Here is a 56365-nt window from a genome sequence, read left to right as displayed (position 1 = left end):
CCATCTCCGCGCCGAGGATGTGGCGGCCGAAGCGGCCGAAACGGCCTTCGTCGTAGCTCTGGTCGAAGCTCGCGCGCTGCTTGAACATCTCGGCGATGGAGTCGAACGAGAGCAGGATCGCGATCAGCGCCAGCCCCAGCGCGGCCGCAACCAGCGCCATGATGATGATGCGCGAGCGCTGCGCATTGCTCGGGCTGGTCAGGACCATCAGAGCCAGCATGAAGCCGGAGGTCAGGATCAGGCCGCCCCAGGCGGCGCGCGAGAAGGCGAGCAGGATCGCAAGCGCCATGATGGCGAACGCGATCGCGTTGCGGAATGCACTGGCCAGCTTGTCCGAGACGACGCTTTGCAACGTGAACAGCGCCGGCAGAATCAGGAACGCGCCGAGCACGTTCGGGTCCTTGAACGTGCCGCGCGCGCGCTCATAGAGCGTCAGCAGGTCGTGGCCGCCGGGAACGAGATTGAAGTAGCCGGCGATTGCCGATAGCGATGCGACCATCGCGCCGACCACGAGGCCGCGGCGCAGCATGTCGAGCCGTGCCGCCGTATCCTCCGATGTGACCATGGCGAAGAACACCACCGTCACCGCCATGTACCAGGAGGTCGCGATCCAGCTTGCCACCTCGGTCTGGCCGAGCAGCGGAATGGCGCTGACGGTGTATCCGACATTGAGCATGACCAGCAGCAGCACGAGCGGCATGAACACGAGGCGGAGCCGCAGGCCCGTGGCGAAGAAGGTGACGGCCGCAAACAGCGTTACGATTTCGTAGGGGCTGGGCTCGATGAAAACGACCGCGCCGGAGGCGCCGACCAGCCACACCATCGCGCGCTGCAAGGCCAGCACGCCGGGCGCAGCCGGCGCGGCTACGTTTATTCCCCCGGCTGTCGCCGCATACGCCATCACACGCTCACACGTTTACGCAACCAACTCGCGCCGTCATCGCCCGGCTTGACCAGGCGATCCAGTACTCCGCGGCGCGTGTTGCAGGAGACGGCCGGCGCTGCGGGTTACGGGATGCCCCGCCCCAGTGCGCAAGTGCGCACAAGGCGGGGCATGACAAAAACTCAATAGGCATTCTCGTTCTTGGTCAGCAGCGAGATCGGCGTCTTCAGAAGGATGTAGAGGTCGAACAGCACCGACCAGTTCTCGATGTAGTACAGGTCGAACTCGACGCGCTTCTGGATCTTCTCTTCGTTGTCGATCTCGCCGCGCCAGCCGTTGATCTGGGCCCAGCCGGTGATGCCCGGCTTGACGCGGTGGCGGGCGAAATAGCCGTCGACGGTCTCGTCGAACAGCCGACTCTGGAGCTTGCCCTGGACGGCGTGCGGCCGCGGGCCAACGAGGGAGAGATTGCCGGAGAACGCCACGTTGAAGAGCTGCGGCAGCTCGTCGAGGCTGGTCTTGCGGATGAACCGGCCGAGACGCGTGACGCGCGGATCGTTTTTGGTGACGACCTTCGAGGCTGTCGGGTCAGCCTGATGGTGATACATCGAGCGGAATTTGTAGACGTCGATGCGCTCGTTGTTGAAGCCGAAGCGTTTCTGGCGGAACAGCACGGGGCCGGAGCTGTCGAGCTTCACCGCCAGCGCCACCAGCGCCATCACGGGAAGGGCCGCGAGCAGCGCGAGGCTGCCGACGATGCGGTCGAACAGCCATTTCATCACCAGGTCCCAGTCGGTGATCGGCGCCTCGAACACGTCGAGTGTGGGCACCTCGCCGAGATAGGAATAGGAGCGGGGACGGAAACGCAGCTTGTTGGTGTGCGCGGAGAGGCGGATGTCGACCGGCAGGACCCAGAGCTTCCTGAGCATCTCAAGGATGCGCGTTTCCGCCGAGATCGGCAGCGCGAACAGCACGAGATCGAGGCGGGTACGGCGGGCGAACTCGACGATGTCGTCGACCTTGCCGAGCTTCGGCGCGCCCGCGCAGGTGTCGAGCGCGCGGCTGTCGTTGCGGTCGTCGAACACGCCGAGCACGTGGATGTCGGAGTCCTGCTGCGCTTTCAGCGCCTCGACCAGCTCTTCGCCATTGCGGTCGGAGCCGACGATGATGGTGCGGCGGTCGAGCCGGCCCTCGCGCGCCCAGGTGCGGACCAGGGTTCGCAGCAACAGGCGTTCGGCGACGAGCGCGGCGAGGCCAAGGAAGAAGAAGGCGGCGAGCCACACACGCGAGACTTCGCTTCCGAACCTGGCAAAGAAGGAAATGCCGATGAACAGCAGGAACACGAACGACCAGGACGAGATCATCCGCGTCATCTGGCGGAGCTGACCGCGGAAGAGCTGCACCTGATACATGTCGGCCGCCTGGAAGCAGATCACGGCTGCCGCTGCGACGGCAGAGGTCGTGGCGAGATATTCCCAGCGGAAGCCGGTGTGCGGAGCGACGTAGCCGAAATAGAGCACCGTGCCGACGAGACTGAGCAAGACAAAATCGGCGACGCGCACGAAGCCGGCGATCACGATCGGCGAATAGGCGCGGGCGACCTTCTGGTTGACGACAGCAAGTGCTGCCGGCGAAAGCCGGCGACGACGTTCGACAAAGGGCTTGTCAACGGGTGCGGTCGTGGCACTGGTCGCGGCGTCGAGCATCGAGCGTGCGTTGAGCGGTTCCACGGTCGTCCACGTCCATTCCTGAAACCCGTCGGACGCGCATACAGGCGCGCGAAGCGCGGGGGCCCCCTTGCTCTCGCTTATCGGACAAATCGGAAGAAATTCTAAAGCCGCCTTAAGGGTGGTTAATGATTGGCAAACGCGTCGCGGTAGCCGGCCAGCACGCCATCCACCATCGCCTGCTGGGAGAAGTGCGCCGAGATCCGCTCGCGCAACTTCGCCGCGCGGTGGGCGGTCCCCTGCGGATCGTCCAGCGCAGCCACAATGGCCTCCGCCATGGCCTCGGCATTGCTCGGGGCGAAGAGGGCGGAACTCTCGGCGTCGAGAATCTCGGGGATGCCGCCGACCTTCGCGGCGATCATGGGGATGCCGGCCGCCCCGGCCTCGATCACGACATAGGGCATGGAATCGCCGCGCGAGGGAACGACCAGGAGGCGTCCCTTGGAGAAGCCGTAACGCGCCTTGACGTGGCCGATGAAGCGGATCGAACCTGCGAGCCCTAGCTTCTCGACCTGCGCCTTCAGCGACGCCATCTCCTCGCCGTCGCCGCCGAGCGTCAGCGTCACCCTCCTGCCGTCCGCATGCAGGCGGCCCACTGCGTCAACGAGGAGGTCGGCGCCCTTGATGTGACGGAACTCGCCGACATAGGCGAGGTCGGTCGCATCGTCGGAGGTGACGACGGGCTCGAATTCCTCCGGCGTCACGCCGTTGAAGACGCAGCGCACTACGCCCTTGGGCGTGCCGACGATGCGCTGATAGGTGTCGCGGGCAAAGGCGCTTTCGAACAGAAACAGGTCGGTGCTGTTCATCAGCGTCCGTTCGAGTCGCGCGTAAAACTCGCCCTTGAAGGTGTGCAGAGGATAGTGCAGCGAGCCCCCGTGCGGGGTATAGATGCGGATGGTATCGTCCGAGCGCCGTCGCATGCGGACGAAGGCGCCGGCCTTGGCACCGTGGCCGTGCATCACATCCGGATTGAGCTTCCCGATCAGGCGCCTCATGCGTAGCCACACGAGAAAGTCGTCGGGCGATGGCTCGCGGCGGATCGCCAGCCGATGGACACCAAGCTTGAGCCGCGGCGCGATCTCGGCCAGCGCATTCGCGGCGCGCGCGCCGCCGGTGAGGTTGTCGGTGAGAATGCCGACGTGATGTCCGCGATCGACCTGGCCGTTGGCGAGGTCGAGGATGTGGCGGAAGATGCCGCCGACTGGGGCGCGAACGGCGTGCAGGATGCGAAGCGGCTGGGCGGAAGAGGGGGGCATGATCAGAACCAGCGCTCGCAGAGCGACGACGGAGCAATCCACTCAAAATATCGCTCCCGATTAAGGAACCACATGGTTAACAAACGGTATTCGCGCGCGGATGCGAGCGCGCTTTGTGCACCCCCATGGCGCGATTAACCCAGCGGCAACCTTAATGGAGTGTAATCGCGGTGGTTGAGGTGGGTAGTGGCGTTGCCCTGCGGGAGTATGCGATGCGGTTAGCGTTCTGGCGTGCCGGCAAGGACAAGGCCGTGATCGACCGGGCCTTGCACAAGCCCGAGCCGAGGCCCGCCGCCGCTGTCGCGCGGCAGGCGCAAGCCGAATCCGGCGACATCGATCTGCATGCTCTCGGCGCCGCACTCAATCGCAGACGCAGCGTCCTCATCGTGCCGACGGCGCTGGCACTGGTGCTCGCGCTCGCCGGCGTCAATCTCGTGACGCCGCGCTACAAGTCGGAAGCACGCATCCTGATCGACGGGCGCGAAAACGTCTTCCTGCGTCCGTCCAGCGACCGCAGCACCGAGGAACGGCAGGCGCTCGATGCCGAGGCCGTCACCAGCCAGGTCCAGCTCGTGCTGTCGCGCGATCTGGCGCGCGAGATCATCAAGAAAAACAAGCTCGCGGAGCGGCCCGAATTCGATCCGGTGCTCCAGGGCGTCTCCCCGCTGAAATCGCTGGCGGCATTGTTCGGAATCGGCCGCGATCCGTTCTCGATGACGCCGGAAGAGCGGGTGCTGGATGCCTATTACGACCGCCTGACCGCCTATGCAGTCGACAAGTCGCGCGTGATCGTCGTCGAATTCCAGTCGGCCGATCCTGAGCTGGCCGCGCGCGTCGCCAATTCGATCGCCGACGGCTATCTGGTTCTGCAACAGAACGCGCGCCAGGAGCAGGCGAAGTCGGCCAGCCAGTGGCTGTCGGGCGAGATCGAGAACCTGCGCAAGAAGGTCTCGGAAGCCGAGGCCAAGGCCGAAGATTTTCGTTCCAAGTCGTCGCTGTTCGTGGGCACCAACAACACCACGCTGTCCAATCAGCAGATGGGCGAGCTCAACACCCAGCTCAACAATGCGCGCGCGATGAAGGCGGATGCCGAGGCCAGGGCGCGGCTGATCCGCGAAATGCTCCAGAGCGGCAAACCGATCGAGGCATCGGAGGTGCTGAATTCCGAGCTGATGCGCCGGCTGTCCGAGCAGCGGGTGACGCTGCGGGCGCAGCTCGCTGAGCAGTCCTCGACGTTGCTCGGCAATCATCCGCGCATCAAAGAATTGAAGGCGCAGATCGGCGATCTCGATACGCAGATCCGCGACGAGGCGGGCAAGATCTCGCGGTCCCTGGAGAATGATGCGCGGATCGCCGGCAGCCGCGTCGACAGCCTCACCGTCAGCCTCGAGCAGCTCAAGAAGCAGGCGACCTCGACCAACGGCCAGGACGTTCAGCTTCGCGCGCTCGAGCGGGAAGCGAAAGCGCAGCGGGACCTGCTGGAGACATATCTCGCCAAATATCGCGAGGCCAATACCCGCGAGACCATCGACACCACGCCGGCCGAAGGGCGCATCATCTCGCGAGCGATCGTCTCGAACACGATCGCCTATCCGAAAAAGCTGCCGATCGTGCTTATCGCCACGCTGGCGACGCTGTTGCTCAGCACCGGCGTCGTCGTCACCGGCGAGCTCCTACGCATGACCGCGCCGCGCGCAATCGCCGCATTCACGCCGGTCTCAGCCGTTACGCGCATTGCTCCCCCCAGTGGACCGGCAATCGAGCCCGAGCCCGTGGCGGGCGAGTCGGCGCCGCTGCAGCCGGAGATGGCTTCCGACGCAGCTATCACCGAGTTCGCCGAGATCGAGCAGGTTGCCGACAGCCTGCGGCGCGCCGGCGCCGCCGCGCGCAAGGTGACGGTACTCGGCACCGCGGCGGGCGAGGGCATCACGCTGACCGCGTTGACGCTGGCGCGCCATCTGGCGCGCGATGCGCGCGTCGTGGTCGTCGATCTCGCCGCATCGTCGCCGACGATTTCGGCCATCTCGGCCGATCCCGCTGCACCTGGCCTTGCCGAGTTGATGCAGGGCGAGGCCTCGTTCGCGCAGATCATTACCAAGGACAAGCTCTCGCGACTGCACCTGGTCGCAGCAGGTCGTCCGGGCTTCGACCGCTGCCTGCTGCAGTCGCCGCGCGTGACGCTGGCGATCGATGCCTTGCTCCGCGTCTACGACCACGTGCTGCTCGACGCCGGTACCGCCTCCGACCTGCCCGCCGAACTGCTGACCACGAACGCTCGCGCCGTCGTGGTGCCGGACGCCGGCATGCCCACTGACGCCGGTACCTCGATGTGCGAGCAGCTCAAGGCGGTCGGCTTCGGCGGGGTGACGATGCTGAAGAAGCCGGTGCAGCCGTCGGATGCGGTGGAAGCACCGCGCGTGGTGGCGGCTTGATCTCTGACGAACTGGTCTTGCGATCGAGGTTCGAGCTTCGTTTGCGCGCGGTCTTTTCGAAAAACCGCTTCACACTTTTCCGGACCATGATTTGGCCTTACTGCGTCATAAACGCTCTAACTCCTCATCCCGAGGAGCTTGCGAAGCAAGCGTCTCGAAGGATGTGGGCCACAGGCGTGGCCTCATGGTTCGAGACGCGCTTCGCGCTCCTCACCATGAGGGTTAGTGACACAGTAAGGTTAGGGTTCGCCCTTGCCTTGGGCGAAGCGCCGGAGCTTCTCAGGCGCGAGCTTAGGATGAGCATGTGCGATACATCGCCAATAGGCGTTTTCCGCGCAGAAAGATGGTTCGGGGCGTTAAGCCCCCACGATCCGCGATCCAGCGCTGCACCGGCGCGGGATACATCAAATACATCATCCGGGTTGCGCCCGGGTTCGTGACAGGCCTTCCGCGAGGACCAATATCCCAAGCGGCGTGGAACGCTAGCTCTGCCTGAGAAGTCACACAAATCCTGTCAGAGGGTACGGTCGCCAGGACAATGGTGCAAGCAGACGCGCAGAAACCATCGATGATTACATTCTGTCCCGAAGCGCGCAGCCGTTCATATTTGTATATGTACTTCCCAATCAATCCGCCGGGGTCGTTTGTGATCCGCACGGCGGCATCGCTGGCGCGCGATCCGGCTACCAAGAGCGCAGCGACCACCAGCCCGGTCCCGCATTTCATGCCATCGCCCCCGATCGGTTGGACAGCCCCGCACTGTGCCCAATCTCAATCCTCTCGGACGAGCCGCATCCAAGCTTGATCTAGATCAACAGTAATGTTGATGGCTCTCCGGCGCGACGATGCCTCGAAACCGGTCATAGGGTACCGTGGAGTTCGAGTGCATCGCCGCCGATGAAGCTGGCCCGGTCGATCAGATCAGCGTCAGGGGCCGTGGTCGTCGGTAGAAGACATGACCAATCCGACAACCGAGCGACAAACCGTCGAACGGACTAAGAACAAAGCCAAATGATCACCAAGGCTATTGGTAGGCCCACACCCAAGGCACCGCCAATCGTCAACGCAAAAGCCGAAAGCAGGTTGGCTTCGGGCTGCATCTCACGCCCGCGCATCTCGTTTCCTCCATCGAGCCCCCAACAGGCCTTTGCCCGCCGCCCAAAAAGGATGACCGATCCCCCGCGTGAGGCTGAACGCTCATGGTTAAGATAAGATTAACGGTGCCCCGCAATGCACAACGCCGCACTAGCAGCCTGCAATCGGATGCTGGAGCATCTGAACTTTGCATAAGAGGGGGACTGGCGGTGAGCCCTTAGCGCCCACCGCCGACAATCCGGGCACTTCACCAACAAACGTTCACGGGGACGACGCGCCACCCCCAGCCAGTCCAGACCCGGCGCCATCTCGTACAACCATCCCACCCCGCATAGCCCCAACCCGGAGCACCCCAGCCCCAGCCGGGTCCCCAAGCTGCCGCACTGGCGAGCCCTAGGCCTATGCCAAGACCCACGGCCGGTCCGCGCCAACCCCAACCGCCGCCGTGCCAACCTCCCCCTCCAAATCCGCCGTGAAACCCGCGCTGTGCGGAAGCAGCGCCCGGCGCGAGAGCAAAGACCGCAGCGACACCGAGGGCGAAAACGGCCTTCTTGACCATGGAAATCTCCCGTAGGTTGAAGAGTTGCGCGAAGTAAACGCCCAGTATTCCGGTTTTGTTGCAGTCCCAGGTGGGACGGCAGCGAGAACTCTCGTTAGGTGGCCACCCGATCTTCGCTGTCCTCGCTGTGCATCACGATCCAGTGCGCCTCATCCGGCAAGGGTCAATGCCTTCGCCTCGTGCCAAAAAACGCACGACGGAGGCGGCCCATGCCACCTTCCACAAGGGGAGAGGGGAGGCGTGCAAGCGGAGGAAGCGTCCGCTCTACCCGAACGCCCGGCGCAGTTTTCGCGCAAGGTCGAACAGCATCTGGTTCTGCTTCACGAGACGCTTGCCATGGTTGAGCGAGGACATCGTCATCGCTGCCAGCTTGCCGTGTGAGGTCAGAGGGACAAAGCTGTCAAAGATCTCTTCGTCGCTTTTGCAAAACAGGCGCTTGTAGTCGTCCGATCCGATGCCGAGATCGAGTGCGTCATAGCCGGCTTCCGCGTAGTGGTCGATGACGTTGCGCATCAGGACCAGGCCGGGGCTGTAGCGCGCGTGCTCCGACATCGTGTAGGTGTTGAACATGATCGAGATGCGGCCGCCGTCGGCGACGCCGGCGAAGATCGCGATCGGCTCCTCGTCGCATTCCAGCGCATGGATGTCGATGACGCGGCCGTCGCCGCACCGCGCCAGGCACGCCGAGCGGATGAACGCCTCCACGCCGGGCTCGGCGAACACGTTCGGCAGCCTCTGCTCCGCCATCCGTACCGGCTTGACGCGGAAGAACCAGTCGAGCAGGCGGGTAATGTCGTCATCGGTGGTGGCGAGGTGGTAGCGGTAGCCAGTGAGCGCCTGAAGCTTCTTTTCCTTGCTCTTCAGACGGCGGCGAAAGGAATTGCTGATGCGCGACGCCGGCGGGCCAGCCGGCGGCATCGTGAGCAGCGGGCAGCCGTTGATGGAATTCTGGCGCGGCAGAAGCGCGAACGGGTTTTGCTGGTCGCGCCAGCGCATCGGCTGCTGCGACAGCGCGAGCACATCGACGCTGCCGTGCGCGCGCAGGGCCGCGAGCAGCGCGTCGAGATCGGCGGTCTCGGCGTGGCCGGCGAAGTCGGCGTCCCACAAGCCCATGTTGAAGGTCGTGTGCTTGCCGCCCATGAAGCAGGCGACGAAGACGCCATGGTTTTTCCGCGTGCACAGCGGCAGCACGACGAGCGGCCGGCGCTCGGAATCGCGGGCAATAACGATGAAAGGCGTCGCGCCTTCGTGTTCGCCGACGAGGCGCTGCCAGGGGGCGAGCAGGTCGAAGCGCTGATAGGGCGTGAAGAGCTGGCTCGTTTCCTCCAGCGCGCGCCAGACCGGTTCGGCCATGGTGAGATCGCTGACGATTTCGACCTCGGCGATACGACTCGCTTTCGACCGCGCTGGCGCTTCTGCCGTCCGGCTTTGAATCGCCGCAGCTATGGTCATTCGCAGAACCTGTCGAGAAAACGGAGAATAAGCGTAATTCGGCCTGCGGCCGACCTTTGCAAAGAAACGTCAACAAAGAGTAAGGACAATGGAAAGGAGACCGGCCGCTCGCCGGTTCGCGAAGGGTGGATCTTGGCCTCCGACGACCGATGGATGGAACGGCTGCGGCTGGAACTCGCCTGGTTCACCGCCCAGCACCGGCTGCGCGGACGGAGCACAGGCGGCGCCGGTGCGATCCTGCGCTTTCAGCGCGTCAGGCCGCGCGGGCGCGCGCCGTTCCGGCCGCTGCTTGCCAACGAGATCACGCCAAATTTCCTCGAGCGCGTGCTTGGCGCGCTGAAGCGGTGGAAGTTCGACATCGTCGGCATGGATGAGGTCTGCCGGCGCGCGGTGACGCTGCCCGAGCGGCGGCGCTTCGTGGCGCTGACCTTCGACGGCGCGTACAAGGATCTGGCCACATTCGCCTATCCGGTGCTGTCGCGCCACGCCGTGCCCTTCACGGTCTACGTGCCGACTGCCTTTCCCGACGGCGTCGGCGAAGCCTGGTGGCTCGCGCTCGAACAGGTGATCCTGCGCGAGAGTCGCATCAGCCTGATGATGGGCGACCGGGAGCAGCGCTTCGTCGTCACCGAGCGCGCAGAGAAGCAGGCGTTGTTCACGCTGCTCGAAGAGTGGTTCAGAACCTTGCCGCCGGCGGAACTGTCGAATGCGATCAACGATCTCTGCAAGCGCCATCGCGTCGATCTCGCCGCGGTCTCGCGCGAGGCGTCGATGGATTGGTCGGATCTTTCGAAACTTGCGGCCGACCCGCTGGTGACGATCGGCAGCGCCACGGTGAACTATGCCGCGCTCGCCACCATGAAGGATACCGCAGCCGCGCGCGAGATGGCGATGGGCAAGGCGGTGGCGGAGGCCGCGTTCCATCGCGAGATCGGACACTTTGCTTATCCGTTCGGCGATCGCATCTCATTCCGGCGCAGCCACGTGGTGATGGCGGAGGAGGCTGGCTTTGCCAGCGCGGTGTCGACGATTCCTGGCATCGTGGATGTCGCGGGGCGGACCAATCTGCGCGCGCTGCCGCGGATTTCCTGGGACGGCCGCTGCCGCTCGCTGCGAATGCTGCGCGTGCTCGTTTCGGGCGTAACGTTTCCGCCTGTGAAGCCGACGGGCAGCGCGAATTCTTGAATCTGTCAGGCCGGGTCAGGCCGCTGCATCCAGCTCACGACCGGCATTGCCGGCAGCACCCAGCCCATGCCGACCACGACGTAGTAGATCGCCTGCCGCCAGCCGGATTCCGCGATCCACGGCATCTGCGCCAGCGCCATGCCGAGCAGCGCCCACGTCGCTGCCAGCACCAGGAGCGCGATGGTACCGAGGAACTTGCGGGTGCGGATCTTCATGGCGGGAAATTGCGGCTTTCGCGTAACTTGCGCTGCGGGAGCCGGGGACTATAAGGGGCGCGCAGCCTGGTTCAAGCATTGGTTTTCCGGCCGAAATGACCACGATATCAGCTCCATCCGACCCGCATCGCGCTGTGCACTGGTGGCTCGTCTCCGTCGCCGCGCTGATCGCGCTGATGGTGCTGGTCGGCGGCGCGACGCGGCTGACGGAGTCCGGGCTCTCGATCGTCGAATGGAAGCCGGTGACGGGCGCGCTGCCGCCGCTCACCGAGACGCAGTGGACCGCGGCCTTCGAGGACTACAAGAAGATCCCGCAATATCGCGAACTCAATGCCGGCATGAGCCTGTCGGACTTCAAGACCATCTTCTGGTGGGAATGGAGCCACCGGCTGCTCGGCCGCTTCATCGGTGTCGCCTATCTGTTGCCATTCCTGTTCTTCCTGTGGCGCGGGGGTCTTTCGAGCGAATTGAAACGGCGGCTGTGGCTGCTGTTCGGCCTCGGCACATTGCAAGGCGCGGTTGGCTGGTGGATGGTGGCCTCCGGCCTCTCTGAACGAGTCGAAGTGTCGCAGTATCGGCTGGCGACGCATCTGGTTCTGGCGCTGCTGATCTTCGCCGGCATCGTCTGGACCTTGCGGCGGCTCGGCGCGCGGCGGGAGTTCGTTGCCTCGATGCGGCTGCGGTTCACGAGCGCGGTGCTCGTCGTCGCGACCTTCGTGCAGCTTTATCTCGGTGCGCTGGTGGCGGGCTTGCGGGCCGGGCGCGCCTACAACACCTGGCCCGAGATCGATGGCGCATTCATCCCGTCGGCGGAGCGGCTGTGGTTCGAGACGCCATGGTGGCGCAACCTGTTCGACAATGTGCTGACCGTGCAGTTCGAGCACCGCATGATGGCCTACACGCTGTTCGTGCTGGCGGCGCTGCACGCGTTCGACGCCGTGCGCTCACGTGCAGGTACTGCTGCAAGCGGCGCCGTATGGCTATTTGCGGCGGTGAGCTTGCAAGCCTTGCTCGGCATCCTGACACTGCTGAACCAGATGCCGATCGGCCTTGCGCTAGCACATCAGGCGGTCGCGATCCTCGTGCTGACGCTGGCGGTGATGCAGGCCGAGCGGCTCGCGGCGCGCAAGCCTGATGAGACCTATGCGCGCGTCATCTCAGTGAGCCAGACCGGCTGATCAGCAATAGCCGTAGACGCCGCAGGCGTAGGGCAGGCGCCACCAATAGCCGACCTGGGGACCGCCGTAATACGGCCCCTGATAGTCGTAGTCCCAGGGGCGCCCGTAATAACCCGGCAGCGTGTAGGAGCCCGGCAAGAGCGGCGTGCCGGGCAGATTGCGGATGTAGCTGCCGACACCATAGGCCGGCGAAATGAGCGCATCCGGATCGGTCTCGACATAGACCTTCGGCGGCTCGGGAGGCGCGATCGTGGTGCGGTACTTGTAATGCGGCCGGGGCAGGCCCGGCGGCAATTGCTCGACCTGGCGCTTCTTGCGCACGGCGACCTGATCGGCAGCGAGCGCATTCGTGACCATCAGCACCGCCGCAAGAAGGTACATTATCCAGCGCAGCATGACCGGCTCCGAATCAATTGAGGCGATCCAGTATCCAGTATGTCAGTCTACGCCGAAGGGGGCGTTAACGGGAAAGCTGGGATTTCCGGCCGAAGGGGCCGCGCAACCGTAATGGCTGGCGCCGGGATCGACCTGACGGCGTGCGCCGGCAGGTCGCGGCTCGATCGGACGTGCCTCATGCGGACTGCGCGGCCGGTTGCGGCATCGCATCCGGGACTTCTGCCGATGTCTGCAAATCGGCTTCCCATCGGGCGATGGCGGCCGTTGCGATGCCGTTACCGATCACGTTCGTCATGGTCCGCCCCATGTCGAGGAACTGGTCGATGCCCATGATGAGCAGCATGCCGGCCGCCGGCAGATCGAACATCGGCAGCGTCGCTGCCACGACCACCAGCGACGCGCGCGGCACGCCCGCGATTCCCTTGCTCGTGACCATCATGACCAGCAGCAACGCGGCCTGCTGCGCGAAGCCCATGTCAACGCCGTAGGCCTGGGCGATGAAGAGGCCGGCGAAAGCCTGGTACATCATCGAGCCGTCGAGATTGAAGGAATAGCCGAGCGGAAGCACGAAGCCGGTGATGCGCTCGTTGACCCCATATTTGGTCATCTGTTCGAACGTCTTGGGAAATGCCGCCTCGCTGCTGGCGGTGGAGAAGGCCAGCAGCATCGGCTGGCGCAGCAGCCGCAGCAGGTTGAAGACCGATGGTCCGAGCACCAGCAATCCGGCGCCGAGCAGGACGCACCACAGTACGGCCAGACCGAGATAGAACGACCCGATGAACTTGCCATAGGTGACGAGGACACCGAGCCCCTGCGTGGTGATCACGGCGGCAATCGCAGCAAAGACGCCGATTGGCGCGAAATGCATGACGAAATCGGTGATGCGGAGCATGATTTTTACGAGCTCGTCGATCAGCGACGTCACCAAAGCGATCTTCGCTGGCTTGAGCGACGAGATGGCCAGGCCGAAGAACAGCGAGAACACAAGGATCTGAAGCACTTCGTTCTGCGCCATGGCCTGCGCGGCGCTGGTCGGGAACACGTGCGTGATGAAGTCCTTGAAGTTGATGCCGCCGGTCTGCAGGTTCGTTGCGGCATTCGCCGCCGGAAGTGAGAGGCCCATGCCGGCGCCGGGCGCGAAGAGATTGGCGAACAGCATCCCTAGTCCGAGCGAAATCAGCGATGCCGTCAAAAACCAGCTCAAGGCCTTGGCGGCGATGCGGCCGACCGCCCTCGGCTCCCCGAGACTGGTGATGCCCGCAACGATCGTGGCGAACACCAGGGGCGCGATGATCATCTTGATCAGGCGCAGGAAGATGTCGGTGACGACAGAGAAATAACCTGCGATCACCTTCGCCTGCTCGGGCGATGTCGCAAGACGGTTGCAGAGATAGCCGACCGCGACGCCAAATATCAGGCCCAGGGCGATGAACTTCGTCAGCAGATGGCGGGATGTCGCGGCAGAGACGTGCATCATTTTCTCCTAAGGGGCTTCGCTCGCTGTAATCCCTTAGGCGAGCCCGCGGCGGTCGCGCCAATGCCGTGTTGGAACGACTCATTCGTGATATGCATAAGGCGGAGTTGGCCCGTGGCGCGGGCCTGTCGCCGTCCGGAGAATCCATGGAACTGAAGTGGCTCGAAGACTTCATCAGCCTTGCCGAGACGCGAAGCTTCTCGCGGTCGGCCCAGGAGAGGAACGTGACGCAATCCGCGTTCAGCCGCCGTATTCAGGCGCTCGAGTTGTGGCTCGGCGTCTCATTGGTCGATCGTAGCACCTATCCGACGACTTTGACGGCCGAAGGCAAGCGGTTTCGAGAAACGGCGGAGGAAGCCGTCCGCATGCTGAAATCGAGCCGTGCAGATCTCCTGAATGCGCGCGCCAGCACACAGATCGTCTCCGTGGCGGCGCTGCACACGCTGTCCCTCACGTTCTTTCCTGGATGGTTCAAACAGATCGAAAAGCAGACGGGGCCGCTGGCCAGCCGCCTCCTGCCCGACGATTTCCACAACTGCCTCCAGGCGCTTGTCGAAGGCGGATATGATTTTCTCCTGACATTCCATCATCCGAGCGCGCCGATTCTGCTCGAAACCGATCTCTATCCGCATCTCGTGCTCGGAAGCGATGAACTTGTGCAGATCAGGAGTGCCGCGTCATCCGAGGACGAGGCCAGATCGTTGCCGCTGCTCGGTTATGCGAAGGCCTCATTTCTCGGCCGAATTGCCGCGGTCGCGCAGGGCCAGGACGAAATGCCGGCGGCAGCGAGCGTCCACGTCAACGAGAACGCGATGGCCGAAGCGTTGAAATTCATGGTGCTGGCGGGCCATGGAAAGGCATGGGTACCCCACTGTCTCGTCGCTCGGGAGCTTGCGGCGGGAGACGTTGTTGCAAGCGGCCCGAGGGTGCCGCTTCAGATCAGGCTGTACCGGAACGGTACGAAGCGGCGTGCCGTCGTTGAGCAGGTATGGAGCGCCGCCTCAGCGATGGCCGAAACCGTTATGCAGAACGGGAATACGACGTTCTGAGCGAGCATTGGCGCCCTCTCTTCGGATCCGTCAGGATGGATCGGAAACAGGAGAGAGACATGCTTGGTGTGCTGGGTGGCATGGGGCCGTTGGCCACCGTCGACTTCGTGCGGAAGATCGTCCAGAACACATCGGCGGACCGCGACCAGCATCATATTCCGATGCTCGTGTGCTCGGCCTCGAATATTCCGGACCGGACCGCGGCCATCGTCGGCGTGGGGCCGGATCCGTTGCCTGCGATGATCGACGCACTGCGACGGCTTGAGAGGGCTGGTGCGACGTACATCGCGATCGCCTGCAACACGGCGCACAATTGGCATGGTGCGCTTCAAGAGGCCGCATCGGTACCGATCCTCCATATCGCTGATGCCGTGCTTGACGATCTGAAGAGCAGGAATGTGCGGGAAGGGGTCATCGGCATCCTCGCGACCACGGGCACGCTCCAGGCGGGGATCTATCAGGATCGGCTCTCCCGGCACGGCTTTGCATGCCGGTCGCCTGACCGGCAAGACGAGGTGATGCGGGCGATCTGTCTGGTGAAGGCGGGACGTATCGGCGAAGCCGGCGCGGTCCTGAGGGATCAGGTGTCGATGCTGATCTCGGCGGGGTGTCGATGCGTCATTCTCGCATGCACGGAGATTCCGGTCGCCCTGGACGCCACAGGCGACGATCTGCATGGTGTCACGATCGACGCCACCGATGCGTTGTCGCGCGCCTGCGTTGACGCCTACACGAGAGGCTCGGGACGTGCACCGGCCTGCCCCGTAAGCGCGATGGAATTAGGATGATCGCCATCGCGCTTTAGGTCGTTGTTTGCGCATGATCTCCGCGCAAACGCTCCGCGTTTGTGGCGAGGGAAAACCGCTTCGCACTTTTCCGGATCATGCTTTAGCAATCACAGGCGAATCAAGCGCCCAGCGCCTGTTCGAGATCTGCGATCAGGTCCTCCTTGTCCTCGATGCCGATCGAAAGGCGGACCACGTCGGGGCCGGCGCCGGACTTCACCTTGGCGGCGTCGTCGAGCTGGCTGTGCGTGGTCGAGGCGGGGTGGATCACCAGCGAGCGGGTGTCGCCGACATTGGCGAGGTGCGAGAACAGCGTCAGCTTCGAGACCAGGCTGACCCCGGCGTCATAGCCGCCCTTCAGGCTGAACGTGAACACCGCACCCGCGCCCTTCGGCGCGTATTTGCGTGCGAGCCGGTTGTACTTGTCGCCGGCAAGCCCTGCATAGCTCACTGACGCCACGGCGGAATGGCCGGACAGGAATTCGGCGATCGCCTTAGCATTGTCGCAGTGCTTCTGCATGCGTAGCGGCAGCGTCTCGATGCCGGTGAGGATGAGGAACGCATTGAAGGGCGACAGCGCCGGTCCAAGGTCGCGCAGGCCGAGCACGCGGCAGGCGATGGCGAAAGCGAAATTGCCGAAGGTCTCGTGCAGCTTGATGCCGTGATATTCGGGGCGCGGCTCCGAGAGCATCGGATATTTGCCGTCCTTCGACCAGTCGAAGGTGCCGGCATCGACGATGACGCCGCCGATCGAGTTGCCATGGCCGCCCAAAAATTTCGTCAGCGAGTGGACGACGATGTCGGCACCGTGATCGATCGGTTTGATCAGATAGGGCGTCGCCAGCGTGTTGTCGACGATTAGCGGCACGCCGGCCTTGCGGGCCACCGTGGAGATCGCCTCGATGTCGGTGATGCTGCCGCCGGGATTGGCGATGGACTCGACGAAGATCGCCTTGGTGCGCGGCGTCACCGCGCGCTCGAAGCTCGCGATGTCATCGGGATCGGCCCATACCACGTTCCAGCCAAAGCCCTTGAACGAGTGGGTGAACTGGTTGATCGAGCCGCCATAGAGCTTTCGCGCGGCGATGAACTCGTCGCCGGGCTGGAGCAATTGCTGCATCACCACGACCTGCGCGGCATGGCCCGAGGCGACCGCAAGCCCGGCAGTACCGCCTTCGAGCGCTGCGACACGCTCCTCGAGCACTGCATTCGTGGGATTGCCGATGCGGGTATAGATGTTGCCGAACGACTGGAGGCCGAATAGCGAGGCCGCGTGGTCGGCGTCGTTGAAGACGAAAGAGGTCGTTTGATAAATAGGCGTTGCGCGCGCACCGGTCGTCGGATCGGGCTGTGCACCGGCATGCACGGCAAGGGTCGAAAATCCCGGAAGGCGATCGCTCATTCGTGGCGTCCTGTTCTTGGGTCAGCTGAAAACGCGCGGCATGCTGATCGCGGCGGTGGTCGTCGTCAAGGCACTCGCGCACATCCGGTCTTGTTCGAAACGACCGTGCTTCGCTTTGTCGCGTTCGCGAAGCGAATTTTTCGCAGATGCATCAGTTCTGCTCGGTCTTGTTCTTGGCCGCGCGATCGGCCGCCGCCGTGTGACCGCCACCGAGGCTCATGCGATTGAGCGACAATTGCATGCCTTGCGTCGGCGCGGGCGGACGCTTGGAGCTGAGCGTGCGCGAATTGACACCCATCCAGGAAATCTCCGAGGACAGCCGGCCATATTCGATCTTGGGACAGCGGTTCATCACGACCTTGATACCGGCGGCCTCGGCCTTCTCCGCGGCTGCATCGTCGCGTGCGCCAAGCTGCATCCAGATCACCTTCGGCAGCGGATCGAGCCTCAAGGCTTCCTCCACCACGGGCATGATGTGGCTGGAGCTGCGGAAGATGTCGATCATGTCGACGGGACGGCCGATGTCGGCGAGCGAGGCGACAAAGGGTTTTCCGATGAGCTCCTTGCCGACATGGCCGGGATTGACCGGGATCATGTCATAGCCTCGCTGCGCCAGATATTTGAATGCAAAATAGCTTGGCCGCACATTGACCGGCGAGGCGCCGACCATCGCGATCGACTTCACGCTGTTGAGAATGCCGCGGATGTAATTGTCGGGATAGGTGTCGTGATTCATTCTTTTTTCCTTGTCATTGCGAGGAGCGAAGCGACGAAGCAATCCAGCCTGTCACCGTGGTGGGAGTCCTGGATTGCTTCGCTTCGCTCGCAATGACGTCGTCACTTATCTTCCCATGTCGGCGTGCGCTTCTCGATGAAGGCCTTGATGCCTTCCTCGGCATCGCGCGCCATCATGTTCTCGGTCATCACCTCGGCCGCATAGCGATAGGCATCCGCAAGGCTCATCTCGGCCTGGCGGTAGAAGGCCTCCTTGCCGAGCTTGACGGTGTAGGCGGATTTCAGCGCGACCTGTTCCGCGAGCGCAATCGCGGCATTGCGTTCGCTGCCGGCTGCGACAACGCGGTTGACGAGGCCGATCTCTCGCGCACGCTGAGCCGGGATCGGCTCGCCGGTGAGCAGCATTTCCATCGCCTGCTTGCGCGGCACGTTGCGCGACAGCGCGACCATCGGCGTCGAGCAGAACAGGCCGATGTCGACGCCGGGCGTGGCGAAGCTCGCAGCTTCCGATGCGATCGCAAGATCGCAGCTTGCGACGAGCTGGCAGCCGGCGGCGGTCGCAATCCCCTGGACGGCAGCGACCACGGGCTTGGGCAGACGCACGATCGCCTGCATCATCGCGCTGCAGGCATTCATGATCTCTGCGAAATAGGCGCGGCCGCGATCGGGATCGCTGCGGCGCGCAGTCAATTCCTTCAGGTCGTGGCCGGCGGAAAAGGCCGGCCCGTTGGCGGCGATGACAGCGGCGCGGATGCGCTTGTCCTCGGCAATCGCGTTGAAGCTCGCATGCAGCTGGCCAATCATCGCCTCCGACAGGCTGTTGCGTGCGGCCGGTCGGTTCAGCGTGAGCACGGCGACGGTGCCGAAGATCTCCCGCAGCAGGATCGGCGGTTCCGGGGAGGGGGTGCGGGCGCGCTGGACGGACATTGAAGATTCCGCTTGGGATATTGCAGTTGGATGACGCAGATAACTTAATGTAACAGGCAACGTGAATCGAGGGTGAGGGGTGGCATGGCGCTGGCGAAAATGAGCGTGACGGAGCTCGAGCAGTTTCTCCGCGGGGAATTCCCCCAGGCCTTCAGCGGCGACGACATCACCATCGAAAGTGCCGACGGGCAGATCTCGCTGCTGCGCCAGCGCTATAGCGAAAGGATGCTGCGGCCGGGTGGAACCGTGTCGGGGCCGACGCTGATGGCGCTCGCCGATTTTGCCATGTACGTGGTGCTGCTGTCTGCGATCGGGCCGATCGGGCTCGCGGTCACCACCAATCTCAACATCAATTTCCTGCGCAGGGGCCAGCCTGGGCAGGACGTGCTGGCGGAGGCTCGGCTTCTGAAGCTCGGCAAGCGTCTGGCGGTTGGAGAGGTGAACCTGCTTTCGGGCACCTCGCCCGACCCGATCGCCCATGTCACATCGACCTATTCCATTCCAAATGTTTGAACATTTCTGAGGTAATATAGAACCATATTTTTAAATAATTGATTTTACTTAGTTTATTTCTCTTGGTGGGCATTGACCGGCGCGCGTCACTTCTCTAGAAACCGCGCACACCGGCGCGTCGTTCGCGCCGTCATCTCCCCGTCCACGGAAATTCAAACATGAAAACCTTTTCGGCAAAGCCCGCCGAGGTGACGAAGAAGTGGGTGTTGATCGACGCCAAGGGTCTGGTTGTCGGCCGTCTCGCCACCATCGTCGCCATGCGGCTGCGCGGCAAGCACCTCCCGACCTACACCCCGCACGTTGATTGCGGCGACAACGTCATCATCATCAATGCTGCGCACGCGGTCCTGACCGGCCGCAAGCGTGAGCAGAAGACCTATTACAAGCACACCGGCTATGTCGGCCACGTCAAGGAGCGCACCGCGCGCCAGATCCTCGAGGGCCGTCATCCCGAGCGCGTGCTCGAGAAGGCCGTCGAGCGCATGATCCCCCGCGGTCCGCTCGGTCGCGTCCAGATGGGCAACCTCCGAGTCTATGGCGGCGCCGATCATCCGCACGAGGCGCAGAGCCCCGAGAAGCTCGACATCGCCAAGTTGAACCGCAAGAACACGAGGGCCGCATAACATGGCCGAAACCATCCAGTCGCTCGACCAGCTCGCGCAGCTCAAGACGGCCGCGCCCGAGGCGCCCAAGCACGAGAAGAAGGTCGACAAGCTCAACCGCGCCTATGCCACCGGCAAGCGCAAGGACGCGGTCGCCCGCGTGTGGATCAAGCCGGGCGCCGGCAAGATCATGGTCAACTCGCGCGAGGTCGAGGTCTATTTCGCCCGCCCCGTGCTGCGCATGATGATCCAGCAGCCGCTGGTCGCTGCGCAACGCAATGGCCAGTACGACGTGATCTGCACCGTCGCCGGCGGCGGTCTCTCCGGTCAGGCCGGCGCCGTCCGCCACGGCATCTCGAAGGCGCTGACGCATTTCGAGCCGGAGCTGCGCGGCGTGCTCAAGAAGGGCGGCTTCCTGACCCGCGACTCCCGCGTGGTCGAGCGCAAGAAGTACGGTAAGGCGAAGGCCCGCCGGTCCTTCCAATTCTCCAAGCGCTAACCGCTTCGGTAAAATTCGTCGCGAAAGCGGCTTCAATGAAATGCAAAAGGGCGCTGATTTCAGCGCCCTTTTTGTTGCTCGTTTGTATGCAAATTGAGCCGGTGTTTTTCCGAAAAGTTGCGTCCGCATGAAAACCTGAATGGAACTCGCGGGACCTAGCGTCGCAATCGGAAGGACGCGCGATCGGGCTGATCGCGTAACGGCTTGGTTTCAAAGGGGGCTGACATGATGTCGCTCGATAGCATCACGCTATATCTGGTTGCCACCATGGTCGCCGCACTGCTCGGCGCCATGATGGTGTTCTTCGGCACGCAGGAGAAAAGCCCGGCGCTGAAATGGTGGGGCACCGCCTATCTCTTCGGCGCGGCCTCAGTCGCGCTCTGGACGGCCGCCGGTGACAAGCTCGGCGCGCAGCTCTATCTCGCGCTGAACGCCGTCGGCTTCATCGCCTGCGGCATGGTCTGGAACGCCGCACGCATCTTCCACGGCCGCAAGCCGAACTGGCCCGGACTTCTCTTCGGTGCGTTCGGCTGGGCTGCGGCGGTGACGCTGCTCGATCCGGCCGCCGCGACGCTGCGCATGTTGATCGGCGCCGGCATCGTCTCGGGCTACGCAGCGTTGACCGCGGGCGAGCTCTGGTCCGAGCGGCGCAAGAGCCTGCAACGAGGCTGGCCAGTCTTCGCCGTGCCGATCATGCATGGGTGCGTGCTGATGATGCCGGTCCTGATCGGCAGCTTGCTGCGGCCGAACGATCCGCAGTTCTCCACCAGCATCTGGGTCACCGTGTTTGCGGTCGAGCTCATCCTCTACGCCGTCGGCACCGTGTTCGTGATCTTCATGCTGGTGTCCGAGCGCACGGTGACTGCGCACAAGACCGCTGCATCGATGGATCCGCTGACCGGAATGTTCAACCGGCGCGGCTTTGCGGAAGCCTGCTCGCGCGTCATCGAGCGCGAGGCCAAGGCAGGGCGGCCCGTGACCGTCATGATCTTCGACATCGACCACTTCAAGTCGATCAACGACCGCTTCGGCCATCCGGCGGGCGACGAGATGCTCAAGCTGTTCTCGACCGTCGTGACCACCAATCTGCGCATCTCCGACCTGTCGGGCCGGATCGGCGGCGAGGAGTTCGCGGCGCTGTTGCCGTGCTCGCTGGAGGAGGGCGTGCTGGTCGCCGAGCGCGTGCGCGAGGCGTTCGAGACTTCGGGCATCGTCGTCGAGGAGGGCCCGGTGGACACCACCGTCAGCATCGGGGTTGCCGGTGGTCCGGCCGGCACCGAGCTCGAGGTGCTGCTGGCCGCCGCCGACACCGCGCTCTATCAGGCCAAGCGCGGCGGCCGCAATCGCGTCGAGGCCGCTGAAGAGCTGCCGCTGTCGCTGGAGAACTGGCGCCGCCAGACTGCCGCGCGGCCGCCGGTGCCGCGGGCTGTGACGGCGTAGGTTGCGACAGGGCCCACCGGTAAGGCGGTGTTTACCATCAGCGCCCTACCATCGTGGTGATGGAGTCGATCCGCCAACAGACCTCGCAAGCCGCTCTGGTGTCGCTCGAAGCGGCCGCGGCATCCGCGCGCGGCGGCTTCGCCTGCATCTTCTCGACGTCGGATGAATATGAGATGGCGCTGATCACCGAGCGCCGTGCCCAGGGGCGCTACGCGCAGAACCGTGGTCTCTGGTCCCTGATCCTCTTTGCGGCTTGCGCGGCAACGGTTGCAGCTGCGGTCTTGTTGCTCGGTTGAGAGAGCCGGGCCTCTTGATCGACCAGGGCGCCGGATCGGCGGCTTTTTCTTTTTGGCGGGCTGCGCTAGATACGCCTGTCAACAAGAAGGGGTGGAAACAATGATTACCGAGATCGCGCAAATCGACGTCAAGCCGGGCACCGAGAAGGATTTCGAGGCGGCGGTGGCCAAGGCCAAGGCCGCGTTCGGCCGCTCCAAGGGCTTTCACGGCTTCGAACTGCACAAGTCGATCGAGAAGCCGCAGCGCTACCGGTTGATGGTGAAGTGGGAGACGCTGGAGAACCACACCGTCGACTTCCGCGGCTCGGAGAATTTCACCGAATGGCGCGGCCTCGTCGGTCAGTATTTTGCCGCACCGCCCGAGGTCGAGCATACCAATACGGTGGTGACGACGGCCTGAGCTGCCTCACGCCGCCGCGGCCGGCGCGTCGTAGCTCTTGAAATGATCGAGCAAGACCTTGGCGATGGCGACCAGCGGGAGCGCCAGCGCCAGGCCCCAGATGCCGAAGACGACGCCGAGCAGGATCTGGAACGCGAACAGCGTGGCCGGTGGAATGTCGAGCGCCTGTCGCTGCAGGATCGGCGTCAGCACATAGCTCTCCATCGCGTGGACGCCGAGAAACAGGATCAGGGCGGAGAGCGCGGCGACCCAGCCTGACGCGATGCTCGCCAGCACCACGATCACGCCGGCGATGATGGCGCCGACGGTCGGGATGAAGGCGAGCAGACCCGCCTGAATCCCCAGGATGAACGAGCCGGGGATGCCGATGATGGCAAGCCCGATCCAGGTCACCACGCCGACCGCAACCATGACGATGATCTGCGCGATCAGCCAGCGCTCCAGCGTCTCGCTGATGCGGTCGATGAGGACGGTGGCAAGCGGGCGATGCCTGGCCGGTGCGATGAACAGAAGCCCATCGTGATAGACGCTGGGCTGCGCCGCGAAGGCCAACCCTAAGAACAGCACGATGAAGAAGTTGCCGACGGCGCTGATCGTGCCGAGCAGCAGCTTGAGGGTCTGGCTCACGATTGCACCGCCGCTGGAGGCCAGCGCACCGGCACCGGGAAGGCCGGGGTGCGGGGTTGACGCGCTTGGCGCCGTTTCCGAGCCGGACGGCGTCGCGTTCGCGGAGGGAGCGTTGCCGATGTCGAAGAAGCTGGTGTCGATGCCATGGCTCTCGAGGAAGGCTTTGACGGTGACGAGCTGCGCCTTGATGGTATTGCTGAGCGCCGAGGCCTGCTCGGCGATGGTCGCGCCGCCAAGATAGGCCACGCCCGCGAGCATCACCGCGAGCACGATGCAGACGATCCCAAGCCGGAACGGATGCGGCAGGCCGACATGGCGTCCGAGCGCGTTGGTCAGCGCGTTGAGACCGACGCCGAGCAGCATGCCCGTGAAGATCAAGAGCAGCGTTGCGGCGAAATACCATGTGAAGACCATGACTGCTGCAAACAGCACGATACCGATGCCGCCGACCGCGATCGCCCAGGCCAGATCGTTACGGGTCCGGGATCGTTCATCTGCGGGCATCGTCACATGGTTTCCTTTGCGCGGACTGCGTGCACGGCACTCTTTCGCGAAATCCCACCGCGGATCAAGCCGGTACCCGCTTGCCGGTTCGTACCCGCTTGCCGGTTTGACGCGTCCAGGACCATGGCTGGGCCCTGCGAACGGTCCCCTCGAGCCGCCAAGGCTCGGCCCGCGGCACGGATCGGGGCGGTTGGAGCCTCAATTGCGCGTCCAGTGGGCATTCAGGCGAAAATAGCATTGCCGTCCCGCGATCCCTTCGGTTGAAAATGTTCCATCCGATGGGCATGTTTGGAGAATCTTCTCGGCGGGGAGGTCGGAACGGGAGATGAAAAAGCCGGTCGTCGGCGTGATCGGGAATTCCCATCGCGTCGAAAATCGATTTCAGGTCCAGATGGTCGGCGAGCGAAACTTGCGCGCCGTGGCCGAGGTCTCCGGCGGCTTGCCGCTGATGTTTGCGGGTTCGCCCGACATCACCGATATCGGTGCGCTGCTCGATTGCGTCGATGGCATCGTGCTCACCGGCGCCCGTGCCAACGTCCACCCCACGCGCTTCAACGTCGATCCGTGCCAGAAGCATGAGCCCTACGACATCCATCGCGACGAGGTCGCGCTGGCGCTCTCGCTCGCCTGCGTCGCCCGCGGCATCCCGCTGTTCGGCATTTGCCGCGGCCTTCAGGAGATGAACGTCGCCTTCGGCGGCTCGCTGCACCCCGAGATCCGCGAATTGCCCGGCCGCATGAACCACCGCATGCCAAGGCTTGAGAACGGTGAGATCCATCCTGATCCCACCGTCGTGTTCGCTGACCGCCACGAGGTCGATCTCACCCCGGGCGGCGCCTTCGCCAAAATTCTCGGCTGCGAGAAGATCAAGGTCAATTCGCTGCACGGTCAGGGCATTCTGGAGCCGGGCAAGCGCGTCCTGATCGAAGGCGTCGCCGAGGACGGCACCATCGAGGCGATCCGTATCGCCGAAGCACCGGCCTTTGCGCTCGGCGTGCAATGGCACGCCGAATACGACCCGCAGCGCAATCCGATCAACCGTAAGATCTTTCAGGCGTTCGGCGAGGCGCTCTTGGCACGGCAGCGGGCGACGGCGTAACGCGCAAAGTGCGGCGGAGAAGGCATGCGCCGTTTGATGAGCGGGCGGGATGGGTTGAGCGATCATTGGAATCGCTATCGAGGCGGCGATCCGTGGCGATGACTGGGCGTCAGCCGTGGGTGAAATCGCCGGGTCTCAGTCCGAGCGCCTTAACAGCGACCTCCGGAAGCGGTCCATATGCTTCGACCCGCTCATTCGGGGCCATCATGGCGGCGATGATTGAGGTGGCCTTCGCCGGATCTCCTTCGGCCACAAAGAAAACCGAGCGGACGGGCGCGCCGCCGCCCAAAGGCTCAGTTGTCACCAGCACAACCTGACCATTCGCCATGGTCTCCTATACCTCCGTTACAACCTCGTTTCCATCGATCGTATCGATCGATCATCACCAAAGTGGCGGTGCGGCAGCGACCAGCCGCGCTGGAGCTAATCCTCTGGAAGTATTGCATCGTGTAGGCACAAACACCACCTGACTGAGTTGTAGAAGGCACAATCGCTCCGGGAGTGAGAGCGTGGCCAGCCGAAGGGTCAGCCAGGATTTGCCTGTCATCGCGCGCTTCGAGGTGCTTCGTCGCAATTACCTCGCGCCGGACGGCTCGATCCAGCGGCCGCTTCCTGCCTTCGCCTCCGACGCCAAGCTCCTGATCGCGCTTTACCGATCGATGGTGCTGCTGCGCCTGTTCGACCGAAAGGCTGTTGCGTTGCAGCGCACTGGCCGGCTCGGGACTTATGCCGTTTCGCTTGGTCAGGAGGCTGTATCGGTCGGGGTAGCCAGTGCGATGCGGGAAGAGGATGTGCTGTTGCCGTCCTATCGCGACAATGGCGCGCTGCTCTGGCGTGGCGTGAAATTGGAGGAAATCCTCCTGTTCTGGGGTGGCGACGAACGCGGCAACCGGTTTTCAGGACCGATTCACGATTTCCCATTCTGCGTTCCGGTCGGCTCCCAGGCGCCGCATGCCGCCGGGGTCGCCTACGCCCTCAAGCTGCGCAAGGAACCGCGCGTCGCCGTCTGCCTCTTCGGCGATGGCGCCACCTCGAAAGGTGACGTCTACGAAGCAATGAACTTCGCCGGCGTACACAAACTGCCGCTCGTCTTTGTGGTGGCCAACAATCAATGGGCCATTTCTGTACCACTCCGTCTGCAGACGGCTTGCGAAACGCTGGCACAAAAGGCGATCGCCGCAGGCTTCGCCGGTGAGCAGGTCGACGGCAGCGACGTGGTGGCGATGCGGGCCGCTGCCGAAGAGGCCATTGTTGCGGCTCGGGAGGGCAATGGTCCCCGCTTGATCGAGGCGGTCACCTACCGCCTCGGTGATCATACGACCTCCGACGACGCAGCGCGCTACCGTTTGGCCGAGGAAGTCCAGGCGCGTTGGAAGGAGGAGCCGATCGCCCGGCTGCGGGCTTATCTCGTCGCCCAGAAGATGTGGGGCAAGGCGCAGGAGGAGCAACTCGCCGCCGACTGCCATGAGCACGTCGAGGCGGCGGCCGAACGCTATCTGGCAACGGCGCCGCGCGAGCCGGAAACAATGTTCGATCACCTCTATGCCGATCTGCCCGAGGTCTATGCCGCGCAACGCCGCGAACTCGTGGGAGAGCGCGATGCCTGAGGCGACGTTGGTGGAAGCCATCAACCTGGCGCTCGGACGCGCGATGCAGGATGATCCCGACGTTGTCGTGCTTGGCGAAGATGTCGGCGTCAATGGAGGCGTCTTTCGCGCGACCGCGGGCCTGCAGAAGCGTTTTGGCGCGGAACGCGTCCTCGACACGCCCCTGGCCGAGCTACTGATCAGCGGGCTCTGCGTCGGCATGGCTGCGCAGGGGCTGAAACCCGTGGGCGAGATCCAGTTCATGGGATTCATCTACCCCTGCATCGACCAGTTGGTGAATCATGCGTCGCGACTGCGCAACCGGACGCAAGGACGGCTCACCTGTCCAATGGTTCTGCGCACGCCGCACGGGGCCGGCATCCGCGCACCCGAGCATCATTCCGAAAGCACCGAGGCGATGCTCGCCCATATTCCCGGCTTGCGCGTCGTCATGCCGTCGTCGCCGGAACGCGCCTATGGACTGCTGCTTGCCGCCATCCGAGATCCCGATCCCGTGGTATTTCTGGAGCCGACGCGCCTGTACCGCTCGGCCAAAGGCGAGGTGGAAGACAATGGCGAAGCCTTGCCGCTGGATGTCGCCTTTGTCCTGAGGGAGGGGCGCGACCTCACGCTGATCAGTTGGGGCGCCATGCTGAAGGAGACCATGGCTGCGGCCGATGCGCTGGCGAGTGAAGGCATCGCCGCCGAGGTCATCGATCTTGCTACGCTCAAGCCTTACGATGAAGACACCGTACTCGGTTCGGTCGCAAAGACCGGTCGCTGCGTCATCGTGCACGAGGCGGCTCGCACTGGCGGATTTGGCGCCGAGATCGCTGCGACGATCGCCGAACGTCGCCTGTCCTCACTGCTTGCGCCCGTCACCCGCGTCACCGGCTACGATACCGTCGTCCCGATGGCTCGCCTCGAGCAATACTACATGCCCTCGGTCGAACGCATCATGACCGCGGCGCGCAAGGTCTGCCAGTTCAGCTAGGTTTTGGGGCCCATGCGTCAGTTCACGCTGCCGGATCTGGGAGAAGGCCTCGAGGAGGCGGAGATCGTCAGCTGGTATGTCGGCGAAGGCGATCACGTCGTCACCGATCAACCGCTGCTTTCGGTCGAGACCGACAAGGCGGTCGTTGAGATTCCGTCGCCGTCGAGCGGGCGTATCGCGCGCGTGTTTGGCGCCAAGGGCGATATCGTGAAAGTCGGCACGCCGTTGGTCGAATTTGCCGAGGGCGCCGAACAGGACACTGGCACCATTGTTGGCGAGCTCGGCGGCGGCGAAACCGCGCGGGCGGCAACGATCGCTGGTGCGCAACCGGCCCGACAGCAGCCTCAAGTATTCCCCGCGGTACGCGCGCTCGCGCAAAAGCTTGGCGTCGCGCTCGAACTCGTCGAGGGCACAGGCCCCGACGGAACCATCACGCGACTCGACGTCGAACGGGCTGCGAAGGGGACGTCCGACACGGGACCTGCGGAGCCGCTGCGCGGGATGCGGCGCGCCATGGCGCAACGCATGGCGGCATCCCATGCCGAGATCGTCCCCGCGACTGTCACCGATGAAGCCGACATCGACGATTGGCGGCAGGGCGAGGACGTGACGATCCGACTCGCGCGGGCGATCGCGGCTGCCTGCAGAGCCGCCCCCGCACTCAATGCGTGGTACGATTCCGGCACGGGGCAACGGCGGCTGATCGATCGCGTCGATCTTGGCATCGCCGTCGATACCGAGGGAGGCCTCATCGTTCCCGTGCTGCGCAACATCGCCGCGCGCGAGGTATCCGACTTGCGGGCCGGCCTCGATCGTCTGCGAGCGGACGCCATCGCACGCGCGATACCTCCGGAAGAGCTGCGCGGTGCGACGATTACTCTGTCGAACTTCGGAATGATCGGAGGTCGGTTCGCCAATCTGATCATTGTGCCGCCGCAGGCTGCAATCGTAGGGGCCGGCCGGATCTCGCAGCGGGCGGTCGCGCATCGCGGCCAGCTCGCGATCAGGCGACTCCTGCCATTGTCGCTCACCTTCGACCATCGCGTCGTGACCGGTGGCGAAGCTGCGCGCTTCCTCGTTGCACTCAGGTCGGACCTCGAGCAGGCGTCATGAACCGCGCGATCTGCGTAGCGCTCGCAGGAAGGCTCTTTCGGCCAAATTGAAGCCATCGCACTGCACAACGATCCGCATGGTCCCCAATTCCGAAATGCTGGGCGTTGAGGTTCCGGAATGGAACGCCATATGTTTGGCAAGGGAGCCCTTGCCGTGCAGACCATGAAGGCGGCCCTCGTTGCGGCGATTGGCATCGCCGCTCTGCTTGTTCTTCTCCTTCCCGGCGTCGCTGAGGAGAAGGGCCACCTTGCACTCACGATTTCGATCGACGGAGCCATCGGACCGGCCTCGGCCAGCTATGTAAAGGAGGCCTTGGTCAAGGCCACTGAACGAGGCGCTGAAGTTGTCGTCTTGCGGATGAACACCCCGGGCGGTCTCAACTCCAGCATGCGCGAGATCATCGCCGATGTACTCGCCTCGCCTGTCCCGGTCGTCGGTTACGTCGCTCCCTCCGGAGCCCATGCGGCGAGTGCCGGGACCTATATCCTCTACGCGACCCACATCGCGGCGATGGCGCCAGGCACGAATATCGGTGCCGCGACGCCGGTTCAGATCGGCGGACCGCTGCCGGGTCTGCCGGGCGGCACGCCGGACAAGGACAGTAAGAAAGAGGGCGAGCCCAAGGACGCGATGACGGCCAAGGTGACCAACGACGCGGTGGCCTTCATCCGCAGCCTCGCCGAACTGCGCAACCACAACGCCGATTGGGCCGAGAAGGCGGTCCGCGAGGCTGCGACCCTCTCTGCCAACGGCGCGTTGCAGGCCCATGTCATCGACTTGATCGCACGCGATCCGGCCGAATTGCTCAGGGAAGTCGACGGTCGCGTTGTGGAGGTCGCGGGCGGCAAGATGCAACGCCTGGCGACGAAGGATGCCGTCGTTGAGACAATCGACCCCGGATGGATTTCCCGATTCCTTGCTGTCGTCACCGATCCCAATGTCGCTCTGATCCTCCTTATGGTCGGTGTCTACGGGATCATCTTCGAATTCGTATCGCCCGGCGCGGTCGCCCCCGGGGTCGTCGGGACGATCTGCCTGCTGATCGGCCTCTATGCCCTCAATCTGCTGCCGATCAACTATGCCGGCCTCGGGCTGATGCTGGTCGGGATCGCGCTCCTGGCCATCGAGGCCTTCAACCCGACCGTCGTGATCGGCCTTGGAGGGATCGTCGCCTTTGTGCTGGGGGCGGTCATGCTGGTCAGGGACGAGGCGCCGGGGTACCGCCTCTCGTGGTCGGTCATCGGCATTGTGGCGGCGATGTTCACCGGCTTTGTGCTCGTCGTGTTCGGCTCGCTTCGGCGCGCCCGCAAGGGGACGGTCCTGGTCGGCGCACAAGCCATGCAGGGACTGCCCGCCGAGGTTCTCGACTGGAGCGAGAACGAGGGTCACGTCTTTGCACACGGCGAACGCTGGCTGGCGCGCGGCGTTGAAGCCTTCGAGCCGGGCGACGTGGTTGAAGTCGCCAATGTCGTTGATCTGACGCTGGTGGTGCGCCGCGCGCCAGCTCCGTCCGGCGAGGGAGGTCCTAAATCATGATGCTTGATTATCTGACTTATGCAGCGCTTGCGCTGATCATCATCATATTTCTCACCCAGGCCATTCGCGTTCTCAGGGAATACGAGCGCGGCGTGATCTTCACGCTCGGTCGCTTCACCGGCGTCAAGGGGCCGGGCCTCATCATCTTGATTCCGATCGTGCAGCAGCTCGTCAAGGTCGATCTCCGCGTCATGGTGCAGGTCGTGCCGCCGCAGGACGTGATTTCACGCGACAACGTGTCTGTGAAGGTCAACGCCGTTCTGTACTTCCGCATCGTCGACCCCGAGCGCGCCATCATCAGGGTCAGCGATTACATGACAGCGACGAGCCAGCTCGCGCAGACCACTTTGCGCTCGGTGCTAGGCAAGCATGAGCTCGACGAAATGCTCGCAGAACGCGACAGGTTGAACGCCGATATTCAGGAGATCCTGGACAAGCAGACCGACGTCTGGGGCATCAAGGTCACCGCCATCGAGATCAAGGACGTCGACATCAACGAAACCATGGTACGCGCGATCGCCAAGCAGGCCGAGGCGGAGCGGCTGCGACGGGCCAAGGTGATCAACGCGATGGGTGAGCAGCAGGCAGCCGAGAAGCTGGTCGAAGCCGGCCGAATCCTGGCCCAGGAGCCGCAGGCAATGCAGCTACGTTACTTCGCGGCACTCCACGATATCGCTGGCGAACGGTCGTCCACTGTCGTCTTTCCGCTGCCGATGGGACTATTTGACCACCTGATTCCGCGACGCGAGGCAACATGACCACTTCCGCCTCACGGGATCGGTGCCGCAACACATGAAAAACGAAAAGGCGCCCCTCTCGGAGCGCCTTTTGCTTGTCGTATTCCGCGAGCTGCTCAGCCCGAGTAGTACATCTCGAACTCGACCGGGTGCGGGGTCATCTCGAAGCGCTCGACTTCGGTCATCTTCAGCTCGATGTAGCTGTCGATGAAGTCGTCGTCGAACACGCCGCCGGCCTTCAGGAAGGCGCGGTCCTTGTCGAGGTTCTCGAGCGCCTCGCGCAAGCTGCCGCACACGGTCGGGATCGCCTTCAGCTCTTCCTTCGGAAGGTCATAGAGATCCTTGTCCATTGCCGGGCCCGGATCGAGCTTGTTCTTCACGCCGTCGAGGCCGGCCATCAGCATCGCGGCGAAGCCGAGATAGGGGTTGGCGAGCGGATCGGGGAAGCGCACCTCGACGCGCTTGGCCTTGGGCGAAGCGGTGTAGGGGATGCGGCAGGAGGCCGAGCGGTTGCGCGCGGAGTACGCGAGCAGCACCGGCGCCTCATAGCCCGGGACCAGACGCTTATAGGAGTTGGTCGTCGGGTTGGTGAAGGCGTTGATCGCCTTGGCGTGCTTGATGACGCCGGCGATGTAGGACAGGCAGGTCTCCGACAGGTCGGAGTACTTGTTGCCCGCGAATACCGGCTTGCCGTCCTTCCAGATCGACTGGTGCACGTGCATGCCCGAGCCGTTGTCGCCAAACACCGGCTTCGGCATGAAGGTGGCGGTCTTGCCGTAGATGTGGGCGACCTGGTGGATGCAGTATTTGTAGATCTGCAAGTGGTCGGCCATCAGCGTGAGCGTGTCGAACTTCATGCCGAGCTCGTGCTGGGCGGAAGCAACCTCGTGGTGATGCTTCTCGACCTTCACGCCCATCTTGGCCATGGCGCCCAGCATCTCCGAGCGCATGTCCTGCACGGAATCCTGCGGCGGCACCGGGAAGTAGCCCATCTTGGTGCGGATGCGGTGGCCGAGATTGCCGCCCTCATATTCGGTGTCGGAGTTGGTCGGGAACTCCGAGGAGTCGAGCCTGAAGCCGGTGTTGTAGGGCGTCGCCGAATAGCGCACGTCATCGAACACGAAGAACTCGGCTTCGGGACCGACAAAGACGGTGTCGCCGATGCCCATCGACTTCACCATCGCCTCGGCCTTCTTGGCGATGCCGCGGGGATCGCGGTTGTAGGCCTCGCCGGTGGTCGGCTCGAGCACGTCGCAGACCAGGATCATGGTGGTCTCGGCGAAGAACGGGTCGATCGTCGCGGTAACCGGGTCGGGCATCAGGCACATGTCGGACTCGTTGATCGCCTTCCAACCGGCGATCGAGGAACCGTCGAACATCAGCCCTTCAGCGAACGAATCCTCCTCGATCATGCCGGCATCGAAGGTCACGTGCTGCCACTTGCCGCGCGGATCGGTGAAGCGCAGGTCGACGTACTTGACGTCGTTGTCCTTGATCGATTTCAGGACGTCTTTGGCGGTCTTCATGCATACCCCTTTTGGCTCTGCGGGTCGGTTTCCAGATGAGCAAGATTATTCTCGCCTTGTGGCGAGTTCGCGCGCTTGCACAAACGAAATCAGGCCGCCGAAGCAGCCTTCTTTCTAGTTAGAGTGTCGCAAAATGCGGGATAGCACCCGGCTCAGATAGCGTCCAGCCCGGATTCGCCGGTCCGGATGCGGATGGCTTCCTCGATGTTGGAGACGAAAATCTTGCCGTCGCCGATGCGCCCGGTCTGTGCCGCACGACGGATCGCGTCGATCGCGCGCTCGACCAGGTCGTCGCCGATCACGATTTCGATTTTGACCTTGGGCAGGAAGTCCACGATGTATTCTGCGCCGCGGTAGAGTTCGGCATGGCCCTTCTGGCGTCCGAAGCCCTTGGCTTCGGTGACGGTAATGCCTTGCAGTCCGACTTCCTGGAGCGCCTCTTTCACCTCGTCGAGCTTGAACGGCTTGATGATGGCTTCGATTTTCTTCACTGCGCGCCTCCCGGCATTTCGATCAAATAGCAACGTCTTCCTCAGGATGCGCTTTGTCTTCGCGCGGAGTTGTCCTCGCTGTCCCAGCTGCCTGACCAGCCCGGGCGACGGCCGGTCACACCCGGAAAGACCAGTGAGCACGACGAACCGAAGCGGCTTCCTCGAAAGCAGGGTCTATGCCAAGTTGCAAATGCCCTGATTTTTGGAGCGTTATCAGCCCTTTAACGAGCATCTCGGAAGGTGGGACCAACCAGTCCAAAATAGCGAAGACTACGAAATAGGCAAATGGTTCAATCTGTGTGCAGGTTGTTGGGTTTCGGTCCGGGATCGACACGGAAACTGCCTGTTGAAAAGGCGTTTGTACCAGGGAAGTGGCATGGAAGTTCTGACCAACGCTGAAATGCAGCGGGCCGACCAGCTCAGCATCGCGGCCGGCACGCCCGGTTTCAAGTTGATGCTGAGCGCCGGCCAGGCGATCGCCCAAGCCGCGAGCGCGCTGGCGGCGGAGGGGCAGATCCTGGTGGTCGCGGGTCCCGGCAACAATGGCGGCGACGGCTTTGTCGCCGCGGCCGAGCTCGCCGCCCAAGGTCGCGAGGTCTCGGTCATCCTGATGTGCGAGCGCGACCAGCTCCAGGGCGATGCGGCCTCCGCCGCGCGCGGCTGGAAGCATCCGCTCCTGCCGTTCAATCCGCAGGCGATCGGCAGGCCCGCGCTGATCATCGATGCGCTGTTCGGCGCCGGCCTCAGCCGACCGCTCGAAGGTGAGGCGCGCGAGATGATCGAGGCGATCAATGCCAACGGCGCGCCGGTGCTCGCCGTCGACCTGCCGAGCGGCATCAACGGAACCAGCGCAAGCGTGATGGGTGTTGCGGTCAACGCCACCGAGACGGTCACCTTCTTCCGCAAGAAGCCGGCGCATCTTCTGTTGCCCGGCCGGATCCATTGCGGCCGCGTGCATGTCGCCGACATCGGCATCGACGATCAGGTGCTTCACGAAATCAGGCCGCAGCTCTTCGAGAACGATCCGGACTTTTGGGGGGCGACCTTTCCGGTGCCGCGGATCGACGGCCACAAATACGCGCGCGGCCACGTGCTCGCGGTTTCCGGCGATGCGGCGGCAACCGGCGCCGCACGCCTCGCCGCGCGCGGCGCACTGCGCGCCGGAGCCGGGCTCGTAACCCTGGCATCGCCGCGCGATGCGCTCGCGATCAATGCGAGCGCGTTGACGGCAGTGATGGTTCGGCCCGTCGACACCGCGATCGAGTTCGGCGAGCTCCTCTCCGACAAGCGCTACACGACCTGCATCATCGGTCCCGGCGCAGGCACGGGGACGCGCACCTGCGACTTCGTCCACACGGCGCTCACAGCCCAGCGCCACCTCGTGCTCGATGCGGATGCGCTGACGAGCTTTGCCGCCAATCCTGAACGGCTCTTTGAATCGATCAAGTCGTCGCACGACGCCGAGGTCGTGCTCACGCCACATGAGGGCGAGTTTCCGCGCCTGTTCTCCGACCTCAGCAACAAGCATCCCGGCCGCTCAAAGCTCGAGCGCGTCCGTGCCGCCGCCGAACGCTGCGGCGCCGTGGTGCTGCTGAAGGGACCGGACACCACCATCGCCGCGCCTGATGGCCGCGCCACCATCGCCGCCAACGCGCCGCCCTGGCTCGCGACGGCCGGCGCCGGCGACGTGCTCTCGGGCATTATCGCGGGCCTGCTTGCGCAGGGCGTCGCCGCGTTCGACGCCGCGAGCATCGGCGTCTGGATGCATGGTGAGGCGGCGAGCGAAGCGGGTCCGGGACTGATCGCGGAAGACCTGACTGAGACGCTGCCGGCGGTGCACCGGCGGATCTATGACGCGCTGGGCGTGGAGTACTAAAGCATGATCCGGAAAAGTGTGAAGCGGTTTTCCCTCGCGACAAACGCGGAACGCGTTTGCGCGGAGACCATGCGCAAACAACCACCTAAAGCGCGATGACGATTCATCCCAATCTCATCGTGCTTTAGTGATCAGGAACTGGTCGAGGAGAGCGACGGGACAGGGAACGAGGAGAAGGAGCCTGACGCTCGGTACGTCTGGAGGCGCCGGTAGGGCGTTCACTCCACCGCGTACCAGCGGACCAGCCGTGGCGCGGCCCAGTCGGTCGCGACGGACTCGACCAGCCACCGTCCGGGGTAGGTCGCAGCGAACGCGATGCGTTGGGTTTGGCCTGGCTCGATCGCGAGCGTGTCCAGCCAGTACGGCTTCCAGCCGTCGTCGAGCCGGTCGAGCAGGCGGAAATGATGGCCATGCAGGTGGAAGGCGGTGGTGACTGGAGTGAAGTTCTTCAGGGCTAGCACGACAGTGCGACCGGCCTTGGCCCGAAAGGCGGGAGCGGAGGAGGCGGAGAAACTTGCAGGCCGTGTCCAACCTGCGTCGGGTGCGCCGAGCGCGAGATCGAACCGCAGGGCGCCCTTGAGATCGAGCTGGTCGGGCAGATCATTCGAAGGGAGTGGCTGTGGCGGCGACAGCGGCGCGCGCCGCTCCAATTTGCCGGAGATCGTGAGGCTCCCGATCTGGCGCGCCTCCTTGCCGTCGTGGAGCAGGAATGGGGCCGATGTGGCCGTATCCACGAAAGCGTCCGCACGCGCGCCGGGGGCGAGCACCAGAGCGCCGTTGCGGGCCGGGAAGGGCTCGGCCGGTTGTCCGTCCATGGCCATCACGCGGACGTCGTGGTTTTCCAATTTGATCGCCAGGACAGTGCGTTGGGAGCCGTTGATAAAGCGCAGCCGCAGCCTTTCGTTGGCCGCGGCTGAGAGTTCGAACGAAGTTCTCCCGTTGAGGGTATAGAGTGGGGCTGTGTCCTGCGGGTCCCGGCCCGGGGCGATCGCGGTGCCATCCGGCCGCAGGCGCCATTCCTCGATCAACAGCACCTCGTCACGGTCGACGGCGACGCGGTCGGCCTCCTCGATGATGATCGGCTGCGGCCGAACGGGCAGCTTCAACCCCTCCTCGAACAGGCGAAGGTCGGCCAGCAGGGTCCCCGCGTGAGGCATTGAAATAATTGATGTTTCCGTCGCGCCGGGGGCTACGGCTGCGCGGCCCGGCAGCGGCTCGGCAGCCGTCGCGCCATCAAGGCCGTACCAGACTGGCGCAACCGCCGCAGTGAGGTCGTTGCGAAATGTCGTTTCGCAGCGGTCGCCGCGCTTGAGACGGACGTCACCGGCAGCAGTTGGCGTCACCAGCTCCGAGATTGGTGTAGCTGGCTGTCCCGGCCTCAGAGCCAGGGTGGCTGGCCGCGCCTGGAGGGTGAGCCACGCGGCTGCCGGCGGCGTCGCTCCGCCTCCGGCAAGACCCGCCGCCGAGGCCGCCAGGCCGGCCAAAACCTCACGTCGGGTCGGAGCAAAAAATCGCTTCGTCATGAGGCGATGCGGACCACGCCGCGCTGGATAAGTCCAGCCGTTGCGCCTATCTGAAGAGGGTGTCGACACGGCCATTTTTTTGCTGCGAACAGGCGGGCACATGCTATAAGCCCGGCCGCCCGCGGCATCGCGGCCGGTCTTGATGCAAATTCACGCGGGCGTGGCGGAACTGGTAGACGCGCTGGATTTAGGTTCCAGTGACGAAAGTTGTGGGGGTTCGAGTCCCTCCGCCCGCACCAAGCGCTTTCAGCGTTTGCACGGATTACAAGGACCTCGTTCCTCATGGACGTTTTGTCCCGAGGAGCCCGGTCCGATGAACCACCGGCGCAAAGGCGTTTTGCCCGCGCGCCGGATCGATTGATGACAAATGTCGGGGCGGCAAGCGCCGTGACAAAGCGAGAAGAAGATTGGACGCCATGCAGGTCACAGAGACCCTCTCGGAAGGATTGAAGCACGAATTCAAGATCAGCGTTCCCGCGTCTGATCTCGATGCCAAGGCCGACGCCAAGATCGTCGACCTCAAGGACAAGGTGCGCCTCAACGGCTTCCGTCCCGGCAAGGTGCCGGTCGCGCATCTCAAGAAGGTCTATGGCCGTTCGGTGATGGCCGAGACCATCGACCAGACCATTCGCGACACCAACACGCAGATCTTCCAGGAGCGCGGCTTCCGTCTCGCGACCGAGCCGAAGATCACCATGCCGACCGAGAAGAAAGAGGTCGAGGAATTGCTCTCCGGCAAGTCCGACCTGACCTACACGGTCGCGATCGAAGTGGTGCCGCCGATCCAGCTCGCCGACTTCAAGAGTTTCCAGGTCGAGAAGCCGGTCGCCGACGTGACCGACGTAGAGGTCGACGAGGCCATCAAGCGCATCGCCGACAACAACCGCAGCTACAGCGACAAGGGTGAGAGCGCCAAGGCGGCCTCCGGCGATCGCGTTACCGTCAGCTTCAAGGGCACCATCAATGGCGAAGCCTTCGAGGGCGGCACCGGCGAGGGCATCCAGGTCCAGATCGGCTCCAACACCTTCATCCCCGGCTTCGAGGATCAGCTCATCGGCATCGGCGCGGGCGAGACCCGTACGCTGAAGGTGGCATTCCCGAAGAACTATATGAACGACAAGCTCGCCGGCCAGCCCGCCGAGTTCGAGACCACCGCAACGCTGATCGAAGCGCCGCAGGACACCAAGATCGACGACGAGTTTGCCAAGTCGCTCGGCCTTGAATCGCTGGACAAGCTGAAGGAAGCCGCGCGCGAGCGGCTGGTGGCCGAGTTCGCCACCGCGACGCGCCAGCGCGTCAAGCGCGCGTTGCTCGATCGTCTCGACGAGGCCCATCGCTTCGATGCGCCGCCCTCGCTCATCGACGAGGAGTTCAATCTGATGTGGAACTCGGTCAAGGCCGAGATGGACTCCGCCGGCAAGACCTTCGCCGACGAGGACACCACCGAAGACAAGGCGAAGGACGAGTATCGCAAGATCGCCGACCGCCGCGTGCGGCTCGGCCTCGTGCTGTCGGAGATCGGCGAGAAGAACAAGATCACCGTGACCGACGACGAGGTGGGTCGCGCAGTGATCGAGCGGGCGCGCCAGGTGCCGGGCCGCGAGAAGGAAGTCTGGGACTATTACCGCAACAATGCCAACGCGCTGGCCCAGCTTCGTGCACCGATCTACGAGGACAAGGTGGTCGACTTCATCCTCGAACTCGCCAACGTGACCGAGAAGAAGGTCTCGCGCGAGGAGCTCTACAAGGATGACGAGGCGGACAAGACTGCCGCATAAGGCTCGCAAGAAAGCCTTCTGTTAAGGATGATCGCGGAAGCGGGCCCACTAGCCAGGTGGCCGGCTGGGCCTGTTTCCGCGAATCAGCTTCAACTGGTTTGTCGGATTAAGCCTTAATTCGCTCCGGCCTTGTCTGAAGCGAATTGGGCTATATCTGTCGTTACGCCCTACTCAAGTCCTGCATCACGGGACGTTCATCCGCGCTCGGCGATTCCAGCGAAGACTGTCTTGCCGCGAGGATGTCCGCCTCCGAAAAACCTAGGTGACTCATGCGCGATCCGGTTGAAACCTACATGAACCTCGTGCCCATGGTGGTCGAGCAGACCAACCGTGGCGAGCGCGCCTACGACATCTTCTCGCGTCTGTTGAAAGAGCGCATCATCTTCGTGACCGGACCGGTCGAGGATGGCATGTCGACGCTGATCGTCGCACAGCTTCTGTTCCTCGAAGCCGAGAATCCGAAGAAGGAAATCTCGATGTACATCAATTCGCCGGGCGGCGTGGTGACGTCGGGCCTTGCGATCTACGACACCATGCAGTTCATCCGTCCGCCGGTCTCCACGCTCTGTACGGGGCAGGCGGCTTCGATGGGCTCGCTATTGCTCGCGGCCGGCGAGAAGGACATGCGCTTCTCGCTGCCGAACGCGCGCATCATGGTGCACCAGCCTTCCGGCGGCTTCCAGGGCCAGGCCACCGACATCATGCTGCACGCGCAGGAAATCCTGAACCTGAAGAAGCGTCTCAACGAGATCTACGTCAAGCACACCGGTCAGACCTACAAGTCGATCGAGGATGCGCTGGAACGCGACAAGTTCCTCACGGCAAACGACGCCAAGGAATTTGGCCTCGTCGACAAGGTGATCGACAAGCGCGCCGAGGACCCGGCGCCGCCGAAAGCCCTGTAGCACTACCGAAATGGTAACGGCGATCCCCGGGATTTCTGGGGATCGTCAGGGCGGCCTTCACGTTAATGGCGCGTCGTGCGGCGCAAAAAGCGGCCTTGCGCCTCGCGACAGGCGGAAAGTTCCGCTTTCGTGCTGGTTCTTTCGTGGTAATCCAGCAACGCCCGGGTGATTTCGATCACTTCGCTCGTGCCAAGTCGTGAAATCACGGTATTGTCACGGGTAGCCAGCGCCCCCCCGATTAGCGAATTCTTGATAGTCGGGTGACAGCATGGTTGGCTAGGTTTGATGGGCTAAGATCGCGGGAGAATCGAGTGACCGTGATTCGCACGGGATGTAACGCGTAGGGTCTTTTTTGGTACGGAATTTGCTCTATTTGAATCTATGCCGGCCGTCGTGCCGGACTGGAGCGATCGAGCGGACGGGATCGAACCGCGGACGGAGATATGAATGAGTAAGGTCGGCACGAGCGACTCCAAGAACACGCTGTATTGCTCGTTCTGCGGCAAGAGCCAGCACGAAGTCCGCAAACTGATCGCGGGTCCCACGGTCTTCATCTGCGACGAGTGCGTCGAGCTCTGCATGGACATCATCCGTGAGGAGAACAAGTCCTCGCTGGTGAAGTCGCGCGACGGTATTCCGACGCCGAAGGAAATCTGCAAGGTGCTGGACGACTACGTGATCGGCCAGAGCCATGCTAAGAAGGTTCTCTCGGTCGCGGTGCACAACCACTACAAGCGCCTCAACCACCAGACCAAGCACAACGACGTCGAACTCGCGAAGTCGAACATCCTGCTGATCGGTCCGACCGGCTCGGGCAAGACGCTGCTCGCGCAGACGCTCGCCCGCATCCTGGACGTTCCCTTCACGATGGCCGACGCGACGACGCTGACCGAAGCCGGCTATGTCGGTGAGGACGTCGAGAACATCATCCTGAAGCTGCTGCAGGCCGCCGACTACAACGTCGAGCGGGCGCAGCGCGGCATCGTCTACATCGACGAGATCGACAAGATCAGCCGCAAGTCCGACAATCCGTCGATCACCCGCGACGTGTCGGGCGAGGGCGTGCAGCAGGCGCTCTTGAAGATCATGGAAGGCACGGTGGCTTCGGTCCCGCCGCAGGGCGGCCGCAAGCATCCGCAGCAGGAGTTCCTGCAGGTGGACACCACCAATATCCTGTTCATCTGCGGCGGCGCCTTCTCGGGCCTCGAGAAGATCATCTCGGCGCGCGGCCGGTCGACCTCGATCGGCTTCGGTGCCTCGGTGATGGCACCTGAGGACCGCCGCACCGGCGAGATCTTCCGCCACGTCGAGCCCGAGGATCTCCTGAAGTACGGTCTCATCCCCGAGTTCGTCGGCCGTCTGCCGGTCGTGGCGACGCTCGAGGACCTCGACGAGACGTCGCTGAAGAAGATCCTGACCGACCCGAAGAACGCGCTGGTCAAGCAGTACCAGCGCCTGTTCGAGATGGAAAACATCGAGCTGACCTTCGCCGACGAGGCGCTTGGCGCGGTTGCCCGCAAGGCGATCGAGCGCAAGACCGGCGCGCGCGGACTGCGCTCGATCCTCGAAGCGATCCTGCTCGAGACCATGTTCGATCTGCCGGGCCTGGAAGGTGTGGAAGAGGTGGTGATCTCGCGCGAAGTCGTGGAAGGCACGGCGCGTCCGCTCTACATCTACGCCGATCGCTCCGATCGTGCGGTCGAGAATGCCAGCGCCTGACGGGCGCTGGTCTGAGCCTTCGAACTTCTCGAATTGACGGCTGCGGAATGAGTATCCGCAGCCGGTATTGCGTCGCTCGTCCCGCGTGCGTAAGCGCCAAATGGCGCGCATCTTTCAATGACTTGACACCCCCTGGGTCGATAGCCACCTAATGCAAACGGCGAGCAGGAATTCTCTTCAAGATTCGCCTCAATTCGATCCGGCAAGGCCGGTCCAAGCTTAAGGGCCTACTGGTTTTGCGGATCACCTCGGCACCTTGTGGCGGTTGCGCTAGGCACAGCGGGCTGCGTGCAAGGGGGCAAAGCAAAAGGAAAAGGCCATGACTAATCCCAAACCCCGGCCAACCATCGTTCATGGCGAAGCGCACGCTTATCCCGTGCTTCCCTTGCGCGACATCGTCGTCTTCCCACACATGATCGTGCCGCTCTTCGTTGGCCGCGAGAAGTCGATCCGCGCGCTCGAAGAAGTGATGAAGAACGACGCGCTGATCATGCTCGCGACGCAGAAGAACGCGTCCGACGATGATCCAGCGCCCGATGCGATTTACGAGACCGGTACGCTCGCCAGCGTGTTGCAGCTTCTGAAGCTTCCCGACGGCACCGTGAAGGTGCTGGTCGAGGGGCTCGAGCGAGCGCGCGTGGAGAGATACACCGATCGCGCCGATTATTACGAGGCGACCGCGGTCGCACTCGCCGACACCGATGCTAAGTCGGTCGAGGCCGAAGCGCTGGCGCGCTCGGTCGTGTCCGACTTCGAGAGCTATGTGAAGCTCAACAAGAAGATTTCGGCCGAGGTCGTCGGCGTCGTGCAGGCGATCACCGATTTCGCCAAGCTCGCCGACACCGTCGCCTCGCATCTCGCCGTCAAGATCGCGGATCGGCAAGGAATCCTGGAGACGCTGTCCGTCACCTCGCGCCTGGAGAAGGTGTTGGGCCTGATGGAGAGCGAGATCTCGGTGCTGCAGGTCGAGAAGCGCATCCGCTCGCGCGTCAAGCGCCAGATGGAGAAGACCCAGCGCGAGTACTATCTCAACGAGCAGATGAAAGCGATTCAGAAGGAGCTCGGCGACGACGATGGTCGCGATGAACTCGCTGATCTCGAAGAGAAGATCTCGAAGACCAAGCTGTCGAAGGAAGCGCGAGAGAAGGCGCAGCACGAGCTGAAGAAGCTGCGCCAGATGTCGCCGATGTCCGCGGAAGCGACGGTCGTACGCAATTATCTCGATTGGCTGCTGTCGATCCCGTGGAACAAGAAGTCCAAGGTCAAGAAGGACCTGGAAGCCGCTCAGTCGGTTCTGGATGCCGATCACTACGGGCTCGAGAAGGTCAAGGACCGCATCGTCGAGTATCTTGCGGTGCAGTCGCGCGCCAACAAGCTGACAGGGCCGATCCTGTGCCTGGTCGGGCCTCCCGGCGTCGGCAAGACCTCGCTCGGCAAGTCGATCGCAAAGGCGACGGGGCGCGAATTCGTGCGCGTCTCGCTCGGCGGCGTGCGCGACGAGGCCGAGATCCGCGGTCACCGCCGTACCTATATCGGCTCGATGCCTGGCAAGATCATCCAGTCGATGCGGAAGGCGAAGTCGTCCAACCCGCTGTTCCTGCTGGACGAGATCGACAAGATGGGCGCCGATTTCCGCGGCGATCCGTCCTCGGCGCTGCTCGAGGTCCTGGACCCCGAGCAGAACTCGACCTTCAACGACCACTATCTCGAGGTCGACTACGATCTCTCCAACGTGATGTTCATCACGACCGCGAATACGCTCAATATTCCGGGCCCGCTGATGGACCGCATGGAGATCATCCGGATCGCGGGCTACACCGAGAACGAGAAGGTCGAGATCGCGCGCAAGCACCTGATCCCGAACGCGGTGTCCAAGCACGGTCTGGACTCCAAGGAGTTCTCGATCGACGACGACGCGCTGCTGCTACTGATCCGCCGCTACACCCGCGAAGCGGGCGTGCGCAATCTGGAGCGTGAGCTCTCGACACTCGCCCGCAAGGCGGTGAAGGAGCTGATGATCTCCAAGAAGAAGTCGGTCAAGGTCACCGAGAAGACTCTGGAGGAGTTTCTGGGTGTGCCGAAGTACCGCTTCGGCGAGATCGAAAGCGAGCCGCAGGTCGGCATCGTCACCGGCCTTGCCTGGACCGACGTCGGCGGCGAGCTGCTGACGATCGAAGGCGTCATGATGCCCGGCAAGGGCAAGATGACGGTCACGGGCAATCTGCGCGACGTCATGAAGGAGTCGATCTCGGCGGCGGCGTCCTACGTCCGCTCGCGTGCGATCAACTATGGTGTCGAGCCGCCGATGTTCGACAGGCGCGACATCCACGTGCACGTGCCGGAGGGCGCTACCCCCAAGGACGGTCCGTCCGCAGGCGTGGCGATGGCCACCGCGATCATCTCGGTCATGACCGGCATTCCGGTCCGCCACGACGTCGCGATGACCGGCGAGATCACGCTTCGCGGCCGTGTGCTGCCGATCGGCGGTCTGAAGGAGAAGCTGCTGGCTGCCGCCCGCGGCGGCATCAAGACGGTGCTGATCCCGGAGGACAACGCCAAGGATCTCACGGAGATTTCCGATGCGATCAAGGGCGGCATGGAGATCGTCCCGGTCTCGCGGCTCGACGACGTCGTCGCCCGCGCGCTGGTGAAGAAGCCGGTGCCGATCGTCTGGGAAGAGGACGCCAAGGTGACGGTGAAGCCGGATGGCGACGAAGCCGCCGGTGGCCTGACCGCTCACTGAGACCGGCCAAAGATGTTAAAACGGCGCCCTCGGGCGCCGTTTTTGTTTTGGGAGCGCGGCATGCAGATCGACGGACAGTGCCATTGCGGCCGGGTCAGCTACACGGCGGAGATCGATCCGGAGGCGATCTCGGTGTGCCACTGCACCGATTGCCAAGTGCTGACCGGGTCCCCCTTCCGGGTAACCGCGATCTGCTCCGGCCAAACCCTCCGCCTGACCGGCGGAAAGCCCAAGGTCTATGGCAAGCGCGGCGACAACGGCCGGATGCGCTTCCAGCATTTCTGCGGCGACTGCGGTTCCCCGCTGTTCACCAGCGGCGAGGGCTCGGAGGCCGACGATTGGGGCATCCGCTGGGGCAGCATCCGCCAGCGCGAGACCTTGCGGCCCAGCCGCCAGATCTGGTGCCAGTCGGCGGCGCTGTGGATCGATACGGTGCCCGTCTTGCCGGGGCGACCCAAGGATTGAAGCACGATCCGCTTCGCGAACGGGGTAGGGCGGGACCGCCTGCCGAGAGCGCTAACTGTTTGATTTGATTGGTGGGCGGTCACGGATTCGAACCGCGGACCCTCTCGGTGTAAACGAGATGCTCTAACCAGCTGAGCTAACCGCCCCACGGCGCCTCTTTAGCGCTGCCACACGTGGATGGGCAAGGCCCCTCGAACCGCGCCGGCTTCGTTCCTGGACTGGACGCCGCTTGGAACACCGGCAAAGATCGGACTTTTCCGTCCGACCGTTTTAATTTGTCCAATGAGTCCCTCCGAGCCTGAGATTCCTTTTTTTGTCCGCCGGCGCCGAGCCCCGGGACCGGCGGCTGCGGCTCTTCGAACTGCTTACAATCCGCTGGAATGCCGGACCGTGCGCAACCGGTTGATCAATGCGAGACACAGAGGCCCTGATGGAACAACCAAGCGGACATGAGCTCAATGCCGACCAGATCGCTTATTGGAATGGTCCCGGCGGCCAGAAATGGGCCGATCGCCACGCGGCGCAGGAGACGCTGCTTGGACCCATCGCCGACATCCTGATCGAGCGCGCCAGGCCGAAGCCGGGCGAGCGCGTGCTCGACATCGGCTGCGGCTCCGGTGCGACGACGGTCGCGCTCGCGAAGGCAGTCGGGCCGAACGGCTTTGCGCTCGGGCTCGACGTGTCCGGCCCGATGCTGTCGCAGGCGCGTGCACTTTCGCCAAAGAACCTGCCGCTCGATTTCGTGCTGGCGGACGCGACGGTCTATCCGTTCGATCCCCAAAGCTTCGATCTGCTCGCCTCGCGTTTCGGTGTGATGTTCTTTGCCGATCCGATCGCGTCGTTCACCAATCTGCGCCGCGCGCTGAAGCCGTCGGGGCGGCTGGCCTTCATCTGCTGGCGCGAGCCGCGCGAAAACCCCTGGATGATGACGCCGCTGATGGCGGTCTACAAACACGTACCGAAGCTGCCGCCGGTCGGGCCGGAGGATCCCGGTCCATTCGCCTTTGCGTCGGAAGAGCGCGTGATGCGCATCCTCAACGGCGCCGGTTTCGCGGACGTGGCGATGGAGCCGCGCAACCTTGCGATGGATATCGCGATCGGTGGCGGCCTGGACGCGGCGGTCGATGGCTCTCTTCAGATCGGCCCCGCCAGCCGCGCCCTGCAAGGCCATCCGCCGGAGACCCACGAGGCGGCCAAAGGCTCGATCCGCGAAGCGCTGGCGCCGTTCGTCAGGGGGCAATCGGTGGCGCTGCAAGGCGCGATCTGGATCGTGACGGCGAAGGCAGGGTAGGCGAGGAAGCTTCCACAACCGTCATTGCGAGGAGCGAAGCGACGAAGCAATCCAGAATCTCTCCGCGGGGGAATTCTGGATTGCTTCGCTTCGCTCGCAATGACAGTGGGATGCGGGCCTTCATTGGCGATCGTCACCCGCAGAGCGGTCGTCACACCACGTTGTCGGGCGCCAGCGCGCAGGCGTTGTCCTGGCCGGTCTCGATCTGGATCGTCGTATGGCCGATCCGGTGGGAGGTTTTCAGGAGCTGTGCGGTCTCCATCAGGAAGGCGTCGCCGGGGTGACCGCTCAGCATGACGAGGTGACACGTCAGCGCCGTTTCCGTGGTGCTGATCGGCCAGACGTGCAGGTCGTGGATATCGGAGACGCCGGGCCGCTGCATCAGAAAGCCTTTGATGGCGTCGAGGTCGGTGCCTCGTGGCGCGGCAGCCATCGACATGTCGACGGAGCTGCGGAGCAGGCCCGTCGTGCTCCAGAGGATGACGGCGCAGATCACGAGGCTCGCCAGCGGATCGAGCCAGAGCCAGCCGGTCAAGATGATCAGCGCCGCCGAGACGACCACGCCGAGCGAGACTGCGGCATCGCCAGCCAAGTGCAGGAACGCGCCCTGGATGTTGATGTCGTCCTTGCGACCGCTGGCGAACAGCATCGCGGTCGCTCCGTTGATGAGGATGCCGATGCCGGCGACAATCATCACCGTGACGCCGGCGACCGGCTCTGGCTCGCGCAGCCGCAGGATCGCTTCCCAGCCGATCGCGCCGGTTGCGACCAGGAGGAAGACGGCGTTCGCCAGTGCCGCCAAAATGGTCGAGGCGCGAAAGCCGTAGGTGAAGCGGCCGGTGGGCGCGCGCCTGGCCGCGACCGATGCACCCCAGGCCATGACGAGGCCGAGCACGTCGCTCAAATTGTGGCCGGCGTCGGCGAGCAGGGCGGTTGAATTGGCGATGTAGCCGTAAACGCCTTGCGCGACGACGAGCGCGGTGTTGAGCGAAATGCCGATCGCAAATGCCCTGCCAAAATTTGCGGGCGCGTGGACATGCGCACCGTGGCCATGATCGTGGTCGTGCCCGGCATGGTCGTGGTGATCATGGTGATGATGGCCGGCATGGTGGTCGTGCTTGTCCACGTCTACCGCTCCCCGGAATCGGCGTGAGCCAAATCAGCGCCCATTGTAGGCGTTCGCCGGCGCCGTCACGACGGAACAGCACGTAGAGCGCCGGCAGGACCAGGAGCGTCAGCACGGTCGAGGATTTTGCCAGCAACTCGCGTCACCGACGGACGCGGCGGATAGCTCTGGTCCGGGTCTAGATGCGATGATGGCATAATGCCCCTGATTTGCCCGACGTGTCAAATGAATTCGGAAAATGCAAAACGTGCGACGGCAGCCATCGGCTCCTTTGCATGGGGTTGTTTTCGATATTTTGATTGTACGGTCACGGAGCCTCAGGACCGGTACGACCATCGCCGGCTTCCACCGTCACCGAGACGTGGCAGCTCGCTTCCATCGCCCGCTCCAGCCATTTGATGGCTTCATCGATCCATTGATCGTGGTGCTCGGGATCGGCGCCTTTTCCCGGAATGCGTTCGCCCGGCTCAGGCAGGCCGTTCTGCGGTCCACGCGGCTCTCCCGCTCCTGGAGGTATCCGCCCCGATCGCATCTTTGATGATCCCGCGATTGGCGTCCTTAACATAAGACAGCCACTGCCGCGCAAAAACGGAAGGCCCCAGCTCCCGGGGTGACCCGGCTGGGGCCTTTGTGCTCACAATCTATGTTCCCTTGGACTTGTGCGGATAAACCGCATCTGGATGGTTCGTTCCCCGCCGAGGAAAGCCCCGGTTAGGAACATTCCTTGTGCCTCTTCATTAGCGCCCCGGAGCATTTGAGGAGGATGGGCTTATGGACGGATTGATTTATCTCATCGGCTTGATCGTCGTGATCATGGCGATCCTGTCGTTCTTCGGCCTGCGCTGAGAGAGCCGCGATGACTATCGAAGCTCTCGTGCAGGAAGAGGTCATGGAAGGTAGCGTGCCCGCCGCCGAAGGCCGCTGGACCATCCAGTGGAGTTCGGTGCTGGCGGGTGCGTTCGCTGCCGGTGCTCTGTCGTTCATCCTGGTCAGCTTTGGCGTCGCCATCGGCCTCGGCGTCAGTTCGACGTCGCCGACATGGCGCGATGCGTCATCGGCGCTGGCACTGCTGTCAGGACTGTATCTGATCCTCCAGGCGATCGTCAGCTTCGGCTTTGGCGGCTACATCGCCGGGCGGATCGCGCGGCCTGGGCCTGCGCTCGCAACGATCGAGGACGACGGCGAGCGGCGGGACGGGCTGCACGGACTGACGTCATGGGCGCTCGCCGTGCTGATCGGTGCGGCACTGCTCGCGATCCTCGGCGCGTCCGCGATCGAGCGCTCGACGATGCGCAGCTCGGCCAGCAATGCAACCGCCGCAGAGCCGCTGTTGAGCTATGAGCTCGACAAGCTGTTCCGCGCGCCACGTCGGCCGCCGAACACCGACGTGAGGGAAGCCCGCGCCGAAGCCGGCCGGATTCTCATGACGGCATCGAGCCACAGCGGCGTCAGCAGCGATGATCGGTCCTATCTCGTGCAACAGACGGCCGCGTTGACGGGACTGGCGCCCGCGGATTCCGAGCGGCGCGTCGATGCCGTGATCGCGGAGTCGCAGACGGCGATCAACCACGCGCGGCGCAGCTCGATCATCGTAGCATTCTCGGTCGCGGCGGCGACGCTGATCGGGGCCGCCGTCGCCTGGGCGGCTGCAGTCGCCGGCGGACGGCACCGTGACGGTGAACCCTTGCCGCAATGGATGGCGAGTTCGAATCGCTTCTATCGCGGTCGCCGCCCGATGCCGGTGCCGTAGCTGCAAGGCCATGGCCGGGACTAGCCGGGCCGTGACCGTGGCCTGCGGGAATCCTAGGCCCGCTCTTCCCAGATCATCGCGAGGTGCACGATGGTCTGGACCGCCTTTTCCATGTCTTGCCGGCTGACCCATTCCAGCCGCGAGTGAAATGCGTGCTCGCCGGCAAAGATGTTGGGGCAGGGCAGGCCCATGAAGGAGAGGCGCGAGCCGTCGGTGCCGCCGCGGATCGCGGTGCGCATCGGGCGGAGCCCAGCGCGGCGGATCGCCTCAATGGCGTATTCGAGGATGTGCGGGTGACGGTCGATCACCTGCTTCATGTTGCGGTACTGCTCGCGCACCTCGAGCCTGTAGGTCGAGCGCGGATAGTCCTTCATCACGTCCTTGACGATGTCCTCGAGCAGCGTCTCCTTCTCCTTCAAGCCTTCCTCGGTGAAGTCGCGGACGATGAAGGACAGCGTCGTCTGCTCCAGCGCGCCGGAGATGCCGATCGGATGCAGAAAGCCCTGCTTGCCCGAGGTGGTCTCTGGCGAGCAGCCTTCCTTCGGCAGGCGTTCGACGATTGCGGCTGCGATCTTGATCGCGTGCTCCATCTTGCCCTTGGCATAGCCGGGATGGGCAGAGACGCCCTGGATGGTGATGGTGGCGCCGTCAGCCGAGAAGGTCTCGTCCTCGACGCTGCCGGCGCTCTCGCCATCCATGGTGTAGCCGAAGTCGGCGCCCAGTTTCTTTAGATCGACATTGTCGACGCCGCGGCCGATCTCTTCATCGGGCGTGAACAGGATCTTGATGGTGCCGTGCTTCACGTCGGGGTTGTTGATGAAGAAATGCGCGGCGTCCATGATCTCGGCAACGCCCGCCTTGTTGTCGGCGCCTAGCAGCGTGGTGCCGTCGGTGGTGACGATGTCGTTGCCGATCTGGTTCTTGAGCGCGGGATGCTCGGCAAAGCGGATCACCTGGGTAGGATCGGCTGGCAGCGTGATGTCGCCGCCGCGATAATTCTTCACGACCTGCGGCTTGACGTCCTTGCCCGAGCAGTCGGGCGAGGTGTCCATGTGCGAGCAGAAGCAGATCACCGGCACCTTCTTGTCGGTGTTGGACGGGATCGTCGCGTAGACATAGCCGTAGTCGTCGAGATGGGCGTCTTCCACGCCCATGGCCTTGAGCTCGGTGACGAGCACGCGGCCGAGATCCTTCTGCTTCTCGGTCGAGGGCGCTGTGGGGGATTCAGGATCGGACTGGGTGTCGATGGTGACGTAGCGCAGGAAGCGCTCGGTCACGGTGTGGGCAAAGGTGAGGGACATTTCTTCTCGTAACCACCGGGATCTGGTGAGCCGCGGTATACCAGAAAAGCGTCATTCCGGGGACCACGTGTCGTCGCGCAAGGAGGCGTGATCAGACTTAATGAAGCGTAAGCCTGAGTAGGCTTCGGCCAGTTCCCTCAACGGGGCTGTCGGCGGCTTCCGGCACCGAAATCTGGCGCCTTCGGCCATCCGACGATTCGGGACCTACGGGCCAGCTATCCGGGGCAGGTTTTCGGTGAAGTCTCGCAGAAACACCCGATGTTTACGGGCCAAACGCAACGTCCTTGACTTCACCAGACCGCGCCTTTAAGTCCCCCCTCGTTCCGCATGGCTTTGCCCAGCACGCGGGAGTAGCTCAGTTGGTTAGAGCGCCGGCCTGTCACGCCGGAGGTCGCGGGTTCGAGCCCCGTCTCTCGCGCCATTGAATCAGTGGCTTAGCCTGGAATTCTCTCAAATCGCCGCAGACGCAAAAGCCGCCCGAAGGCGGCCTTGTGTCCGTCCGATATGGGCCGTTTCGGCCTTAGCGGACTTCCGATGTGCCCGAGCTGGTCACGGCCACCGGCTTGCCGGCCTTGACGACGTGGGTGGCCTGGGCGGTCTGGCTGAGATCGACACTGGTCCGTGCCGCGATCCCGAGGGCAGCCACCGCGATGCCGGCCACCAGCGCCACCACCACGATCTTCAGATGCGTCGCACGATCAGCAGAGTGAATGGAGTGGTTCATCTGAGCCTCCCGACGGGCTTTCCCGCCCATCTGTTGGCTCCTCTTCTAGGGACGATCTGTTTCCGGATGGTTTCGCCCCTTCCGCAAAATGGTTTCATCTGCCAGGCAGCTTGATCTCGCCAGGAGGACCCTTTCAGGCCGCTGTCCGGCAGATAGCGGCAGACCGGCCCGGTCACCTCACGCGGCATCGAGCTCGAGGCGGTGGCCAATGTCACGAAGGAGCTGAAGCTGATTGGCGCCTTCACCAGCTATCATCTCTTCACCAGCACGTCGGCCACATCCTGCCTCTACGGTGATCGCCGGCGCGTCACAGCCAGCAGCGGAAGCCTGGGCCGGTCTGCGCCGACGCATTCGCCAAACGAGTCCCGGTCCCGCCTTGATGCATGGCTCGTCCGGTCGCTCGCGCCCATGGATACGGATCTTCGCAGCGCCACTTCTGATCGCTATGGCGACCTCACCCCGATCCGCGGGCGCCGACATGCTCCGCGCGGAGCGTCGGCTGCTGCTGGGGAGTCCGACAGGGACACCCTTGCTGGAGCGGCCGTTCTGCTCCATACAGCCGCGGGGCGATTCCGGGATTTTCACTGTTCTGGGGGCGGCAAAGGGCCTAAAAGCAGCGTGTCTTGCACCCTTTGGTGCACTGCGCTAAGGCTCAGAACAATTCCAAATCGGGACGAATCCGCGGGCATCCCGGCCTGCGGGAAAAAGGGCTCGCCAATGAGCGGCATTCTGCAGAACTATCTTCCACTTGTCGTCTTTATAGGGGTGGCGGGCCTGATTGGCCTCGTGCTGCTGATCGCCCCCTTCATCGTGGCGTTCCAGCAACCGGATCCGGAAAAGCTGTCGGCGTATGAGTGTGGTTTCAACGCCTTCGACGACGCCCGGATGAAGTTCGACGTCCGCTTCTACCTGGTCGCCATCCTCTTCATCATCTTCGATCTCGAGGTGGCGTTCTTGTTCCCCTGGGCGGTAGCGTTCGGCAAGCTTGGTGCGACCGGCTTCTGGTCCATGGTGGTGTTCCTCGCCGTGCTGACGGTGGGGTTTGCCTATGAATGGAAAAAAGGGGCACTGGAATGGGATTGAACCCTGCCACATCGTCCGCCGGTCCGGTTCTAGCGCCGGCCCCGAAGGGCATTCTGGATCCGTCGACCGGCAAGCCGGTCGGGGCCAATGATCCGTTCTTCCTCGAGGTCAATCACGAGCTCTCCGACAAGGGCTTCTTCGTCGCTGCGGCCGACGACCTCATCACCTGGGCGCGCACCGGCTCGTTGATGTGGATGACCTTCGGTCTTGCCTGCTGCGCGGTCGAGATGATGCAGGTGTCGATGCCGCGCTACGACGTCGAGCGCTTCGGCTTTGCGCCGCGTGCCTCGCCGCGCCAGTCTGACGTGATGATCGTCGCAGGCACCTTGACCAACAAGATGGCCCCGGCGCTGCGCAAGGTCTACGACCAGATGCCCGAGCCGCGCTACGTCATCTCGATGGGCTCCTGCGCCAATGGCGGCGGCTACTACCACTATTCCTACTCGGTCGTGCGCGGCTGCGACCGCATCGTCCCGATCGACATCTATGTGCCGGGCTGCCCGCCCACGGCGGAAGCGCTGCTCTACGGCGTGCTGCTTCTTCAGAAGAAGATCCGGCGCACCGGCACTATCGAACGCTAAGGTTTTACGTCATGGACGACGGCAAGCTCGACGCCCTTGGGCAAACGATCGTTAGTGCGCTTCCGGGCGCCGCTACCGGTTACATGGTCGCCTTCAACCAGCTCACGGTGGACGTCGAGGCCGCCAAGATCGTTGAGGTGGTCAAGTACCTCCGCGACGATCCGAACTGCCGCTTCGTCAACTTCACCGACGTGACCGCGGTGGATTATCCGGCGCGCGAGAAGCGCTTCGACGTCGTCTATCATCTGATGTCGCCGACGCTTAACACGCGGATTCGGCTCAAGGCTCAGGCCGACGAGACCACCCAGGTGCCGTCGCTGATCGAGGTGTTTCCCGGCGCCGACTGGTTCGAGCGCGAGACCTACGACCTCTATGGCGTGATCTTCGTCGGACATCCCGACATGCGCCGCATCCTCACCGATTACGGTTTTGAGGGGCATCCGCTGCGCAAGGACTTCCCGCTCACCGGCTTCGTCGAGGTCCGCTACGACGACCAGGAGAAGCGGGTGGTGTACGAGCCGGTTCGGCTCAACCAGGAATTCCGCAAGTTTGACTTCCTCTCGCCGTGGGAAGGGGCGGACTATCCGCTCCCCGGCGATGAGAAGGCGGGGCCAAAGGTCTGATCATGAACGAGCAACCTGAAAACCTCCGAAATTTCACTATCAACTTTGGTCCGCAGCATCCGGCGGCGCACGGCGTGTTGCGCCTCGTGCTCGAACTGGATGGCGAGGTCGTTGCGCGCGTCGATCCGCATATCGGCCTGCTCCACCGCGGCACCGAAAAGCTGATCGAGCAGAAGACGTACTTGCAGGCGATCCCTTATTTCGATCGCCTGGACTACGTCGCGCCGATGAACCAGGAGCACGCCTTCTGCTTGGCTGCCGAAAAGCTGCTCGGCATCGAAGTGCCGCGCCGCGGCCAGTTGATCCGCGTGCTCTATTGCGAGATCGGCCGCATCCTCTCGCATCTTCTCAATGTCACCACGCAGGCGATGGACGTCGGCGCACTCACCCCGCCGCTGTGGGGTTTCGAGGAGCGCGAGAAGTTGATGGTGTTCTACGAGCGCGCCTCGGGCAGCCGTATGCATGCAGCCTACTTCCGCGTCGGCGGCGTGCACCAGGACCTGCCGCCCAAGCTGATCAACGACATCGAGGCCTGGTGCGATCCGTTCCTGAAAGTGGTCGACGATCTCGACCGTCTGCTCACCGCCAACCGCATCTTCAAGCAGCGCAACGTCGACATCGGCGTGGTGCCGCTGAAGGAAGCCTGGGAGTGGGGCTTTTCGGGCGTGATGGTGCGCGGCTCGGGTGCTGCCTGGGACCTGCGCAAGGCGCAGCCTTATGAATGCTACGCCGAAATGGAATTCGATATTCCGATCGGTAAGAACGGCGACTGCTACGACCGCTACCTGATCCGCATGGAAGAGATGCGCCAGTCGGTGCGCATCATGAAGCAGTGCATCGAGAAGCTGAAGGCGCCGGATGGGCAGGGGCCGGTCGCGGTCGAGGACAACAAGGTCTTCCCGCCGCGCCGCGGCGAGATGAAGCGCTCGATGGAAGCGCTCATCCATCACTTCAAGCTCTACACCGAAGGCGTCCACGTGCCGGCCGGCGAGGTCTACGCCGCGGTCGAGGCGCCGAAGGGCGAGTTCGGCGTCTATCTCGTCTCCGACGGCACCAACAAGCCCTACAAGTGCAAGATCCGCGCGCCGGGCTTTGCGCATCTGCAGGCCATGGATCACATCTGCAAGGGCCATCTCCTCGCGGACGTCTCTGCCATCCTCGGCTCGCTCGACATCGTGTTCGGAGAGGTCGATCGGTGATGGCGCAGGCGCCGATCCAGTTTGACCGCGCCTCGGGGGCTCTTGAAGGGGCCAACCTGTGGGAGCGGACGGCTGCCTTGGCGCTGGTGACGGGATCGAAGATCTCTTCGCACTTCTCGCATATGGGCTACATCGCCTGCGCCAATCTGCTGCGCAAGACGCTGCCCGAGCGCAACATCGCGATCAAGCTCAACCCGGACGCGGTGTTCGAGTTTCCGTATGGCGACGGCTACTGGAGCAAGCTGCTCAACCGCTCGTACAACTACGAGGACGAGCTGGAGTTGTTGTTCGCGGACTCCGTCGACGTCGATTACACGCTACTCGATTGCGGGGCGAACTACGGCTACTGGTCGGTGCTGGTGTCGAGCAAACCGTTCGGCTCGCACAAGGCAATCGCGATCGAGCCGTCCGGCCAGAACTATCCGAAGCTTGCCAACAACGCTGATATCAACGGCAACCGCTTCGAGACTATGAAATGCGCGATCGGCGCCGAGCGTGGCACCGCGCGGCTCTCCGGCACCAAGCACGAAGCTTTCAGCATCGCCGGCGCCCCCTCGGCGGGAGGTGAGGAAGTGCCGGTCATCGCGCTCGACAATCTGCTCGATGACGGCAAGGTCGAAGCGAACGCCAAATATTTGATCAAGCTCGACGTCGAAGGCGTCGAGATCGAGGCCATCAAGGGCGGCAAGCGGCTCCTTGAAGGCGACAGCGTGATCATGTGCGAGGAGCACGGCAGCGACCGTTCGCATGCGGTGTCGCGCTACATCCTCGAAAAGACCCCGCTGAAGCTGATCGTCTACGATCCCAGCACCAATCGCATGGAGACGGTGACCGAGCTCTCGATCCTCGATCGCATCAAGGTCTCTACCCACGTCGGCTACAACGTTTTCGGCACCGCAAGCACATTCTGGCAGGACAGGATCGATGCCCTGAATGCGAAAGCTGCGCGCCGTATCCAGTGAGAGATTGAAGAGATGTCCGTTCGCCGCCTAGCGCCCAAGGAAGTCCAGCCCGCGAGCTTTGCGTTCACGGAGGAGAACCTCGCGTTTGCGAAGCAGCAGGTCGCCAAATATCCGGCGGGGCGTCAGGCCTCGGCCGTGATCGCGATCCTGTGGCGTGCGCAGGAGCAGAACGACGGCTGGGTGTCGGAAGCCGCGATCCGCGTCATTGCCGACATGCTCGACATGCCCTACATCCGTGTTCTGGAAGTCGCGACCTTCTACACGATGTTCCAGCTCGCCCCCGTCGGCAAGAAGGCGCACGTCCAGGTCTGCGGCACCACACCGTGCCGGCTGCGGGGCGCCGAAGACCTGATCCACGTCTGCGAGAGCCGCATCCATCACGAGCCCTTCCACCTCTCCAAGGACGGCAATTTCAGCTGGGAAGAGGTCGAGTGCCTGGGCGCCTGCGTGAACGCGCCGATGGTCTTGATCGGCAAGGACACCTATGAGGACCTGACCAGGGAGAGTTTTGGCAAGGTGCTCGACGGCTTTGCCTCGGGCAATCCGCCCAAGCCCGGCCCGCAGAACGGCCGTCAGTTCTCAGCTCCCGCCACCGGGCCGACCACGCTGAAGGAGACCACCTGATGCGTGAATTCGCGTCACCCGCAGCGGAGAGGAACGGCGCCGTGAAGAAGTGGCGCTTCATCGCCATGCATGCCGCTGTCGCGGCCGCCTTCATTTTCCTGCTGCAGCGCTTCACCCTGAACGCGTCGCTGGAAACCAGTCTGCTCTGGGCGCTGACCTTTGCCGTCTGCGCCGCCGGGCTTGCCTACAAGCAAGCCAACCGTTGATCGGAAAGCACTGAAATGCTCGAGGACAAGGACCGCATCTTCAAGAACCTCTACGGCCTCCACGATTGGGGGCTCGAGGGCGCGCGGCGCCGCGGCGCCTGGGATGGCACCAAGGCCATCATCGACAAGGGCCGCGACTGGATCATCAACGAGATGAAGGCCTCAGGCCTGCGTGGCCGCGGCGGTGCCGGCTTCCCGACCGGCCTCAAATGGTCCTTCATGCCGAAGGAATCGACCGACGGCCGGCCGAGCTATCTCGTCGTCAACGCCGACGAGTCCGAGCCCGGCACCTGCAAGGACCGCGAGATCATGCGGCACGATCCGCATCTGCTCGTCGAGGGCTGCCTGATCGCGAGCTTCGCGATGAACGCCCATGCCTGCTACATCTATGTCCGCGGCGAGTTCATCCGCGAGCGCGAACGCCTCCAGGCCGCGATCGACCAGGCCTACGAGGCCAAGCTGATCGGCAAGGACAACGTCAACGGCTGGCCGTTCGACCTTTACGTCGCCCACGGCGCCGGCGCTTATATCTGCGGCGAGGAGACCGCGCTGCTCGAGAGCCTCGAGGGCAAGAAGGGCCAGCCGCGGCTGAAGCCGCCGTTCCCGGCCAACGTCGGTCTGTTCGGCTGCCCGACCACCGTCAACAACGTCGAGTCGATCGCGGTTGCGCCGGACATCCTGCGGCGCGGTGCGGCCTGGTTCGCCGGCATCGGTCGTCCGAACAATGTCGGCACAAAACTGTTCTGCATCTCCGGCCATGTCGAGCGGCCCTGCAACGTCGAAGAAGCGATGGGCATTCCGTTCCGTGAGCTGATCGAGAAGCATTGCGGCGGCATCCGTGGCGGCTGGGACAATCTGAAGGCCGTAATCCCCGGCGGTTCGTCGGTGCGCATGGTGCCGGCCGAGCAGATCATCGACACGCCGATGGACTTCGACTCCTTAAGCAAGCTGCGCTCGGGCCTCGGCACTGCGGCCGTGATCGTAATGGACAAGTCCACCGACCTGATCCGCGCGATCGCCCGCATTTCCTATTTCTACAAGCATGAGAGCTGCGGCCAGTGCACGCCGTGCCGCGAGGGCACCGGCTGGATGTGGCGGGTCTTGACCCGCATGGCCGAGGGGCGCGCCCACAAGCGCGAGATCGACATGCTGCTCGAGGTCACCAAGCAG

53 protein-coding genes and 3 tRNA genes (2 of these 56 running past the window's edge) are annotated in these 56365 nt (G+C 63.7%); 35 read left to right on the top strand and 21 right to left on the bottom strand.

Annotated elements, in window-relative coordinates:
* From QA640_RS25795 to QA640_RS25785, 3 genes are all read right to left on the bottom strand, one after another.
* A protein-coding gene (locus QA640_RS25795; protein ID WP_283035733.1) for an O-antigen ligase family protein crosses the window boundary here: on the bottom strand, positions 1-901 show its 5' portion. The gene continues 362 nt to the left of window position 1, outside the view; only the first 901 of its 1263 coding nucleotides appear in the window; it begins with the start codon at positions 899-901; its stop codon lies beyond the left edge, outside the window.
* Between the two features lie 164 nt (positions 902-1065).
* A complete protein-coding gene (locus QA640_RS25790) occupies positions 1066-2613 on the bottom strand; it encodes an undecaprenyl-phosphate glucose phosphotransferase (RefSeq protein WP_283035732.1) in 1548 nt (515 codons plus the stop codon).
* Positions 2614-2735: 122 nt separating this feature from the next.
* On the bottom strand, positions 2736-3869 hold the full coding sequence (locus QA640_RS25785) for a glycosyltransferase family 4 protein (RefSeq protein ID WP_283035731.1): 1134 nt from the start codon (positions 3867-3869) through the stop codon (positions 2736-2738).
* Between the two features lie 212 nt (positions 3870-4081).
* On the opposite strand from QA640_RS25785, the gene QA640_RS25780 reads away from it, so the two are divergent.
* The gene (locus QA640_RS25780; protein ID WP_283035730.1) at positions 4082-6301 is read left to right on the top strand and encodes an exopolysaccharide transport family protein; all 2220 of its coding nucleotides are present in this window, start codon (positions 4082-4084) and stop codon (positions 6299-6301) included.
* A 291-nt stretch (positions 6302-6592) separates the two neighbouring features.
* Here QA640_RS25780 and QA640_RS25775 read toward each other — a convergent pair whose 3' ends face one another.
* Positions 6593-7027, bottom strand: coding sequence for a hypothetical protein (locus tag QA640_RS25775; RefSeq protein ID WP_283035729.1), 435 nt, complete (start codon positions 7025-7027; stop codon positions 6593-6595).
* Between the two features lie 1192 nt (positions 7028-8219).
* Complete coding sequence (locus QA640_RS25765) at positions 8220-9407, bottom strand: GNAT family N-acetyltransferase (RefSeq protein WP_283035727.1); 1188 nt, start codon at positions 9405-9407, stop codon at positions 8220-8222.
* Positions 9408-9539: 132 nt separating this feature from the next.
* On the opposite strand from QA640_RS25765, the gene QA640_RS25760 reads away from it, so the two are divergent.
* A complete protein-coding gene (locus QA640_RS25760) occupies positions 9540-10592 on the top strand; it encodes a polysaccharide deacetylase family protein (protein ID WP_283035726.1) in 1053 nt (350 codons plus the stop codon).
* 5 nt (positions 10593-10597) lie between these two features.
* Here the strand turns inward: QA640_RS25760 and QA640_RS25755 are convergent, their stop codons facing one another.
* Positions 10598-10807 (bottom strand): DUF2842 domain-containing protein, encoded by a 210-nt coding sequence (locus QA640_RS25755; protein WP_283035725.1) that lies wholly within the window; start codon positions 10805-10807, stop codon positions 10598-10600.
* Between the two features lie 95 nt (positions 10808-10902).
* Between QA640_RS25755 and QA640_RS25750 the strand changes: the two genes are divergently transcribed.
* Positions 10903-11985: a COX15/CtaA family protein gene (locus tag QA640_RS25750; RefSeq protein WP_283035724.1), complete on the top strand. Its 1083-nt coding sequence runs from the start codon at positions 10903-10905 to the stop codon at positions 11983-11985.
* On the opposite strand, the gene QA640_RS25745 is transcribed toward QA640_RS25750, so the two are convergent.
* Together QA640_RS25745 and QA640_RS25740 are read right to left on the bottom strand one after the other, a co-directional pair.
* The gene (locus tag QA640_RS25745; RefSeq protein WP_283035723.1) at positions 11986-12381 is read right to left on the bottom strand and encodes a hypothetical protein; all 396 of its coding nucleotides are present in this window, start codon (positions 12379-12381) and stop codon (positions 11986-11988) included.
* Positions 12382-12556: 175 nt separating this feature from the next.
* Positions 12557-13855: a dicarboxylate/amino acid:cation symporter gene (locus QA640_RS25740; RefSeq protein WP_283035722.1), complete on the bottom strand. Its 1299-nt coding sequence runs from the start codon at positions 13853-13855 to the stop codon at positions 12557-12559.
* 146 nt (positions 13856-14001) lie between these two features.
* Between QA640_RS25740 and QA640_RS25735 the strand changes: the two genes are divergently transcribed.
* Both QA640_RS25735 and QA640_RS25730 read left to right on the top strand, forming a co-directional pair.
* Positions 14002-14904, top strand: coding sequence for a LysR family transcriptional regulator (locus QA640_RS25735; protein WP_283035721.1), 903 nt, complete (start codon positions 14002-14004; stop codon positions 14902-14904).
* Positions 14844-15692: an amino acid racemase gene (locus QA640_RS25730; RefSeq protein ID WP_283035720.1), complete on the top strand. Its 849-nt coding sequence runs from the start codon at positions 14844-14846 to the stop codon at positions 15690-15692. The genes QA640_RS25735 and QA640_RS25730 overlap by 61 nt, the downstream gene beginning before the upstream one ends.
* Before the next feature lie 118 nt (positions 15693-15810).
* Here QA640_RS25730 and QA640_RS25725 read toward each other — a convergent pair whose 3' ends face one another.
* From QA640_RS25725 to QA640_RS25715, 3 genes are all read right to left on the bottom strand, one after another.
* A complete protein-coding gene (locus QA640_RS25725) occupies positions 15811-17091 on the bottom strand; it encodes an O-acetylhomoserine aminocarboxypropyltransferase (RefSeq protein ID WP_283035719.1) in 1281 nt (426 codons plus the stop codon).
* A gap of 151 nt (positions 17092-17242) precedes the next feature.
* Complete coding sequence (locus QA640_RS25720; protein ID WP_283035718.1) at positions 17243-17827, bottom strand: CoA-binding protein; 585 nt, start codon at positions 17825-17827, stop codon at positions 17243-17245.
* A gap of 101 nt (positions 17828-17928) precedes the next feature.
* Entirely contained in the window at positions 17929-18753 is an 825-nt protein-coding gene (locus tag QA640_RS25715; protein ID WP_283035717.1) for an enoyl-CoA hydratase, read from the bottom strand.
* A gap of 84 nt (positions 18754-18837) precedes the next feature.
* Between QA640_RS25715 and QA640_RS25710 the strand changes: the two genes are divergently transcribed.
* From QA640_RS25710 to QA640_RS25685, 6 genes are all read left to right on the top strand, one after another.
* Positions 18838-19266 (top strand): PaaI family thioesterase, encoded by a 429-nt coding sequence (locus QA640_RS25710; RefSeq protein ID WP_283035716.1) that lies wholly within the window; start codon positions 18838-18840, stop codon positions 19264-19266.
* A gap of 158 nt (positions 19267-19424) precedes the next feature.
* Complete coding sequence (gene rplM / locus QA640_RS25705) at positions 19425-19889, top strand: 50S ribosomal protein L13 (protein WP_283035715.1); 465 nt, start codon at positions 19425-19427, stop codon at positions 19887-19889.
* 1 nt (position 19890) lies between these two features.
* Positions 19891-20367, top strand: coding sequence for a 30S ribosomal protein S9 (gene rpsI / locus QA640_RS25700; protein WP_283035714.1), 477 nt, complete (start codon positions 19891-19893; stop codon positions 20365-20367).
* Positions 20368-20592: 225 nt separating this feature from the next.
* Positions 20593-21807: a GGDEF domain-containing protein gene (locus tag QA640_RS25695; RefSeq protein ID WP_283035713.1), complete on the top strand. Its 1215-nt coding sequence runs from the start codon at positions 20593-20595 to the stop codon at positions 21805-21807.
* A 59-nt stretch (positions 21808-21866) separates the two neighbouring features.
* Positions 21867-22103 carry a hypothetical protein gene (locus tag QA640_RS25690; protein ID WP_283035712.1) on the top strand — a complete coding sequence of 79 codons (237 nt, stop codon included), beginning with the start codon at positions 21867-21869 and terminating at the stop codon, positions 22101-22103.
* Between the two features lie 100 nt (positions 22104-22203).
* Complete coding sequence (locus QA640_RS25685; protein WP_254095619.1) at positions 22204-22503, top strand: antibiotic biosynthesis monooxygenase family protein; 300 nt, start codon at positions 22204-22206, stop codon at positions 22501-22503.
* A 6-nt stretch (positions 22504-22509) separates the two neighbouring features.
* Here the strand turns inward: QA640_RS25685 and QA640_RS25680 are convergent, their stop codons facing one another.
* Entirely contained in the window at positions 22510-23640 is a 1131-nt protein-coding gene (locus QA640_RS25680) for an AI-2E family transporter (protein ID WP_283035711.1), read from the bottom strand.
* A gap of 319 nt (positions 23641-23959) precedes the next feature.
* On the opposite strand from QA640_RS25680, the gene QA640_RS25675 reads away from it, so the two are divergent.
* A complete protein-coding gene (locus tag QA640_RS25675; protein WP_283035710.1) occupies positions 23960-24733 on the top strand; it encodes a gamma-glutamyl-gamma-aminobutyrate hydrolase family protein in 774 nt (257 codons plus the stop codon).
* A gap of 109 nt (positions 24734-24842) precedes the next feature.
* Here the strand turns inward: QA640_RS25675 and QA640_RS25670 are convergent, their stop codons facing one another.
* Positions 24843-25061 (bottom strand): hypothetical protein, encoded by a 219-nt coding sequence (locus tag QA640_RS25670; protein ID WP_283035709.1) that lies wholly within the window; start codon positions 25059-25061, stop codon positions 24843-24845.
* 181 nt (positions 25062-25242) lie between these two features.
* Between QA640_RS25670 and pdhA the strand changes: the two genes are divergently transcribed.
* From pdhA to QA640_RS25645, 5 genes are all read left to right on the top strand, one after another.
* Positions 25243-26340, top strand: coding sequence for a pyruvate dehydrogenase (acetyl-transferring) E1 component subunit alpha (pdhA, locus tag QA640_RS25665; protein ID WP_283035708.1), 1098 nt, complete (start codon positions 25243-25245; stop codon positions 26338-26340).
* Entirely contained in the window at positions 26333-27313 is a 981-nt protein-coding gene (locus QA640_RS25660) for an alpha-ketoacid dehydrogenase subunit beta (protein ID WP_283035707.1), read from the top strand. The genes pdhA and QA640_RS25660 overlap by 8 nt, the downstream gene beginning before the upstream one ends.
* Positions 27314-27325: 12 nt before the next feature.
* Complete coding sequence (locus QA640_RS25655) at positions 27326-28426, top strand: dihydrolipoamide acetyltransferase family protein (protein WP_283035706.1); 1101 nt, start codon at positions 27326-27328, stop codon at positions 28424-28426.
* A 153-nt stretch (positions 28427-28579) separates the two neighbouring features.
* Positions 28580-29962 carry a nodulation protein NfeD gene (locus tag QA640_RS25650; RefSeq protein WP_283042885.1) on the top strand — a complete coding sequence of 461 codons (1383 nt, stop codon included), beginning with the start codon at positions 28580-28582 and terminating at the stop codon, positions 29960-29962.
* Complete coding sequence (locus QA640_RS25645) at positions 29959-30720, top strand: slipin family protein (protein WP_283035705.1); 762 nt, start codon at positions 29959-29961, stop codon at positions 30718-30720. Before QA640_RS25650 ends, QA640_RS25645 begins: the two co-directional genes overlap by 4 nt.
* 95 nt (positions 30721-30815) lie before the next feature.
* On the opposite strand, the gene glnA is transcribed toward QA640_RS25645, so the two are convergent.
* Positions 30816-32225 carry a type I glutamate--ammonia ligase gene (gene glnA / locus QA640_RS25640; protein ID WP_283035704.1) on the bottom strand — a complete coding sequence of 470 codons (1410 nt, stop codon included), beginning with the start codon at positions 32223-32225 and terminating at the stop codon, positions 30816-30818.
* Between the two features lie 152 nt (positions 32226-32377).
* Positions 32378-32716, bottom strand: coding sequence for a P-II family nitrogen regulator (locus QA640_RS25635; protein ID WP_007603495.1), 339 nt, complete (start codon positions 32714-32716; stop codon positions 32378-32380).
* 376 nt (positions 32717-33092) lie between these two features.
* Between QA640_RS25635 and QA640_RS25630 the strand changes: the two genes are divergently transcribed.
* The gene (locus QA640_RS25630) at positions 33093-34592 is read left to right on the top strand and encodes an NAD(P)H-hydrate dehydratase (RefSeq protein WP_283035703.1); all 1500 of its coding nucleotides are present in this window, start codon (positions 33093-33095) and stop codon (positions 34590-34592) included.
* A 218-nt stretch (positions 34593-34810) separates the two neighbouring features.
* Here the strand turns inward: QA640_RS25630 and QA640_RS25625 are convergent, their stop codons facing one another.
* A complete protein-coding gene (locus QA640_RS25625) occupies positions 34811-36115 on the bottom strand; it encodes a multicopper oxidase domain-containing protein (protein WP_283035702.1) in 1305 nt (434 codons plus the stop codon).
* 154 nt (positions 36116-36269) lie between these two features.
* On the opposite strand from QA640_RS25625, the gene QA640_RS25620 reads away from it, so the two are divergent.
* From QA640_RS25620 to QA640_RS25595, 6 genes are all read left to right on the top strand, one after another.
* Positions 36270-36354 (top strand) — tRNA-Leu (locus QA640_RS25620).
* A 177-nt stretch (positions 36355-36531) separates the two neighbouring features.
* Positions 36532-37893 (top strand): trigger factor, encoded by a 1362-nt coding sequence (gene tig / locus QA640_RS25615; protein ID WP_283035701.1) that lies wholly within the window; start codon positions 36532-36534, stop codon positions 37891-37893.
* A gap of 269 nt (positions 37894-38162) precedes the next feature.
* Positions 38163-38798 (top strand): ATP-dependent Clp protease proteolytic subunit, encoded by a 636-nt coding sequence (locus QA640_RS25610; protein WP_283035700.1) that lies wholly within the window; start codon positions 38163-38165, stop codon positions 38796-38798.
* A gap of 447 nt (positions 38799-39245) precedes the next feature.
* Entirely contained in the window at positions 39246-40517 is a 1272-nt protein-coding gene (gene clpX, locus QA640_RS25605; protein WP_254095610.1) for an ATP-dependent Clp protease ATP-binding subunit ClpX, read from the top strand.
* A gap of 319 nt (positions 40518-40836) precedes the next feature.
* Positions 40837-43260 carry an endopeptidase La gene (lon, locus tag QA640_RS25600; protein WP_283035699.1) on the top strand — a complete coding sequence of 808 codons (2424 nt, stop codon included), beginning with the start codon at positions 40837-40839 and terminating at the stop codon, positions 43258-43260.
* 60 nt (positions 43261-43320) lie between these two features.
* A complete protein-coding gene (locus QA640_RS25595; RefSeq protein ID WP_283035698.1) occupies positions 43321-43725 on the top strand; it encodes a GFA family protein in 405 nt (134 codons plus the stop codon).
* 69 nt (positions 43726-43794) lie between these two features.
* Here the strand turns inward: QA640_RS25595 and QA640_RS25590 are convergent.
* Positions 43795-43871: transfer RNA gene (locus tag QA640_RS25590), tRNA-Val, on the bottom strand.
* Between the two features lie 284 nt (positions 43872-44155).
* Between QA640_RS25590 and QA640_RS25585 the strand changes: the two genes are divergently transcribed.
* Positions 44156-45016, top strand: coding sequence for a methyltransferase domain-containing protein (locus tag QA640_RS25585; RefSeq protein WP_283035697.1), 861 nt, complete (start codon positions 44156-44158; stop codon positions 45014-45016).
* Positions 45017-45167: 151 nt separating this feature from the next.
* Here QA640_RS25585 and QA640_RS25580 read toward each other — a convergent pair whose 3' ends face one another.
* Both QA640_RS25580 and QA640_RS25575 read right to left on the bottom strand, forming a co-directional pair.
* The gene (locus tag QA640_RS25580) at positions 45168-46142 is read right to left on the bottom strand and encodes a cation diffusion facilitator family transporter (RefSeq protein ID WP_283035696.1); all 975 of its coding nucleotides are present in this window, start codon (positions 46140-46142) and stop codon (positions 45168-45170) included.
* A 307-nt stretch (positions 46143-46449) separates the two neighbouring features.
* The gene (locus QA640_RS25575) at positions 46450-46674 is read right to left on the bottom strand and encodes a hypothetical protein (protein WP_283035695.1); all 225 of its coding nucleotides are present in this window, start codon (positions 46672-46674) and stop codon (positions 46450-46452) included.
* A 324-nt stretch (positions 46675-46998) separates the two neighbouring features.
* Here QA640_RS25575 and QA640_RS25570 point away from each other — a divergent pair, with 324 nt between their 5' ends.
* Positions 46999-47892, top strand: a complete 894-nt coding sequence (locus QA640_RS25570) for a hypothetical protein (RefSeq protein ID WP_283035694.1) — start codon at positions 46999-47001, stop codon at positions 47890-47892.
* 53 nt (positions 47893-47945) lie between these two features.
* Here the strand turns inward: QA640_RS25570 and pepT are convergent, their stop codons facing one another.
* A complete protein-coding gene (gene pepT, locus QA640_RS25565) occupies positions 47946-49193 on the bottom strand; it encodes a peptidase T (RefSeq protein WP_283035693.1) in 1248 nt (415 codons plus the stop codon).
* Positions 49194-49537: 344 nt separating this feature from the next.
* Between pepT and QA640_RS25560 the strand changes: the two genes are divergently transcribed.
* Positions 49538-49614: transfer RNA gene (locus QA640_RS25560), tRNA-Asp, on the top strand.
* Between the two features lie 99 nt (positions 49615-49713).
* Here QA640_RS25560 and QA640_RS25555 read toward each other — a convergent pair.
* Positions 49714-49917, bottom strand: coding sequence for a hypothetical protein (locus tag QA640_RS25555; protein WP_283035692.1), 204 nt, complete (start codon positions 49915-49917; stop codon positions 49714-49716).
* A gap of 717 nt (positions 49918-50634) precedes the next feature.
* Between QA640_RS25555 and QA640_RS25550 the strand changes: the two genes are divergently transcribed.
* The 8 genes in view from QA640_RS25550 to nuoF are tightly spaced (at most 15 nt apart) and all read left to right on the top strand, a layout consistent with a single transcriptional unit that may run on beyond the window.
* Positions 50635-51000 (top strand): NADH-quinone oxidoreductase subunit A, encoded by a 366-nt coding sequence (locus QA640_RS25550; protein ID WP_008136158.1) that lies wholly within the window; start codon positions 50635-50637, stop codon positions 50998-51000.
* Complete coding sequence (locus QA640_RS25545) at positions 50997-51581, top strand: NADH-quinone oxidoreductase subunit B (RefSeq protein ID WP_283042884.1); 585 nt, start codon at positions 50997-50999, stop codon at positions 51579-51581. Before QA640_RS25550 ends, QA640_RS25545 begins: the two co-directional genes overlap by 4 nt.
* A gap of 11 nt (positions 51582-51592) precedes the next feature.
* Entirely contained in the window at positions 51593-52204 is a 612-nt protein-coding gene (locus QA640_RS25540; RefSeq protein WP_283035691.1) for an NADH-quinone oxidoreductase subunit C, read from the top strand.
* 2 nt (positions 52205-52206) lie between these two features.
* Positions 52207-53403 carry an NADH-quinone oxidoreductase subunit D gene (locus QA640_RS25535; RefSeq protein ID WP_283035690.1) on the top strand — a complete coding sequence of 399 codons (1197 nt, stop codon included), beginning with the start codon at positions 52207-52209 and terminating at the stop codon, positions 53401-53403.
* The gene (locus QA640_RS25530; RefSeq protein ID WP_283042883.1) at positions 53403-54365 is read left to right on the top strand and encodes an FkbM family methyltransferase; all 963 of its coding nucleotides are present in this window, start codon (positions 53403-53405) and stop codon (positions 54363-54365) included. Before QA640_RS25535 ends, QA640_RS25530 begins: the two co-directional genes overlap by 1 nt.
* 12 nt (positions 54366-54377) lie before the next feature.
* Positions 54378-54989: an NADH-quinone oxidoreductase subunit NuoE gene (nuoE, locus tag QA640_RS25525; protein ID WP_283035689.1), complete on the top strand. Its 612-nt coding sequence runs from the start codon at positions 54378-54380 to the stop codon at positions 54987-54989.
* A complete protein-coding gene (locus QA640_RS25520; protein WP_283035688.1) occupies positions 54989-55195 on the top strand; it encodes a hypothetical protein in 207 nt (68 codons plus the stop codon). The genes nuoE and QA640_RS25520 overlap by 1 nt, the downstream gene beginning before the upstream one ends.
* A gap of 15 nt (positions 55196-55210) precedes the next feature.
* Positions 55211-56365, top strand: the 5' portion of a protein-coding gene (gene nuoF, locus QA640_RS25515) for an NADH-quinone oxidoreductase subunit NuoF (protein WP_283035687.1). Its footprint extends 171 nt past the window's final position; only the first 1155 of its 1326 coding nucleotides appear in the window; the start codon lies at positions 55211-55213; its stop codon lies off the right edge, out of view.

Origin of the sequence: Bradyrhizobium sp. CB82, from assembly GCF_029714405.1 — a bacterium.
Classification (GTDB): Bacteria; Pseudomonadota; Alphaproteobacteria; order Rhizobiales; family Xanthobacteraceae; genus Bradyrhizobium.
The sequence above is the reverse complement of the archived record's forward strand: the minus strand, read 5'-3'. Positions and strand labels throughout refer to the sequence as shown.

Bases quoted from the DNA above. Each gene is read 5' to 3' on its own strand.
- QA640_RS25745 (WP_283035723.1), bottom strand. From the start codon at position 12,381: ATGCTGCGCTGGATAATGTACCTTCTTGCGGCGGTGCTGATGGTCACG.
- QA640_RS25675 (WP_283035710.1), top strand. From the start codon at position 23,960: ATGAAAAAGCCGGTCGTCGGCGTGATCGGGAATTCCCATCGCGTCGAA.
- QA640_RS25785 (WP_283035731.1), bottom strand. From the start codon at position 3,869: ATGCCCCCCTCTTCCGCCCAGCCGCTTCGCATCCTGCACGCCGTTCGC.
- QA640_RS25690 (WP_283035712.1), top strand. From the start codon at position 21,867: ATGGAGTCGATCCGCCAACAGACCTCGCAAGCCGCTCTGGTGTCGCTC.
- QA640_RS25720 (WP_283035718.1), bottom strand. From the start codon at position 17,827: ATGAATCACGACACCTATCCCGACAATTACATCCGCGGCATTCTCAAC.
- QA640_RS25585 (WP_283035697.1), top strand. From the start codon at position 44,156: ATGGAACAACCAAGCGGACATGAGCTCAATGCCGACCAGATCGCTTAT.
- nuoE (WP_283035689.1), top strand. From the start codon at position 54,378: ATGTCCGTTCGCCGCCTAGCGCCCAAGGAAGTCCAGCCCGCGAGCTTT.
- glnA (WP_283035704.1), bottom strand. From the start codon at position 32,225: ATGAAGACCGCCAAAGACGTCCTGAAATCGATCAAGGACAACGACGTC.
- QA640_RS25530 (WP_283042883.1), top strand. From the start codon at position 53,403: ATGGCGCAGGCGCCGATCCAGTTTGACCGCGCCTCGGGGGCTCTTGAA.
- QA640_RS25630 (WP_283035703.1), top strand. From the start codon at position 33,093: ATGGAAGTTCTGACCAACGCTGAAATGCAGCGGGCCGACCAGCTCAGC.
- QA640_RS25750 (WP_283035724.1), top strand. From the start codon at position 10,903: ATGACCACGATATCAGCTCCATCCGACCCGCATCGCGCTGTGCACTGG.
- QA640_RS25735 (WP_283035721.1), top strand. From the start codon at position 14,002: ATGGAACTGAAGTGGCTCGAAGACTTCATCAGCCTTGCCGAGACGCGA.
- QA640_RS25570 (WP_283035694.1), top strand. From the start codon at position 46,999: ATGACTATCGAAGCTCTCGTGCAGGAAGAGGTCATGGAAGGTAGCGTG.
- QA640_RS25670 (WP_283035709.1), bottom strand. From the start codon at position 25,061: ATGGCGAATGGTCAGGTTGTGCTGGTGACAACTGAGCCTTTGGGCGGC.
- QA640_RS25535 (WP_283035690.1), top strand. From the start codon at position 52,207: ATGAACGAGCAACCTGAAAACCTCCGAAATTTCACTATCAACTTTGGT.
- QA640_RS25595 (WP_283035698.1), top strand. From the start codon at position 43,321: ATGCAGATCGACGGACAGTGCCATTGCGGCCGGGTCAGCTACACGGCG.
- QA640_RS25715 (WP_283035717.1), bottom strand. From the start codon at position 18,753: ATGTCCGTCCAGCGCGCCCGCACCCCCTCCCCGGAACCGCCGATCCTG.
- clpX (WP_254095610.1), top strand. From the start codon at position 39,246: ATGAGTAAGGTCGGCACGAGCGACTCCAAGAACACGCTGTATTGCTCG.
- QA640_RS25725 (WP_283035719.1), bottom strand. From the start codon at position 17,091: ATGAGCGATCGCCTTCCGGGATTTTCGACCCTTGCCGTGCATGCCGGT.
- QA640_RS25660 (WP_283035707.1), top strand. From the start codon at position 26,333: ATGCCTGAGGCGACGTTGGTGGAAGCCATCAACCTGGCGCTCGGACGC.
- lon (WP_283035699.1), top strand. From the start codon at position 40,837: ATGACTAATCCCAAACCCCGGCCAACCATCGTTCATGGCGAAGCGCAC.
- QA640_RS25520 (WP_283035688.1), top strand. From the start codon at position 54,989: ATGCGTGAATTCGCGTCACCCGCAGCGGAGAGGAACGGCGCCGTGAAG.
- QA640_RS25740 (WP_283035722.1), bottom strand. From the start codon at position 13,855: ATGCACGTCTCTGCCGCGACATCCCGCCATCTGCTGACGAAGTTCATC.
- rplM (WP_283035715.1), top strand. From the start codon at position 19,425: ATGAAAACCTTTTCGGCAAAGCCCGCCGAGGTGACGAAGAAGTGGGTG.
- QA640_RS25625 (WP_283035702.1), bottom strand. From the start codon at position 36,115: ATGACGAAGCGATTTTTTGCTCCGACCCGACGTGAGGTTTTGGCCGGC.
- QA640_RS25695 (WP_283035713.1), top strand. From the start codon at position 20,593: ATGATGTCGCTCGATAGCATCACGCTATATCTGGTTGCCACCATGGTC.
- QA640_RS25555 (WP_283035692.1), bottom strand. From the start codon at position 49,917: ATGAACCACTCCATTCACTCTGCTGATCGTGCGACGCATCTGAAGATC.
- QA640_RS25765 (WP_283035727.1), bottom strand. From the start codon at position 9,407: ATGACCATAGCTGCGGCGATTCAAAGCCGGACGGCAGAAGCGCCAGCG.
- QA640_RS25780 (WP_283035730.1), top strand. From the start codon at position 4,082: ATGCGGTTAGCGTTCTGGCGTGCCGGCAAGGACAAGGCCGTGATCGAC.
- QA640_RS25575 (WP_283035695.1), bottom strand. From the start codon at position 46,674: ATGCGATCGGGGCGGATACCTCCAGGAGCGGGAGAGCCGCGTGGACCG.
- QA640_RS25645 (WP_283035705.1), top strand. From the start codon at position 29,959: ATGATGCTTGATTATCTGACTTATGCAGCGCTTGCGCTGATCATCATC.
- tig (WP_283035701.1), top strand. From the start codon at position 36,532: ATGCAGGTCACAGAGACCCTCTCGGAAGGATTGAAGCACGAATTCAAG.
- QA640_RS25755 (WP_283035725.1), bottom strand. From the start codon at position 10,807: ATGAAGATCCGCACCCGCAAGTTCCTCGGTACCATCGCGCTCCTGGTG.
- QA640_RS25730 (WP_283035720.1), top strand. From the start codon at position 14,844: ATGGAGCGCCGCCTCAGCGATGGCCGAAACCGTTATGCAGAACGGGAA.
- rpsI (WP_283035714.1), top strand. From the start codon at position 19,891: ATGGCCGAAACCATCCAGTCGCTCGACCAGCTCGCGCAGCTCAAGACG.
- QA640_RS25610 (WP_283035700.1), top strand. From the start codon at position 38,163: ATGCGCGATCCGGTTGAAACCTACATGAACCTCGTGCCCATGGTGGTC.
- QA640_RS25685 (WP_254095619.1), top strand. From the start codon at position 22,204: ATGATTACCGAGATCGCGCAAATCGACGTCAAGCCGGGCACCGAGAAG.
- QA640_RS25540 (WP_283035691.1), top strand. From the start codon at position 51,593: ATGGACGACGGCAAGCTCGACGCCCTTGGGCAAACGATCGTTAGTGCG.
- QA640_RS25655 (WP_283035706.1), top strand. From the start codon at position 27,326: ATGCGTCAGTTCACGCTGCCGGATCTGGGAGAAGGCCTCGAGGAGGCG.
- pepT (WP_283035693.1), bottom strand. From the start codon at position 49,193: ATGTCCCTCACCTTTGCCCACACCGTGACCGAGCGCTTCCTGCGCTAC.
- QA640_RS25550 (WP_008136158.1), top strand. From the start codon at position 50,635: ATGAGCGGCATTCTGCAGAACTATCTTCCACTTGTCGTCTTTATAGGG.
- QA640_RS25775 (WP_283035729.1), bottom strand. From the start codon at position 7,027: ATGAAATGCGGGACCGGGCTGGTGGTCGCTGCGCTCTTGGTAGCCGGA.
- QA640_RS25710 (WP_283035716.1), top strand. From the start codon at position 18,838: ATGGCGCTGGCGAAAATGAGCGTGACGGAGCTCGAGCAGTTTCTCCGC.